Origin of the sequence: Pseudomonas pichavaramensis, from assembly GCF_050473265.1 — a bacterium.
GTDB lineage: Bacteria > Pseudomonadota > Gammaproteobacteria > Pseudomonadales > Pseudomonadaceae > Aquipseudomonas.
Genome location: NZ_JBJKFJ010000024.1, coordinates 1 through 40,789 on the forward strand (window position 1 = coordinate 1; position 40,789 = coordinate 40,789).

A 40,789-nucleotide genomic window follows, 5' to 3' on the forward strand; every position below is an offset into this window, starting at 1 on the left:
ATGCCAAGGAACGCTACTCACGCACAAAGAAGCTGGTTCAGCTGATTCTCGGGTTATAGAACCGCTAAGGGCCCTTAGCCTGCAGCTCCTGACGGCCTTTAGCTGCGGCCATCCAATCCGAAGCAGGTGGCTCGCAGCAGAAAACTCGATGTCAGAGAGGTACTCGGTGAGGCGCCGTTCAGGTCGGGTTTAGAAAAATTTGGGCGAAACCCACCAAATTGTTCACTAGGCGGGGGCTATTAGAGGTAAAGCCATGAGATCTAAAAGGAGGCTCGCCCCCATGAATCCATCCGCTGAACTGTTGTTCTGGGCATTCAACATCATATTCCTGATGTGGTTTTTCCTGTGGCTTCTGTTTCGACATCCCTTACAGCTGCTGGCGATGCTGGCGTTGTTGGCACAGATGATCGACAGCAATCACTAGCAGCATGGCTACTACCAAGCCGCGAGTAAGCGCTTACGCCAGCCATCCAATCACTCGACACAGATGCAAAAAATTCTCTCGCGAATGGTCGGGGCAGCCAGGCCCATTCGTCCGGTTGCGATCAAGACTGTTGCAGCAGTAAACCTTCAGGCGTAGCGTCCCTGACTAGGCGCCCGCCTAAGTTCTGGACAGCTTGAAACAGGCACTTGCAGTACCCGCAACATCCTCGCTCTCAACCATCCGGGGTACCGGCTGTTCGACAGTGACAAAAGGTCCAGCGCGCATGAACAGCAACGGAGTCCCCAGATGAGTAACTACGCATCTCCTGCCGCCTATGCGGCCTCTAAGGCTCTTGCAACTCAAGGCCTTTCCGTCCAACGCTCCCACCTCATCGAGGTCATTGCCGCGCTGCTGGGGTACCGCACCTATGCAGCACTCGCAACGGAAGAAGCGGACACAAACCGCACCTACTACCTCGAAGATGCCGAGATCCTCGTGCTCAACAAGGCGATGGGTGAAACACGCGTCACAGAGCTCAGCCTCAGTTCGATGGTGGTCGCTGCCTGCATCGACGCTATCAAAGCCAGCGCCAAGGGCGTGAGCGTGTATGTCGGCCTGAGCGATTTCTATGATTCGCATGCCCGGCAGGCACTAGCCGAAGTGATCTATAGCGATGACGACGTCGCCGGTGCAATGGCAGAAAGCAACGCCTCATACACCGACGAGCCCTACATGGCCGATGAGTGCCTGCCAACTGCGGATCTGTGGGCAGCGATTGACGAATGGATAATCGAGGCCGATGGGGTCATGGAAGGCGAGTACGACCCCGAAGGCGATCGCATGTACAACGGACACGTCATGAATTGCCGCGGGCGACTTGTCTACGGCAAAGCCGGTCGCGCTGGACTGGTATTCCTTGACGCTAGCGGCTCGGCCGGAGCCGACGACAGCTGGCGTGACGAGGATCTAGACGAGGCCGACTACGGGCTGCTGTGACGGCGCGCGCCGGCAGAGTCACCACTCTGCCGGCATACCTTCCACTAGCGCTGGGGTGCCTAGGCCTATTCATAGGGGCGAGCAAAAGCACCAAGTTGAGTGGTTTTGAAAATGAAAAGCTCATAAATAGGAGGTCGATCTCATCGACTTCGAGCTTTCTATGTACAGAGCCCTGCACCTTCTACGCCTTGCCATCCTGGTTACCCTCGCGCTGCTCCTTCGCGCTGACAGCTACACAATGACGCCAGTTCAGAGGGGCTCCCAAGACCAGCAACACGAACGAGAAAATGCCTGCGAAGAGAGTGCGAGCGAACGTTGCGCAGGTGGATAGGCGCAACACCTATGCCGGGGCTTTCGCCCCTAGACCTAGGACGTTCCGTTGGACTCCCTTGGGAGGCGCTAGGTAAGCGGAGCCTATGGCACCATGGTTCGCTTTTTAATTCTTCTAAGGCCACTACCGATACTTAGACCAGCCCGGCCGACCATCAAGCTCTTCCAGAAGGTCATCATCGTCATTTCTCGCACGATAGCCGTTCGACACAGGGCGAGGATCGAGCTCTTCGAAATTCAAGATCGACTGGGTCTGCCTAGTTGGGGCGTGGTAGGTGGCTTGTTCGTAACAGGCGAAGCGCCGAGCATCATCACTGGTACTCCAATCAGTCCCTTCGATATCCGCCTCATGTAGGCCGCTGATGCCGGTTCTGTGCGCCTTGGCTGCGGCTGAGTGCTGGGGAAGCGAAATCCCCTTAGTGATCCACACCCTGGCATCGCGTAAGGCTTTCGAGCCTATCGAGTATTTGACCACGCCATCTTCCGCAACAACGAAAGCTAGATGGCCTTCAGCAGCCTGCACGAACTTGGACGCGATGCAGGAGCGGGAGGCCTGGAAGTGATCAGCAAGCTCTGCAAGACTTTCCAAGGAGAATTCCCGTTCCTCAGTAAACGGCCGGATCATTGCCCACGGAACTAAGCACTCGGCGGCAAAAAGGTCACATGAGACCTCTTCCGGGTGACGCCCCGTGAAGCGCTCGAGCTCGTCACCAGGCACCTTCTCGCCGTGCTTAGACGGAAGCTCAAGGACGTGGTGTGCAATCTCATGAAGGATCGTAAAACGCTGTCGAACGACGCCGTCCTTTTCGTTGACCAGAATGTGCTTCTGGCCACGCCTTTCAAAGGTGCTACCTGCTTCACCGTCGGGTAGCTCCTTACGCGAAACCTTGAACCCTAAGTGAAGCGCAAGCGCCTCAACATCCACGGGTGCCGACTTGATGCCGGTGTCCTGCAGAAGCTTTCTAGCCCGTGAGATCACGACGTTTTCGTCCATGAAGCTCCTCGTCGTTACATTTGTTGAATAAGTTCGATCCGCTTGAGCCAGGCATCCTCGGTGTTGGGGCGCTCACCTCGGAAGCTCATTGTTGCAACGTCCTCAAAATCCATCCATGGGATGTCCACCCGAGAGACCATTAGGCGGTAGAGGGAATCCTCAACCGTGACCGACTTGGCCAGCAGCTTGAACACTTCTATTTCGCGCTCATCCAACTCGAGCGCATGACTCAGGCGGTCGACGACTTCCTCAGAGGGTGCTGCTCGATCTCCCTTCTCCAACCTCCAAATGTATGCGTGATCCAAGTCGCCTGCACGTCTCTCTAATTCACGAAAACTCAGCTCCTTCCGTTCACGCATGGCAGCGATGAACCCGGCCAAATCCATTTTTTTCTCCAACCTCTTGCATTGCCCGAACGGGCGGGAGTAGTCTGTTGCCTATCCAGACAACAGCTCGCGATTCATGATCCATGATAAGCGGCTTTTTTTTGAAGTCCACTGTTGTCTGGCTGGGCAACGACCTTTGGGTCGTTTTTTAAAGGCGGCGGTGTTGCCTGCTTAGGCAACAACCCATTTTGTTCAGATACGAGGATTCACACATGAGTCAATTGAACGATTTCGAGGTTGAGGACGTGGCTGCCGCCGTCTTGGCGGGCCGCGAGGTGCGTGACCACGGCCCTTACAAAATCCAGCTCGGTAATGATGCGCTGGAGTATCGGCCCCTGGTGATCGCGGATCCTGTTCCGACCGGGCAACAGGTGTTGGAGGCGGCTGAGCTCCGCCCGGTTGACGAGTACCTGCTGTTCCAGGTGCTCACCAACGGGCATTTGGAGCTGCTTAGCCCCGGTGAGACCACTGACCTACGCCAGGCTGGCATCGAGAAGTTCCTGGCGTTCAAAAGCGACCGCACCTTCCGTTTCTTCATCGATGGACGGGCTCAGGACTGGGGTGCCCAGCGCATCTCTGGTCGCACCCTGAAGAAACTAGCCGGTGTGGACGCTCAGAAATACGACATTCTCTTGGTCATCCCAGGTGATGACGATGAGCTGATTGAAGACCGCGATCTCTTCGATTTGGCCCGACCTGGCGTCGAGCACTTCGCCGCGGTGGAAATCAACATCAAGGTGTTCGTGAACACACAACCTGTGCTCGTCCACTCGCGCAACCTCACTTACTGGGAAGTGGTGCGGCTGGCCTACCCGGAAGCGGTACCGGATCCGAACGCTCAGTTCACCGTTACGTTTGCGAAAGGCCACGATGGTAACTCCATGACCAATCTGGTCGATGGCCAACACGTCCGTATCAAGAAGGGGATGCACTTCAATGTCACACCAACTGATAAGTCGTAGTCCTCACCTCCTGCGCCTGCGTAACGAGGGGTACAACCTGGAGACCAAAGAAGGTTATCTCTTGGTTCGGGATGTGCCCTACGTGAACGCTCAGCGCCAGGTGTGCAAAGGCGTGTTGGTGATGGCGCTCAATCTGACCGCTGATGTAGCGGTCAGTCCGAGCGACCATACGGCACATTTCATTGGTGACCTCCCTTGCGATTCGCAGGGGCGCCCCCTTGAACAAATCATCAACAGCAGCAGTACTAATCAGCTTCTGCCAGATTTGGTCGTGAACCACTATTTCTCGGCCAAGCCCAAGGCGGGTAACTATGCCGATTACTACGAGAAGGTCTCGATCTACGTTTCGATTCTGAGTGGCCAGGCTCAGGCGATAGACAACGACATCACTGCCAAGACCTTTGCACCATTCCGATCCGATGCGGAGGATACGGTTTTCGCTTACACCGACACTGCGTCGGCACGCGCCGGTATCGGAGCACCCACCGCGAGGTTCAAGGGGCTGAAGGTCGCAGTGGTTGGGCTAGGCGGTACCGGAGCATACATCTTGGATCAGGTAGCCAAAACGCCAGTGGCGGAGATCCATCTATACGATGGAGATGTGCTCCAGCAGCACAATGCGTTTCGCTACCCCGGTGCTGTTTCCTTCACCGACCTTCAACGGGGAATGAAAAAGGTCGAGTATCTGAAGGAAAAGTATGGGGAGATGCACCGCAACATCAATGCCCATCCGTGCATGATCACTGCTGGAAATGTCGCTGGACTGGGGACCTTCGACTACGTGTTCCTCAGTGTCGATAACGCTACCGTGCGGGACTTGGTGGTGAAAGCACTTCGAGGTACGCGAACCTCGCTTCTTGATGTCGGCATGGGTGTACACCTAGTGGGGGATACGCAACAGGTCTGGGGGATGTGCCGCGTAACGACTCTCACGCCCGGGCATCATGAGCACGCAAATCGCACCATGCCGCTCACCGAGAACTCTGCAGAAGATGCCTATCGCTCGAACATTCAGATCGCCGACTTGAATGCACTCAACGCGGTACTCGCAGTTGGCACCTGGAAACGTCTCTGTGGGTTCTACGTTGACCAAGTCCAGGCTGACCACTTCACCTACTCGACCAACCTTAACGATATGGGCAACAGTGAGGAGCGCCCATGACCATCAAGAGACTTGTCCCTCAATTCGTTGAGAGCTTTCCGCAGAAGCTGGAGCCCGGTGAGCTGTACTTAGCAATGGAGTTCGCAACTGCAGCACACCTGTGCGCCTGTGGTTGCGGCAACAAGGTGATCACCCCGTTCTCACCAACCGATTGGCAGATGTCATTCGATGGGGAAACGGTCTCGCTCAAGCCTTCTATAGGCAACTGGTCATTCAAGTGCCGCTCTCATTACTGGGTGCGATCTGGCCGCATTGAGTGGGCCGGCGGCATGTCCCAGGCGGCGATCAATGCCGGGCGCAAGCGTGATGCCGAAGCGAAAGCACGAGCGCAATCGAGCAGGTCGGAGCAGCACGTGGTTCGTGAGCCGGCACCACAGGCCCGGGAGCAGACCGAGGTACCGTCTTTTATCGGCAAGCTCAAGAAATGGCTCGGGTTCTGATCCCTGGCAACGACCAGAGACGTATCTATATAAGGAGGGGCCCGTGCTGGAGGAAGGGGGCCTTTCAACAAACTCCCCACTCTTTCTTCTCCCTCCAAGTGGGTCGCCACCACGCTGGCTCGTAGCGTTGCAGAGGCAGAACACCATCACTTTCGCACCGTAATGGTGCAAAAGAGATGGCAAATTACACTTTAAGTGTATGATTGCCTTGTGCCATACTCGATTTATCCAATGATTTTTGCCTAGCTAGGGCACCTCTGTGATGGAGGTTTTGGCGTTTCAGTGCCTCCTAGCGGGAGATGCGTCCAGCCTTGCTTGGGAAGAGCAGAACTGTGACGGCGCTACCGTTTGGCAGATCCTGAGGCTGTATGTTCGTGAACCTTGGAGCTTTCGCTCGCTCTGAACTACAGTCGTAATGCCACTTGTCGGCTAACGAAGGGTACTGCTTGTGGAGCTTGGCGATCGGATTCAATAATCCGCGCCGCAGCCGCAAGCGCGTCTGTACGATGTTGCTGTCCAATGGGTTCAGTGGTCGCGCATTTGGATTCGCTGATGCACCTTGGAATCAATATTCTTAGAGGATGGAGCTATGACTCTGGAGCGTATGATCGAAGAGACCCGTAGGCGCAACGGTTCTCATGAAGCCAGCCTGAAGGCGGCTCGTGATCGCATGGCCGACACCAACAACCGTCTGGCACGTGAATTCGCTAAACAAGAAGTCACTGCGTCTCTGCTGGCCAAGACCTGCAGCCTTTAACCCATCTCTTCATTCAAAAGCAGCCTTATGGGCTGCTTTTTTTTGCGCGATCATAATGACTCCATATCTCATCACCAGCTTCGAGGAAGCGACGCTGGCAGCTTTGATTCATGAGCCTTATGGCTACGATCATGCTGACATTTTCGATAAACCTCAGATCACGTACATCTACAACTATCTGAAATCCTTCATGCCCGAGATTCCGAAGGATAAGAAGACAGTAGGGAGCATCCTGCTCGAGCATGAGTACATTGACCGCGATTTCCTTGAAGACTACTCACGCTTTTATCTGGGGCGCTTCGGCAACGATGGCTACAAATGCGCTCGGCTTCACTTCTTCAACTGCGATCTGACTCACAAGCGGCTTGATGCCTTGCTTGCTGGAGATGCAGGTGTGGTGTTGGCCGATGACGACGATGAGAACGCAGTGAGGACTGTAGAGCAACTGCAGTCCCACTACCTCGGCTTCATGGTGATCAAGCCTCTCACTCGGACATTCGTGGGTAAAACATGCCTGCGTGTAAGTGGTGACCGAGGTGAGGGCAAGAAAAAAATCGATAAACCCTACGATGTGAACCTCTTCGGCATCAAACTTACGATCAATTCCATTGCCTTCCAAGAGCAGGACAAGGTTGTCGCAGCTTGTGCCACAACTGCCATTTGGACGGCGCTGCATAGCTTGCCAGGCCGAGGGGTCAAGGACATCAAGTCTTGCAGCGAGATCACCACCGCTGCTTTGAATTTTGTGGATGGCTCCAGTAATGGTTTCCCGAACAAAGAGCTGACCAACAAGCAAATTCAGCGAACGCTGGATGTTGAGGGGCTGCGCTATCACAACACTAACCTCGAGCAATCAACCCAGGAGTCCTTCCGGGACTACCTCATTGCTCATATCGATAGCGACCTGCCTGTCATTTTGACCGGTACAGTATATGGCGTGGAGCCCAATGAGTCTGGAGAGCATGTAAAAGCCGGACATGCAATCACTGCTCTGGGTTACGACTTCCGAGATGCTTCAAAGTGGGTATACGTGCATGATGACCGCCTTGGCCCTTACGCACGGTCAGAAATCGTCATGGTTGAAGACTATCTCGGAACGGCTACTCCTGACGCCGCAAAAGGTCGCTGGGGGCTAGCAATGTCCATCCGTGAGGCTGATGCAACCACGTGGGTAAAGCCGCATGAGATCATCGTTCCAGACATCTCGATCATCCCGGCAGATAGAAAGACACGCATCGATTTCAAATTCGCTCACGGCACAGCAGAGCGGATCCGTGACCAAGTTATTGGATACTTGAAGGATGAAATCTGCCCTATGCTCGGCATCGATGTTCCTGCGGTCGATTACGAGGTAAAACTGGCGTCGATTGCTCGAGCTCGGGACGATGTTCGCCAGCACCGCACAAATCGAAACATCGGTGACGTCCTAGGTACGTACACCCTCGATGAAGAGCGGATGATTCGCTGGAGGAAGGAGAAGCTCGGTTTCTTGACTGGCAACCTGGCACGCCTGCAGTGGCAAATTGACGTCTACTGGAATTCAGAGCCTGCCTTCCGGGTGTTTTTGGATGCCACCGATATTCCATTGGGCAACGCGGTTTCGGGTATTTACATTCTTGACCCGATTTATGCAGATGCGATGTTGGCCGGATTCATTGGTCAGGAGAGTCAAGTCGCCGGCCTAGATGACCAGCACTTCTTCCCAGCATTCACCAGAGCCGTCAAGCAGCGCCGAGATGACTATGAAAGCCATCTCAACAGCATGTATGGTACGTTGCGTGCGCCCAACCACATTAAGGAAAACGAGGTTGCGCGTAACGGGAAGGGTACCAACCCGACCGCGAAGAAGTTCTGGGATCCTCAGCAGATCCGTTTGGTTGAGGTTCATGAGGCCTATCAAAGGGTGGCTGATGCGGCTGCCAACGACCCAGCCTCTAAGAGCAAGCTTATCTGGGCAATTGGAAAGGATGGTGTGCTTTTCATCGCCGAAGACATTCCGGCGCCTGAGGAGCTCGGCCATCCCAGTATGACAGGTATGCAGGCTGCCCGGATTGCGGGAGAAATCAAGCCCAAGAGCGGATACTGGGAGGTCAACTTCTTCTCGGGCAGATACAGTGGAGACTACGCCGATGTGGAGAAGACACAATTCCTCGCCAATGCGGTGTATAAAATTCGGTCACTTTTCCCACATGACAAGTTTGAAGCTTTCTATCCTGACGCACCTGCAAATGTCCAGGTACCAACTATTTAAGCTGCTCCGGTAGGCGATAGCAATCCGGCGTAGCCTACCACTATGGTCCTTCCTAATATGTAGCATGATAACAGGACTTGCTGATAGGGTACTTCTCTGCGCCTATTTCATCCAGTGCTAGGGACATTTCATCAAAACTACAAAACAGGCTCGCCATGTATTCGTATTCTCTCGAAAACAAATTGCTTGCCCCAGACTCTTTATTTCTTTCTATTTTTCTAAATAGCTCACTGAGCAATTTTGGCCTTAGCAGCGCGCCTAGATAGTCATAGTAATCGGCCGCAGTCCTAAGCCCTATTTTATTAATCTGATGATCAATTACTCTGTATCTATCTCGCTTATAAATCTGGAATTCGCACCTATATAAATCATCCAGAAATCTCGCAAGCCTCAAAGCTCCTGGATCATGATTAGGCTTGGCTTCGACCTGCAAAAAATCAAATCCACACTCGCACCCAACCCATTGAATATCGAGATAATTATTCTTTGTCTCATAGAGCCTTGAACACCCCCCGCACGACTCAAAAAGCTCTAGATTATGCGTACCACAGACTGTCACATCCCTCGCCTGGTGATTTCTACGCCAGTAAATAAAACCTAGGTTTTCATAATCCTCTCTTACGCAAAGAGGACAGAATCTCACGGGATCGAGACCTATATATTCCGCAAAACCAAAGTGGCTTTTCTTCCAGTATATGTACTGATCATAGCAACCAAATCTATCTACAGAGAACTCATAGCGATGATAAGTAGTATGCCTATTAAGAAGAAAATTAAATGCTTTGTGACCACCCCAGCCAATTTCATAAGTAAATATTCTGGCTTTAGATGGGGTCCAGTGGGTAAAGTTAGTAGACACCCCAAATAAGGAATCCAAGTACTTTGCCTTAGGATTCTGCAAGAAAAATACGAGCCTTGAATAAAATGAGTTCAAAGCTTCATCGGGCTGCAAGCAGAGCATAGAAAAACACTATGAGATGAACGAGGGGGCCAGGTTCGATCGTTCCGTGATCGAACCGACTTCATTGCTTAATAACCGACTTCATTCCTAAACATCACTGCCGAGGCGTTGAGAGCGGCTTTATTCCACGGTCACGCTCTTGGCCAGATTGCGCGGCTGATCGACGTCGGTACCCTTGAGTACAGCGACGTAGTAGGACAGCAGCTGCAACGGCACGGTGTAGAGGATCGGCGCCAGCAGGTCATGGATATGCGGCATGGCCACTACATGGGTGCCCTCGCCATCGCTCATGCCAGCCTGCTGGTCGGCGAAGACGATCAGCTCGCCGCCGCGTGCACGCACTTCCTGCAGGTTGGACTTGAGCTTCTCCAGCAGCTCGTTGTTCGGCGCCACGGTGACCACCGGCATGTCGGCGTCGACCAGGGCCAGCGGGCCGTGCTTGAGCTCGCCAGCCGGATAGGCTTCGGCGTGGATGTAGGAAATTTCCTTGAGCTTGAGCGCCCCTTCCATGGCCACCGGGTACTGTGCGCCACGGCCGAGGAACAGGCTGTGGTGCTTCTCGGCGAACAGCTCGGAGATTTTCTCTACGGTCTTGTCCATCGCCAGCGCTTCGCCGAGTCGGGTCGGCAGGCGACGCAGCTCTTCCACCAGTTCGGCAGTCAGCGTCTTGTCCAGGGTACCGTGCACCTGTCCTAGGGCCAGGGTCAGCAGCATCAGGCCGACCAGTTGGGTGGTGAAGGCCTTGGTCGAGGCGACGCCGATTTCCGGGCCGGCCTGGGTCAGCAGGCACAGGTCGGATTCGCGTACCAGCGAGCTGGTGCCGACGTTGCAGATCACCAGGCTGGCCAGATAACCGCCCTGCCCCGGCGCTTTCTCCTTGGCGTTGCGCAGCGCGGCCAGGGTGTCGGCGGTCTCCCCGGACTGCGACACGCTGACGAACAGGGTGTCAGGTTGCACCGCGACCTTGCGATAACGGAACTCGCTGGCGACCTCGATCTGGCAGGGAATCCCGGCCAGTTCTTCCAGCCAGTAACGGGCGACCATGCCGGCGTGGTAGCTGGTACCGCAGGCGACGATCTGCACGTTCCTGACCTTGGCGAACAGCTCGGCAGCCTGCGGGCCGAAGGCCTGTACCAGCACGTGATCACTGCCCAGACGGCCTTCCAGGGTGCGCTGCACGACTTTGGGTTGCTCGTGGATCTCCTTGAGCATGAAGTGGCGGTATTCGCCCTTGTCGGCAGCTTCGGCGCCTTCGTGGTACTGCACGGTCTCGCGTTGCACCGGTTGGCCGGCTGCATCCCAGATCTGTACCTGATCGCGACGGATCTCGGCGATATCACCTTCTTCCAGGTACATGAAACGGTCGGTGACCTGACGCAGGGCCAGCTGGTCGGAGGCGAGGAAGTTTTCGCCCAGGCCCAGACCGATCACCAACGGGCTGCCGCTACGTGCAGCGAGCAGGCGATCCGGCTGCTTGGCGCTGATCACAGCCAAACCATAGGCGCCATGCAGCTCGGGAATGGCGGCCTTGAGCGCAGCGGTCAGATCACCCAGTTGCTGCAGCTTGTGGTCGAGCAGGTGGACGATGGTCTCGGTATCGGTATCCGAGGTGAACACGTAGCCGAGGCCCTTGAGGCGCTCACGCAGCGCTTCGTGGTTCTCGATGATGCCGTTGTGCACCACCGCCAGTTCGTTACCGGAGAAGTGAGGGTGCGCATTGCGCTCGCTGGGCGCGCCGTGGGTGGCCCAACGGGTGTGAGCGATACCCAGGTGGCCAAGCAGCGGCTCATCCTGCAGGGCGGCCTGCAGTTCGCTGACCTTGCCGACCCGACGGCGACGGTCGAGCAGCCCCTGCTCGGTCAGCAGCGCCACACCGGCACTGTCGTAGCCGCGGTATTCCAGGCGCTTGAGTCCTTCAACCAGAACGGGGGTGATACTGCGTTCAGCGATGGCACCTACGATTCCACACATGTTTCTGTCCTCAGTCGTGCAGTGGCGCAAGGATCAGCTGGATGCCCCGCGCTCGAAGTTGCTCGGCCGCCTGTTGCTCCAGACGGTCATCGGTAATCAGGGTATGGACACTGCCCCAGGGCAGTTCCAGATTGGGAATACGCCGGCCGATCTTGTCGCTCTCGACCATGACGATCACTTCTCGCGCGACTTCGGCCATGACCTGGGACAGGCCCAGCAGCTCGTTGAAGGTGGTGGTGCCACGCTCCAGGTCGATGCCATCGGCACCGATGAACAGCTGGTCGAAGTCGTAGGAACGCAGCACCTGCTCGGCGACCTGGCCCTGGAAGGATTCCGAGTGCGGGTCCCAGGTGCCGCCAGTCATCAACAGTACTGGCTCATGCTCGAGCTCACGCAGCGCATTGGCCACGTTCAGCGAGTTGGTCATCACCACCAGCCCCGGCTTGTAGCCGAGCTGGGGGATCATCGCCGCCGTGGTGGTGCCGCTGTCGATGATGATTCGCGCGTGCTCGCGGATGCGCGCCACGCCTGCACGAGCGATGGCCTGCTTGTGCGGCGAGACTGGCTGCGCACCGTCACCGATCAGTTCCTGCGGCATGGGTACGGCGCCACCATAGCGACGCAGAAGCAAGCCGTTCTTCTCCAGTGCGGCGAGGTCCTTGCGAATGGTCACCTCGCTGGTCGCGAAGTGCTGCGCCAACGCGTCCACCGACACCTCCCCCTGCTCGGCAAGCAGAGCGAGAATGGTGTGACGACGTTGCGGTGTGTTGCGCTTCGACATTCGCTAAGTTTCGATTCGAAAGATAATGGCGCGAATCAAAACATAAGGTCGCAAGCTTCGCAAGCTGCCGTCGATCAGTTCAGCGTCAGCTTTACCCCGAACCCCACCAGGCACATGCCCGCCAGCTTCTCCAGACCCCAGGCGATACGTGGGTTGGCGCGCATGCGTTCAGCGAGGAAGTGGCACAAAAGCACCATCGACAGGCCGTAGGCGAAGGTCAGCAGCATCACGGTCAGTGCCATGAAGCCAAAAGTGATCAGCCCCTGATGCTGCAGCGGATCGATGAACAGCGGGAAGAAGGCCATATAGAAGACAATGGCCTTGGGGTTGAACACCGTTATCAGCAGGGTCTGCCACAGATAATGATGCGGACGAATCTGCAGGGTCGGTGCCGCCCCCGGCTTGGCCAGCAACATGCGCAGGCCGAGCCAGATCAGGTAGCCGGCGCCTAGCCACTGCACCAGGTGAAAGGCACTCGGCGTGGCCTTGAGCAGCGCCGCCACGCCGGCCACTGCCAGCCACATCAATACCTGGTCGCCGAGAATCACCCCACAGGTGGCGGCCAGACCGCCGCGGATACCGCCCTTGCCGGTAGAGAGAATCAAGGCCAGATTGCCCGGCCCCGGAATGATCAGCAGGATGATGAATGCGGCCACGAAGGCCGGGTAGTCCGTAACACCAAACACACCAACGCTCCTTGCCGAGTGAAGTTATCAACAGCCCAGAATGTCGCTGCGCACTATCCTGGGCGGAGATTGATTCACTTCTTGGTCGGCCGCTTCCATCCTTCGATATTGCGCTGCTTGGCGCGGCCCACCGCCAGGGTATCGGCCGGCACATCACTGGTGATCACCGAGCCGGCGCCGGTAGTCGAGCGATCGCCGAGATTGACCGGAGCCACCAGCGAGCTGTTGGAGCCGATGAACACATCCTCGCCCATCACCGTGCGAGACTTGTTGGCACCGTCGTAGTTGCAGGTGATGGTGCCGGCGCCGATGTTGGTCCGCGCGCCGATCTCGGCATCGCCGAGGTAGCTCAGGTGGCCGGCCTTGGCGCCCTCGCCCAGCACCGCGTTCTTCAGTTCGACGAAGTTGCCCACATGAGCCTTGGCGCCCAGTTTGCTGCCCGGACGCAGGCGCGCGAACGGCCCGCAATCGGCACCCTCGCCGACCTCGGCACCTTCCAGATGGCTGTTGGCCTTGACGATGGCGCCCTTGCGCAACACCGAGTCCTTGATCACGCAGTTGGCACCGATCTGTACGTCATCTTCGATGGTCACCTGCCCCTCGAGAATGACGTTTACGTCGATCAGCACGTCGCGGCCCACGCTGACCTCACCACGCAGATCGAAGCGCGCCGGGTCACGCAGCGTGACGCCCTGAGTCATCAGACGCCGCGCCGCGCGCTGCTGATAGTGACGCTCAAGCTGCGCGAGCTGGATACGATCATTGGCGCCCAGCACTTCCATCTCGTCGGCAGCACCTGCGGTGGCCACTACCAGGCCATCGGCCACGGCCATGGCGATCACGTCGGTGAGGTAGTACTCGCCCTGCGCGTTGCTGTTGGACAATCGCCCCAGCCATTCGGCCAAGCGCTGGCCTGGCACGGCGAGGATGCCGGTATTGCCTTCGCGGATGGCACGCTGCGCCTCGCTGGCATCCTTGTGTTCGACGATCGCCTGCACCGCACCGCTGGAGTCACGCACGATGCGTCCATAACCGGTAGGGTCCGCCAGTTCTACCGTCAGCAAGCCCAGCTGCTTGTCACTGACCAAGGCCAGCAGGCGCTCAAGAGTGGCCGTTTCGATCAGCGGCACGTCGCCGTAGAGAATCAGCACCCGCTCGGCGCTCAGCTTCGGCAACGCCTGGGCTACCGCGTGACCGGTCCCCAGTTGCTCGGCCTGAATCACGAAGCTCAGATCATCGGCCTGGAGTCGTTCGCGCACCTTCTCCGCACCATGGCCGATCACCACCTGAATACTCTGCGGTTGCAAGCTTCGTGCGGTGTCCACGACATGCCCGAGCATGGATTTACCGGCGACCGGGTGCAGCACCTTGGGCAGAGCAGAACGCATGCGAGTGCCCTGACCCGCGGCGAGGATAACGATATCGAGCGACATGAAGAGCGATTCCTTGGCGGCTACGGGCTTGCACTGCCCCGTAGAAAGTCAAACGACAGATAAAGAAAAAGGGTAGCCAAAGCTACCCTTTCTCTCACAACGATTGAAGTGGGAGGCCTCAGCCGCCGAACTTCTTGCGCAGTTGCTGGACGGTGCGCAGCTGAGCTGCGACTTCGGCCAGGTGAGCAGCAGCGGAACTGTAGTTGAACTCAGAACCCTGTTCGCTCAGCGCTTTCTCGGCGGCCTTGAGGGCCTCCTGAGCAGCAGCTTCATCGATATCGGCGGCACGTTGCACGGTGTCGGCGAGAACCTTGACCATGCTCGGCTGCACTTCGAGGAAACCACCGGAGATGTAGAACACCTCGGCTTCGCCACCCTGCTTGATCAGGCGGATCGGACCCGGTTTCAGGTCAGTGATCAGCGGCGCGTGGCCCGGAGCGATACCCAGATCACCCAGGTTGCCGTGCGCAATCACCATCTCGACCAGGCCGGAGAAAATCTCGCCTTCCGCGCTGACGATATCGCAATGGACTGTCATAGCCATACGCTTGCCTCGCATTACAGGCTGTGGACAACTTGGTTACCCACAACCTGATGCGCCCGTTGCCAGGCGCATGGGGTGATTACAGTTTCTTCGCTTTCTCGATGGCTTCGTCGATGCCACCAACCATGTAGAACGCTTGTTCCGGCAGGTGGTCGTAGTCGCCTTTGAGAATGCCGCTGAAGCCAGCGATGGTGTCCTTCAGGGACACGTACTTGCCCGGCGAACCGGTGAAGACTTCGGCCACGAAGAACGGCTGGGACAGGAAGCGCTGGATCTTACGAGCACGGGATACCAGCTGCTTGTCGGCTTCGGACAGTTCGTCCATACCCAGAATCGCGATGATGTCCTTCAGCTCTTTGTAACGCTGCAGCACGTACTGAACGCCACGAGCGGTCTCGTAGTGCTCGTTGCCGATGACGTTCGGATCCAGCTGACGGCTGGTGGAGTCCAGCGGGTCAACGGCCGGGTAGATACCCAGGGAAGCGATGTCACGCGACAGTACGACGGTGGCGTCCAAGTGGGCGAAGGTGGTCGCCGGGCTCGGGTCGGTCAGGTCGTCCGCAGGTACGTATACGGCCTGTACCGAGGTGATCGAGCCTTTCTTGGTGGAGGTGATGCGCTCTTGCAGAACGCCCATCTCTTCAGCCAGGGTCGGCTGGTAACCTACTGCCGACGGCATACGGCCGAGCAGTGCGGATACTTCGGTACCGGCCAGGGTGTAACGATAGATGTTGTCGACGAACAGCAGAACGTCACGACCTTCGTCACGGAACTTCTCGGCCATGGTCAGGCCGGTCAGCGCTACGCGCAGACGGTTGCCTGGTGGCTCGTTCATCTGACCGTAGACCAGGGCTACCTTGTCGAGAACGTTGGAGTCCTTCATCTCGTGGTAGAAGTCGTTACCCTCACGAGTACGCTCACCCACACCCGCGAACACGGAGTAACCGCTGTGTTCCATGGCGATGTTACGGATCAGTTCCATCATGTTTACGGTCTTGCCGACGCCGGCACCACCGAACAGGCCGACCTTACCGCCTTTGGCGAACGGGCAGACCAGGTCGATTACCTTGATACCGGTTTCCAGCAGATCGTTGCCGCCAGCTTGCTCAGCGTACGACGGAGCAGGGCGGTGGATTTCCCACTGCTCTTCTTCGCCGATCGGGCCAGCTTCGTCGATCGGGTTGCCCAGCACGTCCATGATACGGCCCAGGGTCGCTTTACCGACCGGTACCGAGATGGCCTTGTTGGTACGAGTGATGTCCAGACCGCGCTTGAGGCCTTCGGTCGAACCCATCGCAATGGTACGGACCACGCCGTCGCCCAGCTGTTGCTGAACTTCCAGAGTGGTTTCGGCGCCAATTACTTTCAGCGCCTCATAGACTGCCGGCACCTGATCACGCGGGAATTCCACGTCGATAACGGCGCCGATGATTTGAACGATACGTCCGCTACTCATCTTTGGTTCCTCTGAATATTTGAACCGTTCTTAAACCGCGGCAGCGCCGCCGACGATTTCCGAAATCTCTTGGGTGATCGCTGCCTGACGCGCCTTGTTGTAGATCAGCTGCAGGCCTTTGATCAGATCGCCAGCGTTATCGGTGGCGTTCTTCATTGCAATCATCCGCGCAGCCTGTTCGGCTGCACTGTTCTCGACTACTGCCTGGTACACCTGCGATTCGACATAGCGAACCATCAGGCCGTCGAGAAGCTCTTTAGCATCGGGCTCGTACAGATAGTCCCAGTGATGCTTGAGCTCTTGATCCGGATCGGCCACCAGGGGAACCAACTGCTCCACTGTAGGCTTCTGCGTCATGGTATTGATGAACTTGTTCGAGACCACGGACAGACGGTCGATACGACCCTCGAGGTAGGCATCGAGCATGACCTTGACACTACCGATCAGGTCATTGATCGACGGCTGCTCACCGAGGTGGCTGATCGCAGCAACGACATTGCCACCAAAGTTGCGGAAGAATGCCGCACCCTTGGAGCCAATCACGCAGAGATCGATCTCCACGCCTTGCTCGCGATCTTTAGCCATGTCCTTGACCAGGGCCTTGAACAGGTTGGTATTCAAGCCACCGCACAGACCACGGTCACTGCTCACCACCACATAACCGGCACGCTTTACAGGGCGCTCGATCATGAAGGGATGGCGGTACTCCGGGTTGGCGTTGGCCAGATGACCAATCACCTGGCGGATACGCTCCGCATAGGGACGGCTAGCTGCCATGCGCTGTTGAGCCCTGCGCATTTTGCTGACCGCCACCTTCTCCATGGCGCTGGTGATCTTCTGCGTGCTTTTGATGCTCGCAATCTTGCTGCGAATCTCTTTTGCGCCTGCCATTTAACACCTATCGGGTTAGCAGGCGGGCGTCTTGCGACGCCCGCTGCGGCTTACCAGGTTTGAGTGGCCTTGAACTTCTCGATACCGGCCTTGATGCCCGCGTCGATTTCGTCGTTGAAGTCACCTTTCACGTTGATCTTGGCCATCAGATCGGCCAGCTCACGGTTGAAGTAACCCAGCAGGGATGCTTCGAAGGCGCCAACTTTTTCCACTTCCACGTCGGTCAGGAAGCCGCGCTCGGCAGCGTACAGCGATACGGACATGTCGGCGATCGACATCGGCGCGTATTGCTTCTGCTTCATCAGCTCGGTTACGCGCTGACCATGCTCGAGTTGCTTACGGGTGGCTTCGTCCAGGTCAGAAGCGAACTGGGCGAATGCAGCCAGTTCACGGTACTGAGCCAGAGCGGTACGGATACCACCGGACAGCTTCTTGATGATCTTGGTCTGAGCGGCGCCACCCACGCGGGATACCGAGATACCGGCGTTGACGGCCGGACGGATACCTGCGTTGAACATGGCCGATTCCAGGAAGATCTGACCGTCGGTGATCGAGATCACGTTGGTCGGAACGAACGCGGAAACGTCACCGGCCTGGGTTTCGATGATCGGCAGAGCGGTCAGGGAACCGGTCTTGCCAGTCACGGCGCCATTGGTGAACTTCTCGACGTACTCTTCGGAAACGCGGGAAGCGCGCTCCAGCAGACGGCTGTGGAGATAGAACACGTCACCCGGGTAAGCTTCGCGGCCCGGCGGACGGCGCAGCAGCAGGGAGATCTGACGGTAGGCAACGGCCTGCTTGGACAGGTCATCGTATACGATCAGGGCGTCTTCACCGCGGTCGCGGAAGTACTCGCCCATGGTGCAACCGGCGTACGGAGCCAGGAACTGCAGGGCAGCCGACTCGGAGGCCGAAGCGGCAACCACGATGGTGTTGGCCAGAGCACCAGCTTCTTCCAGCTTGCGCACCACGTTGGCGATGGTCGATTGCTTCTGACCAACGGCGACGTAAACGCAGCGGATGCCGCTGTTCTTCTGGTTGATGATGGCGTCGACTGCCATGGCAGTCTTACCGATCTGACGGTCACCGATGATCAGCTCGCGCTGGCCACGGCCTACCGGGATCATGGCATCGACCGACTTGTAACCGGTCTGTACCGGCTGGTCGACCGACTTACGCCAGATCACGCCAGGAGCGACCTTCTCAACAGCGTCGGTTTCCTTGGCTTCGATCGGGCCTTTGCCATCAATCGGGTTACCCAGTGCGTCGACAACGCGACCCAGCAGTTCCGGACCAACCGGGACTTCCAGAATGCGGCCAGTGCACTTGGCGCTCATGCCTTCGGCCAGGCTGGTGTAAGCACCCAGCACAACGGCACCGACGGAGTCTTGCTCCAGGTTCAGCGCCATACCGTAGACACCGCCCGGGAACTCGATCATTTCGCCGTACATGACGTCGGCCAGACCGTAGATACGCACGATACCGTCGGAAACGGAGACGACGGTGCCTTCGTTGCGGGCTTGGGAGGCGACGTCGAGTTTCTCGATGCGCCCCTTGATGATTTCACTAATTTCGGAAGGATTGAGTTGCTGCATAGCTCTGCTGCCCCTTCAAACTCAAGATTTCAATGCTTCGGCCAGTTTCGCGAGCTTGCCGCGAACAGAGCCATCGATTACCAGGTCGCCGGCGCGGATCAGTACACCACCGATCAGGGTGGCATCTTCCGCGGCGTGCAGACGCACTTCTCGGCCGAGCCGTGCACTGAGAACCTTGGCGAGTTTGTCTTGCTGTTCATCGCTCAATGCGAAGGCACTGGTGACATCCACGTCGATCGACTTCTCTTGTTCGGCCTTGTACAGCTCGAACAGGGCGAAGATATCCGGCAACAAGGCCAGACGATCGTTCTCAGCGATAACGCGAATGAAGTTCTGTGCCTCGGCGTCGAACTTTTCACCACACACCTCGTTGAAGGTGGTGGCCTTTTCTGTACTCGTCAGACGCGGGGCCTTGAGCACGCGCTGCATGGTGTCGTCGAGCGACACCGCCGCAGCCAGGCCGAGCATGGCTGACCAATTGGCCAGTTGCTGGTGAGCCTGTGCGTGCTCGAAGGCAGCCTTAGCGTAAGGTCGGGCCAGCGTGGTCAGTTCTGCCATGATCGCGCCCTCGCTTAAATTTCGGCTGCCAGTTTGTTAACCAGCTCCGCATGCGCGTTTTGGTCGATGGATGCGCCCAGGATCTTCTCCGCACCGCTGACTGCCAGGCCACCCACTTGGGCGCGCAGGGCGTCTTTGATGCCGTTGATTTCCTGTTCGATCTCGGCCTGAGCCTGAGCCTTCACGCGGTCAGCTTCGACACGAGCCTGATCACGGGCTTCGTCGACGATCTGAGCTGCACGCTTATTGGCTTGCTCGATGATTTCCGCAGCCTGACCTTTGGCTTCGCGAAGTTGCTGGGCCACTTTCTCGTGGGCCAGCTCCAGATCACGAGCCGCGCGGTTGGCAGCGTCCAAGCCGTCTGCGATCTTCTTCTGACGTTCCTGCAGAGCCGCAATGACCGGAGGCCATACGAACTTCATGCAGAACAGCACGAAGATGAAGAAGGCAACGGACTGGCCTATCAGGGTTGCATTAATGTTCACGCCAACACCTCGCTCGTTCGTTGTCCGTCACACCAATTCACTCGAAAACGAGTGAATTAGCCTGCGATTTGACCAACGAAGGGGTTCGCGAAGGTGAAGAACAGTGCGATACCAACACCGATCATGGTCACGGCGTCGAGCAGACCGGCGACGATGAACATTTTAACTTGCAGCATCGGGACCATTTCCGGCTGACGCGCAGCGCCTTCCAGGAATTTGCCACCCAGCAGACCGAAACCGATGGCGGTACCCAGGGCACCCAGGCCGATCAGCAGTGCAACGGCGATAGCGGTCAAACCAACTACAGTTTCCATTTTTCCTCCCGACTTACAGTCGTATTGGTTAAGGTTTTTGTTGAAGCGGTAAAGCGAAATCGTTTCTTTACAACACCCCTCATGCACGCAGGCATTGAGGGTTTGTCCTGGCCGGCACCGCCTGAGCGGTGCCGAGGAACTTCACTGACAGCCTTAGTGACTGTCTTCGTGCGCCATCGACAGGTAGACGATGGTCAGCATCATGAAGATGAATGCCTGCAGCACGATGATCAGGATGTGGAAGATGGCCCAGGCCAGCTGCAGCACACCACCCAGCGAGCCCAGCAGCATGCCGCCGCTGAACATGATGGCGATCAGGATGAAGATCAGTTCGCCGGCATACAGGTTGCCGAACAGTCGCAGCGCCAGGGAAACCGGCTTGGCGATCAGGGTGACGAATTCCAGCAGGAAGTTCACCGGGATCAGCACGATCTGGACAGCCATGTTCTTGGAGCTGAACGGGTGCATGGTCAGCTCGCCGAGGAAACCGCCAATACCCTTGACCTTGACGCTGTAGAACAGGATCAGGGCGAACACCGACAGGGCCAGGCCCAGAGTGGCGTTCGGGTCGGTGGTCGGTACCACGCGGAAGTACAGGTGCGGATCACCAACGATGGTGGCAGCCAGCATGGGCAGCCAGTCAACCGGCACCAGGTCCATGAAGTTCATCAGGAAGACCCAGACGAAGATGGTCAGGGCCAGCGGGGCGATCAGCGGGTTACGCCCGTGGAAGGTGTCCTTGACGCTGCCATCCACGAACTCGACCAGAACCTCGACGAAGTTCTGCAGGCCGCTCGGCTGGTCCGAGGTAGCCTTGCGCGCCGCCAGGCGGAACAGGACGATGAAGATCAGGCCGAGAACCACCGACACCGCCAGGGTGTCTACGTGGAAGGCCCAGAAGCCCATTTCTTTGGCTTCCTGTGCGGTGTGGGCGAAACTCCAGCCGTTCACCGGGTGCTGACCATAGGTCAGGTTGGTGAGGTGGTGCTGGATGTAACCCGAAGCGGTTTCTGCTGCCATTATTTGCCTCGAACGCTTTAAGGTCTTGAAAATTTCGTTATCAGCAGCGGGGCGAACCAGCTGACCATCAGGGTCAGCAGGTAGACACCGAACAACATCGGTGCCTCCAGAGGTTTCACGCCCGCAAACGTCAGTGCAAACAGCACGAACGTCAGAATCAGTTTTCCCGCTTCGCCCGCATAAAAAGAACGGACGATTTCCCTAGCAGCCCGCGCCCCGCTGAAGCGAAACGCCTTGTGGGCAAAATACACATTCGGCAGCCAGGCAATCATGCCCCCCAATAGCGCCGAATATCCCGCCACGTCGCCTCGCCATTGCCAGGCCGCCGCAGCAGCGAGCAGCAATACGACGAGTTGTGCCACCAGCACCGGAAAAACCGGTAGACGATGGAAGGGCAGGCGCTTCGGCATGCGGCGTTCCATCAACTGATGTACCTCGACTATCGACCGCTTTAACTCAATGAATTGGCATAAAAAGTGCCAACAAAATTGCGCGCAGAGTATAGGGGGCGAGTTCCCCCCATTCAACTGTCCGGTAGTGATTTCCGACCATGCGCTACATGGTCAGGTGTGGCGAATTGTTTCAGCGGATGTGAGCAAGCACGCCCTGCAATTCGTCGAGAGAGTTGTAGCGGATGACCAGCTGGCCCTTGCCCTTGGACCCGTGCTTTATCTGCACAGGCGAGCCCAGGCGCTCTGCCAGGCGCTGCTCCAGGCGACTGATGTCCGGATCTGCCTTGGCTTTGGCCGGTGCCGGTTTGGCGCTCAGCCACTGGCGTACCAGCGCTTCGGTCTGGCGCACGGTAAGGCCGCGTGCGACAACGTGTCGCGCAGCTTCGACCTGCTGTTCGAGGGGCAAACCGAGCAGCGCACGGGCATGACCCATTTCCAGGTCGCCATGCGAGAGCAACGTCTTGATCTCATCGGGCAATGCGATCAGGCGCAACAGGTTGGTGATGGTGACGCGTGATTTGCCGACGGCATCGGCGACCTGCTGCTGGGTCAGCTCGAATTCCTGCTGCAGGCGCTGCAGGGCGACGGCTTCCTCGATCGGGTTGAGGTCTTCGCGCTGGATGTTCTCGATCAGCGCCATGGCGATGGCGGCTTCGTCCGCCAGTTCGCGGACCATGGCCGGGATCTTGTCCTGACCGGCGAGCTGACTGGCTCGCCAGCGCCGCTCACCGGCAACGATCTCGAAACGGCCCTCACCAATCGGGCGCAGGACGATCGGTTGCATCACGCCCTGGGCACGAATCGAGGCGGCCAGTTCTTCCAGCGCGGTCTGATCCATGTCTCGGCGCGGCTGATACTTGCCACGCTGGATCAGTTCCAGCGGCACATACTGCAGCTCGCGACTGTCGACCTGAGCGGCCTCTTCCTGCAGTGCGCCGACGGTGTTGCCGCCGAGCAGTGCGTCCAGACCTCGACCCAGACCTCGTTTCTTCGCAGCCATGCAGATGTTCCTTAAGCGGTAGCGGTTTTCGCGGCGGCGCGCTGACGGCGCACCAGCTCGCCGGCCAAGGCCAGGTAGGCGATGGCTCCACGGGATTGTTTGTCGTAGACCAGCGCCGGCATGCCGAAGCTCGGCGCTTCGGCCAGGCGCACGTTGCGCGGGATCACGGCGTCGTACAACTTGTCGCCGAAATGCTCCTTGAGCTGAGCACTGACATCGTTGGTCAGGCTGATGCGCGGGTCGTACATGGTACGCAGCAGGCCTTCGATCTGCAGCTTGGGATTGAGCAGCTGGCCGATGCGCTGGATGCTGTTGACCAGATCGGACAGGCCTTCCAAGGCGTAGTACTCGCACTGCATGGGGATGATCACGCCGTCGGCGGCGACCAAAGCATTGATGGTCAGCATGTTCAGCGACGGCGGGCAGTCGATGAGGATGTAATCGTAGTTCTCGCGGATCGGCGCCAAGGCATAGCGCAGGCGGCTTTCCTTCATTTTCATTTCCAGCAGCGCGACTTCGGCGGCCGTCAGGTCGCGGTTGGCCGGCAACAGCTGATAGCCGCCGTGCTCGGAAAACTGCATCGCCTCACTGAGGTCGCACTCTCCGATCAGCACGTCGTAGATCGAATGCTCGAGGGCGTGCTTGTCGATACCGCTGCCCATGGTCGCGTTGCCCTGCGGGTCGAGGTCGATCAGCAGCACGCGGCGCTTGGTCGCCACCAGAGAAGCAGCCAGGTTGATGCACGTCGTGGTTTTGCCCACGCCGCCTTTCTGATTGGCGATCGCGAATACCTTGGCCATCTTCCTTCCCCCTTAGACCGAGCGACGCAGTATCAACAGATGGCGCTGGCCTTGGCAACCGGGAACCTTCAGCACGTGCGTGGCGCTGAGACAGAAGTCCGCCGGCAGCGCCTGCAGCTCGTCATCCGGGTGTACGCCCTTCATCGCCAACCAGTGGGTGTCGGTGCTGCCGAGGTGACGTGTCCAGTCGCTGAAGTCCTGCAGGCTACTGAAAGCCCGCGAGCTGATGCCGTCGAACGGCTGCTCGGGACGATAGGTTTCGACCCGGCTGTGGACAACTTCGAGGTTGGCGAGTTTCAGCTCCAGTTTCACCTGGACCAGAAAGCGGGTCTTCTTGCCGTTGGAATCGAGCAGGGTGAAACGTCGCTCGGGGAACATGATTGCCAGTGGAATACCGGGCATGCCGCCGCCGCTGCCGACATCCAGCCAGTTATCCCCACGCTCGGCAACGAAGGGCACGACCGACAGGCTGTCGAGCAGATGACGCGAAACCATTTCGTCGGGGTCGCGCACGGCCGTGAGGTTGTAGGCCTTGTTCCATTTGATCAACAGGCCCAGGTAGGCGAGCAGTTGTTCCTGCTGCAGTGCGCTGAGCTCGACGCCAAGCTCGCGCGCGCCCTGGATCAATTCTTCGGCATGACGCTGGGTAACCGACATCAGGCAGTCTGCTCCAGCTTCTGGCCGGCGCTGCGCTTTTTCAGATGAATCAGCAGCAGGGAAATAGCCGCCGGCGTCACGCCGGGGATACGGCCGGCCTGGCCGAGGGTGGCCGGGCGGGTGTTGCCCAGCTTGAACTGGATTTCCTTGGACAAACCGGAGATGGCGCTGTAGTCCAGATCATCCGGCAACTTGGTGTCCTCGCTGGCCCGCAACTTGGCGATCTCGTCCTGCTGCCTGTCGATGTAGCCGGCGTACTTGGTCTTGATCTCGACCTGCTCGGCCACCTGATTATCCACAACCGGAGCTTCAGTCAATTCGGCCAGGGTGGCGTAGTCGATCTCCGGACGCGCCAACAGATTGAGCAGGTTGTATTCGTGTGCCAGGGGGGTACCGAAACGCACAGCGATAGCATCGCCCTGAGGCGTGCCAGGACGCACCCAGGTGTTCTTCAGCCGCTGCTCTTCCTGCACGATGCCCTCGCGCTTGGCCTCGAAGATGGCCCAGCGCTCATCGTCGACCAGGCCCAGCTCGCGACCTTTCTCGGTCAGGCGCAAGTCGGCGTTGTCTTCACGCAGGATCAACCGATATTCGGCGCGTGAAGTGAACATGCGGTACGGCTCCTGGGTACCGAGGGTGATCAGGTCATCGACCAGCACGCCGATGTAGGCTTCATCACGGCGCGGGCACCAGGCCTCTTTGCCCTGCGCGCGCAGCGCGGCGTTGCAGCCGGCGAGCAGGCCCTGGGCCCCGGCTTCTTCGTAACCGGTGGTGCCGTTGATCTGGCCGGCGAAGAACAGCCCGCCGATCACCTTGGTCTCCAGGCTGTACTTCAGGTCACGCGGGTCGAAGTAGTCGTACTCGATGGCATAACCCGGACGCATGATGTGCGCGTTTTCCATGCCGCGAATGCTGCGCACCACCTGCAGCTGCACGTCGAACGGCAGCGAGGTGGAAATGCCGTTGGGGTACAGCTCATGGGTGGTCAGGCCTTCCGGCTCGATGAATACCTGATGGCTGTCCTTGTCGGCGAAGCGATGGATCTTGTCTTCGATCGACGGGCAGTAGCGCGGGCCAACGCCTTCGATCATCCCCGAGTACATCGGCGAGCGGTCGAGGTTGGCGGCGATGATCTCGTGGGTACGCGCGTTGGTATGCGTGATCCAGCAACTGATCTGCTGTGGCTGATCCTCACGCTTGCCGAGGAAAGACATCAGCGGCGTCGGCGTATCCCCCGGCTGTTCGGTCATCACCGAGAAATCCACACTGCGGCCATCGATACGCGGCGGAGTTCCGGTCTTCAGGCGACCAACGCGTAACGGCAGCTCGCGTAAACGGTGTGCCAGGGCGATCGAGGGCGGGTCACCTGCACGACCGCCGGAGTAGTTCTGCATGCCGATGTGGATAAGTCCACCGAGAAAGGTGCCTGTGGTCAACACCACAGAGTCCGCATGGAACCTGAGGCCCATCTGGGTAACCACGCCTTTGACCTGAGCGTTTTCCACAATCAGGTCATCGGCTGCCTGTTGAAAAATCCACAGGTTGGTCTGGTTCTCAAGAATCTCGCGCACCGCCGCCTTGTACAGGATGCGATCAGCCTGCGCACGGGTAGCGCGAACGGCCGGGCCCTTGCGGCTGTTGAGAATGCGGAACTGAATGCCGCCTTTGTCGGTAGCGGTGGCCATGGCCCCGCCAAGGGCATCGATTTCCTTGACCAGATGGCTCTTGCCGATCCCGCCAATGGCCGGGTTGCAGCTCATCTGGCCAAGGGTCTCGACATTGTGGGTGAGCAGCAGGGTCTTCACGCCCATGCGTGCTGCAGCCAGAGCTGCCTCGGTACCGGCATGACCGCCACCGATCACGATCACGTCAAAACGGGAAGGGAAATCCACCACGCACCTCGTGCCTGTTGAGAAAGGGGGCTTTTGATTGGAAAGCGAGAAAGGCGGCAAGTATAGGGACTTCAGCCTCTTGAATGAAGCCTTCTGCACAAAAAATAGCCAACCGGTTAGCTCTGACCTGACGCAAGATCCTCGTTACCTGATCGCCCCTACCCGGTGAGAAATACGTTCAGGCTTATAAAGAATAGAAAGAGAGAATTTTTATAAAGCTTGTTTTTTATGTTTATGTATAGAGCCAGCCTTTTCTGTGGATAACAAGCTACAGACCACGTATTGCAAGCTGTGCAGCGAATGATAAGGCTGTGTCGTTCCTGCGGGTTTGCGCTGGGCAAGCTGCTGAACCCTTGTGGATGGAAAGGCCTGTTACCCACAGGGGTGGTTACGCCCAGCTTTGTCATAGGGTTATCGGCAAGGTTCAGGGGCGGTTTTCCACAGGGTTTATTCCGGCCTGAATAACTCAAAAAACGTGGAAAATAGCGTCGCCTGGCTCATTGCCGGGTTGCTGTAGGAGCGGCTTCAGCCGCGATCAGCGGTGTTTGTCTGGACCTGTTCCTGCAGGTCGAGGGGTTGCGGTACCCAACAAGAGCTCGCCGCTAAAGCGCCTCCCACAGGCGCCTGTGCATTGCTCGTAGCCCGGATGCAATCCGGGCCGCGCATCACCGCGCCCTTGCGTAGGAGCGGCTTTAGCCGCGACAGGTTTGACACAACGACTACAGATATACGTACTGGCAAGGTAACGAGCTGTGGATCAGCACGTAGAGGGACCGGCATCGTTGCGATGCCGGTTAGGCTGCGTGTGGACTCAGTGAGCGGATCACTTACCAATACAGAAGCTGGAGAAGATTCGCCCCAGCAAATCATCGCTGCTGAAGGCGCCGGTGATTTCGCCCAGGGCTTGCTGGGCCATGCGCAGGTCTTCGGCGAGCAGTTCGCCGGCGCCCATCAGGGTCAGCTGATTGCGCCCGTGCTCGAGAAACTGCTCGGCTTGATGCAGCGCTTCCAGGTGGCGGCGGCGGGCGCTGAAGCCGCTCTCCGCGGTCTGTTGATAACCCATGCAGGCTTTCAGGTGCTCACGTAGCAGATCGAGGCCTTCTGCGGATTTGGCCGAGAGGCTGAGGGTGACGTGACCGTCGGCGCTGGTTTTCAAGGCTACCGCTTCGCCAGACAGGTCGGCCTTGTTGCGGATCAGGGTGACCCGTGCCGGATCGGGGCGATGTTCGAGGAACTCCGGCCACAGGGCGAAGGGATCGGCAGCTTCCGGTGCAGTGGAGTCCACCACCAGCAGTACCCGATCCGCCTCGCCGATGGCCTTGAGCGCGCGTTCTACGCCGATGCGTTCGACCTGATCATCGGTATCACGCAGGCCGGCGGTATCGACCACGTGCAGCGGCATGCCGTCGATGTGGATATGTTCGCGCAATACATCGCGGGTGGTGCCGGCGATATCGGTGACGATGGCCGCTTCACGCCCGGCGAGGGCGTTGAGCAGGCTGGATTTTCCGGCATTGGGTCGGCCAGCGATGACCACGGTCATCCCCTCGCGCAGCAATGCGCCCTGGCCGGCTTCGCGCAACACTGTTGATAAGTCGGCACGCACGCCGTCGAGCTGATTGAGCACATGGCCATCGGCGAGGAAGTCGATTTCTTCTTCAGGGAAGTCGATGGCAGCCTCGACGTAGATACGCAGTTGTATCAGCGCTTCAGTCAGTGCATGCACGCGTTTGGAAAACTCGCCCTGCAGCGAGCGCAGGGCATTGCGCGCGGCCTGCTCGGAGCTGGCTTCGATCAGGTCGGCGATGGCTTCGGCCTGGGCCAGGTCGAGTTTGTCGTTGAGAAAGGCTCGCTCGCTGAACTCGCCTGGGCGGGCCAGGCGTGCGCCCAGTTCGATGCAGCGGCGCAGGAGCAGATCGAGTACCACGGGGCCGCCGTGGCCTTGCAGCTCCAGCACGTCCTCTCCGGTGAACGAGTTGGGTCCAGGGAAGTAGATGGCCAGGCCTTCATCCAGGGTCAGTTGATCTTCACCATGGAATGGCCCGTGATGGGCAAAACGCGGTTTCAGCTGCCGCTGACAGATGTCGCTGGCAAGCCGGCTGGCCAGTGGGCCCGATACGCGCACGATACCGACCCCACCACGGCCCTGTGCGGTGGCTACGGCAGCGATGGTGTCTCGGGCGTGGTTCATGGCGTTCACTCGTGGTTGGCAGGGCGCGAACGGCGCCCGCTTATATCTTGGATAGCAAAACGCCCCAATCATGGGGCGTTTGCTTGATGCTTGGAAGCCTTGGCGAATCAGGCGTTAGCCGGTTTCGCTGCTGCTTCGATCCGGCGGGTAATGTACCACTGCTGGGCGATGGACAGGCAGTTGTTGACCACCCAGTACAGCACCAGACCAGCCGGGAACCACAGGAAGAAGAAGGTGAAGATGATCGGCATCAGCTTCATCACGCGGGCCTGCATGGGGTCCGGCGGCGTCGGGTTTAGCTGCTGCTGGATGAACATGGTGGCGCCCATGATGATCGGCAGGATGAAGAACGGATCCTTGATCGACAGGTCGGTGATCCAGAACATCCACGGCGCCTGACGCATTTCCACGGATTCCAGCAGCACCCAGTACAGGGCGAGGAATACCGGCATCTGCACCAGGATCGGCAAGCAGCCGCCCAGCGGATTGATCTTCTCTTTCTTGTACAGCTCCATCATCGCCTGGGACATCTTCTGGCGATCGTCACCGAACTGTTCCTTCAGCGCCTGCAGCTTCGGCGATACAGCGCGCATGCGGGCCATGGAGCGATAGCTGGCAGCCGACAGCGGGAAGAAGATCAGCTTGATGATGATGGTCAGTACGATGATCGACCAACCCCAGTTGCCGAGCAGGCCGTGGATAACCTCCAGCAGCCAGAAGATCGGCTGAGCCAGGAACCACAGGATGCCGTAGTCGACGGTCAGCTCAAGGCCTGGCGACAGGGTGCCCAGATGTTCCTGCAGTTTCGGGCCTGCATACAGCACAGCACCGGTATCGCCTTTGCCACCAGCAGCCACTTCAACAGCCGGGCTTCTGAAACGGATGATGTAGTTGCCTTGGCTGTCCTTGCGGGTTTCGATCTGGTTGTTGCTATCTTTCGCAGGTACCCAGGCTGTTACGAAGTAGTGTTGCAGCCAGGCTACCCAACCACCTTGTACGTTCTCTTCGAACCAGGCTTTGGCATTGCCTTCCCGGTTTTTCTCAGCCTGCTTGTCGAGATCTTTCATCGACAGCTTCTTGTACGGCTCGTCCGGAGTCCATACAGCGGCACCCAGGTAGGTAGCGGTACCGGTGGCGGTAGTCGAGGACGGGTCACCGCTGCTGTCGCGCTTGAGCTGACCGTAGAGGCTGCCGGTCCAGGTCTGACCGCTCTGGTTGTCGATCAGGTAACGCACGTCGACCTGGTAGGCCGATGGATCGATACAGCCTGGCTTCTTCAGTTGCTGTTCGCGGGCACTGCACTCGGCATTGAGGCCGCGTTTGAAGCTGAAGCGCTTGATGTAGTTGATACCGCCTTCGCTGTAGGTCAGGTCCACCACCAAGCTGTCCTGGCCTTCGGCCAGTTCGTAGCTCTGCTTCTCGCTGCTCCACAGAGCGCGACCGCTGGATTTGTCCGGCGCGTTCTGACCGATCAGGCCGCTCTGAGCCAGGTAGGTGCGTTCACCGCCGTTGTCGAACAGCTGGAAGGGAACGTCCGGGCGATCCTGACGGCGCGGGTACTGAGTCAGGCGCAGCTGCACCACGTCACCGCCACGCGGGTCGATGGCGAGGTCAAGTACGTCGGTCTTGACGCGAATCAACTCGTCGCTGGCTGCTGCAGTAGTGGGTACTGCTTCTGCAGAGGGGGCTGCTGCCACGGCAGTGGGAACGTCATCACCGCTATTGTTGGCAGATGCATCAAGCGCATCAGGCAGGTTGGGCGTCGCAGCGTTCGAGGTACTTACCTCGGCTGGCAGGGCAGCCTGGCCATAGTCCTCGTTCCATTGCAGGACCATGAGGTAGGACACGACTGCCAGGGCGACGATCAGGATCGAGCGTTGGATATCCATGATTATTCGGCCATCGAAGGAGAACGGGATTTTTTAACGGGTGGAACCGGATCGAAGCCACCGGGATTCCACGGATGGCAACGTCCGAGGCGGCGAGCTGCCAACCAGCCACCACGCAGGAAGCCATGTTGATCAATGGCTTCGTAGGCATAGCAGGAACAGCTGGGGTAGAAACGGCAATGGCTGGCCATCAGCGGGCTAATGGCGTAGCGATAAACCTGGATACAGGCTAGGGCCGCTTTACGCATGGGGATTGTCGCTTGTCCCGGGAGAAGATTCTGCGTCGCGACTGGGCCGGTTGCGGGCCAGGCGTTTCCAGAGTTTGCCGAACTGCTGAGCGAGCTCGTTGTTCTCCAGATCGCCTAGCCCTTTACGGGCGACCACCACGATATCCCAGCCAACCAGGGTTTCCTGATTGAGCCTGAAGGATTCGCGGATTTGACGCTTGATGCGGTTGCGCTCGACTGCGAGCTTGACGCTCTTCTTGCCGATCACCAGACCTAGACGGGAATGATCAAGCTGGTTGTCTCGCGCTAGCAACAGGACACTTTTGCCCGGAGCTTTACCGCTTGGGGAGTCGAAGACTGCCTTGAATTGCCGGGGAGTCAGCAGTCGCTTTTCCCGGCCGAAGCCTCGACTCACCACCTGTCTGGATGAATTAGACAGTCAGACGCTTGCGGCCCTTGGCGCGACGACGCGACAGGACTTGACGGCCGTTCTTGGTGGCCATACGAGCACGGAAACCGTGGGTGCGAGCGCGCTTGATAGTGCTGGGTTGGAAAGTGCGTTTCATGGTGCGTTACCTGGGTGATCGACTAGGGTCGGAATGACCCCGGTTTAAAGAGACCGGCAATTCTAGAGAAAGCCGCACGATAGGTCAATTTCCAACCAACCTTATTCGCCAGATAAGAATAAAGAGAAGGAAAGGGTTTAAAGCTCTTTTTCTCTTTATGTAATGATTGGGCACCCGCCTCTCTGTGGAAAACCCTGTCGATGCCTTGCCACTGCTGTGTTGAAGGCAATGATAACGCTGTCCGAAACAGGTGATCCAGTTGTGCAGTCGCTGGGTGTAGCTTGAGGATAATAAGTGCTTTTACCCACAGCCAGGTTATCCGTGCGTTCGTCCCCAGGCTTTTGCAGAACGCTCAGGCGTGCTTATCCACAAGGTTCATGGCCGCAAAGATCAGTCTGGTGAATGCAAGTAAGGCGTTGATTTTACTTGGCCATCTTCGTACTGCTATGTGGATAACTCAAACGTGGGCCGTTACAATGGCAGCTGTTTTTTGCACGCCGCCTGGATAGGGGATAGTCAGTGTCAGTGGAACTATGGCAGCAATGCGTCGAGCTTCTGCGCGATGAATTGCCCGCCCAGCAATTCAACACCTGGATACGTCCTCTGCAGGTCGAAGCCGAAGGCGACGAACTGCGTGTCTATGCACCCAACCGTTTCGTGCTGGACTGGGTCAACGAGAAATACCTGAGTCGCTTGCTCGAGTTGCTCGGTGAGCGAGCGGGTGGTCTGGTGCCTGCGCTTTCCTTATTAATAGGAAGCAAGCGTGCCGCGACTGCGCGAGTTGCACCGACTGCGCCTCCGCCTGCCGCAGCAGCGCGCGCTGCTCAGGTACAGGCGGCGCCTGCGGTCAGCAAGCCTGCTCCGCCTCCGGTGCAGGAAGAACCCTCGCGTGCCAGCTTCGATTCCATGGCCGGCTCCGCGCCGCAACCGCCGACACCCGCTGTGGCACCGCGTACCGAGCGCACCGTACAGGTCGAAGGCGGCCTGAAGCACACCAGCTACCTCAATCGTACCTTCACCTTCGACAACTTCGTCGAGGGCAAGTCGAACCAGTTGGCGCGTGCCGCTGCCTGGCAGGTCGCGGACAATCCCAAGCATGGCTACAACCCGCTGTTCCTTTATGGCGGAGTGGGCCTGGGTAAGACGCACCTGATGCATGCGGTAGGCAACCACCTGCTGGCGAAGAACCCTAACGCCAAGGTGGTGTACCTGCACTCCGAGCGTTTCGTCGCCGATATGGTCAAGGCGTTGCAGCTCAACGCGATCAACGAATTCAAGCGCTTCTACCGCTCGGTGGACGCGCTGCTGATCGATGACATCCAGTTTTTCGCCAAGAAGGAACGCTCCCAGGAGGAATTCTTCCACACCTTCAACGCATTGCTCGAGGGTGGTCAGCAGGTGATTCTCACCAGCGATCGCTACCCGAAAGAGATCGAAGGTCTCGAAGAGCGTTTGAAGTCGCGTTTCGGCTGGGGCCTGACCGTTGCGGTCGAGCCGCCGGAACTGGAAACCCGTGTGGCGATTCTGATGAAGAAGGCCGACCAGGCCAAAGTCGATCTACCACACGACGCCGCGTTCTTCATCGCCCAGCGTATTCGCTCCAACGTGCGCGAGCTCGAAGGCGCGCTGAAGCGGGTTATCGCGCACTCACACTTCATGGGTCGCGACATCACCATCGAACTGATTCGTGAGTCGCTCAAAGACCTGCTCGCCCTGCAGGACAAGCTGGTCAGCATCGACAACATTCAGCGCACCACGGCCGAGTACTACAAGATCAAGATCACCGATCTGCTGTCCAAACGCCGCTCGCGCTCGATTGCCAGACCGCGGCAGGTTGCCATGGCTCTGTCGAAGGAATTGACCAATCACAGCCTGCCGGAAATCGGTGTGGCCTTCGGCGGTCGTGATCACACCACGGTGTTGCACGCTTGCCGTAAGATTGCTGAACTTAGAGGATCCGACGCGGACATCCGCGAGGACTACAAGAACCTGCTGCGTACCCTGACTACCTGATTCGCAGCTCCACGAGGCAAGGGACTAGACCATGCATTTCACCATTCAACGCGAAGCCCTGTTGAAACCCCTGCAACTGGTCGCCGGTGTCGTGGAACGACGCCAGACGCTGCCGGTTCTGTCCAACGTGCTGCTGGTTGTCGAAGGCCAGCAACTGTCGCTCACCGGTACCGATCTCGAGGTCGAGCTGGTCGGCCGCGTGATGCTGGAAGATGCTGCTGAGCCGGGTGAAATCACCGTGCCGGCGCGCAAGCTGATGGATATCTGCAAGAGCTTGCCGAGCGATGCGCTGATCGACATCCGTGTCGACGACCAGAAGCTGTTGGTCAAAGCTGGCCGTAGCCGCTTCACCCTGTCGACGCTGCCGGCCAACGACTTCCCCACCGTCGAGGAAGGCCCGGGTTCGCTGACCTTCAACCTGCCGCAAGCCAAGCTGCGCCGCCTGATCGAACGCACCAGCTTCGCCATGGCCCAGCAGGACGTGCGCTACTACCTCAACGGCATGCTGCTGGAAGTACAAAGCGGCCTGCTGCGCGCAGTGGCTACCGACGGTCACCGTCTGGCCATGTGCTCGATGGAAGCCAGCATCCAACAGGACGGCAAGCATCAGGTCATCGTACCGCGCAAAGGTATTCTGGAACTGGCGCGTCTGCTCACTGAGCAGGATGCCGAAGTTGCCATCGTGCTGGGTCAGCACCACATTCGCGCCAACACCGGTGAATTCACCTTCACCTCCAAGCTGGTGGACGGCAAGTTCCCGGATTACGAGCGTGTACTGCCGCGTGGCGGTGACAAGCTGGTGCTGGCGGATCGTCAGGGCCTGCGTGAAGCCTTCAGCCGCACCGCCATTCTCTCTAACGAAAAGTACCGCGGTATCCGCCTGACCCTGGCTTCCGGTCTGCTGAAAATCCAGGCCAACAACCCGGAGCAGGAAGAGGCCGAGGAAGAAATCGTTGTCGACTACAACGGTGGCAACCTGGAAATCGGTTTCAACGTCAGCTACCTGCTGGACGTGTTGGGCGTGATGGGCACCGAGCAGGTTCGCCTGATTCTGTCCGACTCCAACAGCAGCGCCTTGTTGCAGGAAGCCGACAACGACGATTCGGCATATGTCGTCATGCCTATGAGGCTCTAAGGCTTTAATGTCCCTCAGCCGCATCATGGTCACCGCGGTGCGCAATCTGCACCCGGTGACCCTCTCCCCCTCCCCCCGCATCAACATCCTTCACGGCGCCAACGGCAGCGGCAAGACCAGCGTGCTGGAGGCCATCCATCTGCTCGGCCTCGCCCGTTCCTTCCGCAGCACACGCTTGCAACCCGTCATTCATTACGAGCAGCCCGCCTGTACCATCTTTGGCCAGGTGCAACTGGCCGAAGGCGGCGCCAGTAATCTGGGGATCTCGCGTGATCGCCAGGGCGAACTGCAGATTCGTATCGATGGGCAGAATGCGCGCAGCGCATCTCAGTTGGCTGATCTACTGCCATTGCAGTTGATCAATCCGGACAGCTTTCGTCTGCTGGAGGGAGCGCCGAAGATTCGTCGACAGTTCCTCGACTGGGGCGTGTTCCACGTGGAACATCGTTTTCTCGGTGCCTGGCAACGGCTGCAGAAGGCCCTTAGGCAGCGGAACTCATGGCTACGCCATGGTACACTTGACGGTGCTTCGCAGGCCGCATGGGACCGCGAATTGTGCAGTGCAAGCGATGAGATAGATGCTTACCGCAGGGCCTATATTCAGGCGCTGAAACCGGTATTCGAAACGACGCTTGCCGAGCTGTTGCAGCTGGATGGTTTGACCCTGAGTTACTACCGCGGTTGGGACAAGGATCGAGAACTGAGTGAAGTGCTCACCTCCTCCCTCTTCCGTGATCAGCAACTCGGGCACACTCAGGCTGGGCCACAGCGTGCTGATTTGCGTCTGCGCCTGGCGGGGCATAACGCGGCAGAAATCCTGTCGCGGGGACAACAGAAACTCGTGGTGTGCGCGTTGCGCATTGCCCAGGGCCACTTGGTCAACGAAGCCAAGCGCGGCCAATGTATCTATCTGGTGGACGACTTACCGTCGGAGCTGGATGAACAGCATCGCCAGGCATTGTGCCGGCTGCTGGAAGATTTGCGCTGCCAGGTGTTCATCACCTGTGTAGATCATGAATTGTTGAGGGAAGGCTGGCAGACGGATACGCCGGTAGCCATGTTCCACGTGGAACATGGTCGTATCACCCAGACCCAAGACCATCGGGAGTGAAGGCATGAGCGAGAACCAAACGTACGACTCCTCCAGCATCAAGGTGCTGAAAGGACTGGACGCCGTACGCAAACGTCCCGGGATGTACATCGGTGACACGGACGATGGCAGTGGTCTGCACCACATGGTGTTCGAGGTGGTCGACAACTCGATCGACGAGGCGCTGGCAGGCTACTGCAGCGAAATTACCATCACCATCCACCCGGATGAGTCGATCAGCGTGCGTGACAACGGCCGTGGTATACCGGTCGACATGCACAAGGAAGAAGGCGTCTCTGCGGCCGAGGTCATCATGACCGTGCTGCACGCCGGTGGTAAGTTCGACGACAACAGCTACAAGGTATCCGGCGGCCTGCACGGCGTGGGTGTCTCGGTGGTTAACGCACTCTCCAAGGAACTGGTGCTGACCATTCGCCGTAGCGGCAAGATCTGGGAGCAGACCTACGTGCACGGTGTGCCGCAGGCGCCGCTGGCCGCTGTCGGCGACACCGATGGCACTGGTACGCAGATCCACTTCAAGCCCTCCGAAGAGACCTTCGCCAACATTCACTTCAGCTGGGACATCCTGGCCAAGCGTCTGCGCGAACTGTCCTTCCTCAACTCCGGTGTGGGCATCCTGCTGCGCGACGAGCGCGCGGGCAAGGAAGAGCTGTTCAAGTACGAAGGTGGTCTGAAGGCCTTCGTCGAGTTCCTCAATACCAACAAGACCGTGGTCAACCAGGTGTTCCACTTCAACATCCAGCGTGAAGAAGACGGCGTTGGTGTGGAAGTCGCCCTGCAGTGGAACGACAGCTTCAACGAGAACATCCTCTGCTTCACCAACAACATCCCGCAGCGTGACGGTGGTACTCACCTGGCAGGCTTCCGCTCTGCCCTCACCCGTCACCTGAACAACTACATCGAGCAGGAAGGTCTGGCCAAGAAGTTCAAGGTCAGTACCACCGGTGACGATGCTCGTGAAGGCCTCACCGCGATCATCTCGGTCAAGGTGCCGGATCCGAAATTCAGCTCGCAGACCAAGGACAAGCTGGTTTCCAGCGAGGTGAAAACCGCAGTCGAACAGGAAATGGGCAAGTACTTCGCCGACTTCCTGCTGGAAAACCCCAACGAAGCCAAGGCCGTAGTCGGCAAGATGATCGACGCTGCCCGTGCCCGTGAAGCGGCGCGCAAGGCGCGTGAAATGACCCGCCGCAAAGGCGCCCTGGATATCGCCGGCCTGCCCGGCAAACTGGCCGACTGCCAGGAAAAAGACCCGGCGCTGTCCGAACTCTACATAGTGGAGGGTGACTCCGCGGGCGGTTCTGCCAAGCAGGGCCGTAACCGCAGGACCCAGGCGATCCTGCCGCTCAAGGGCAAGATCCTCAACGTCGAGAAGGCGCGCTTCGACAAGATGCTCTCCTCCCAGGAGGTCGGCACCCTGATCACCGCACTCGGCTGTGGCATCGGGCGCGAGGAATACAACATCGACAAGCTGCGTTACCACAACATCATCATCATGACCGATGCTGACGTCGACGGTTCGCACATCCGTACCCTGCTGCTGACCTTCTTCTTCCGTCAGTTGCCCGAGCTGATCGAGCGTGGCTACGTCTACATCGCTCAGCCGCCGCTGTACAAGGTCAAGCGCGGCAAGCAGGAGCAGTACATCAAGGACGACGAGGCCATGGACGAGTACATGACCCAGTCGGCCCTGGAAGACGCCAGCCTGCACGTCAACGAGAACGCCCCGGGCCTGTCCGGCGGCGCGCTGGAGAAACTGGTCGGCGAATACCGCCGCGTGATGAAAACCCTGGATCGCCTGTCGCGCGTCTATCCCAAGGACATCACCGAGCACTTCGTCTACCTGCCGAGCATCGGCCTCGAGCAACTGGCCGACCACGCCGGCATGCAAGCCTGGCTGGAGCGCTTCAGCGCGCGTCTGAAGGCCACTGAGAAGTCCGGTCAGACCTACACCATCAGCCTGCGTGAAGACCACGAGCGCCACGTCTGGCTGCCTGAGGTCGAGGTCAAAGCGCATGGTCTGTCCAGCTACATCACCTTCAACCGCGACTTCTTCGCCAGCAATGACTACAAGACCGTCACCACGCTGGGCGACCAACTGAACAACCTGTTGGAAGAAGGCGCCTATGTGCAGCGTGGTGAGCGCAAGAAGCCGGTCAATACCTTCAAGGAAGCCCTGGACTGGCTGATGACCGAAAGCACCAAGCGCCACAGCGTGCAGCGATACAAAGGTCTTGGCGAGATGAATCCGGATCAACTGTGGGAAACCACCATGGACCCGGAAGTGCGCCGTATGCTCAAGGTGACCATCGAAGACGCCATCGCCGCCGACCAGATCTTCAACACCCTGATGGGCGATGCCGTGGAGCCGCGCCGCGACTTCATCGAGTCCAACGCCCTGGCGGTGTCGAACCTGGACTTCTGATACGTTGTTGTAGGTGGGCAAAGTTATTTGCCATTTCGGTCAAAGTTTAGCGGTTCGGCCAAAGTTAAATGGCCACACTAAAGCCCTTGGTAGCATCGCTGCCAGGGGTTTTTGCTTATGAGCTTCTTTGACCGAGTTATCAGTTCAGCCTGAACAGGGGCTCAGGTACCATCACCTTATTTAAGGCAGACCCAACCTGAGGGTGGTCTGCCTGTTTCCATAAGGAGTCGTACGCATGCTGACCGGTGAAATACGTAGCCAGATCGACGCCATCTGGAACGCTTTCTGGTCAGGGGGCATCGCCAACCCCTTGGAAGTAATGGAGCAGATAACGTATTTGCTGTTCATCCAGCGTCTTGATGAAGAGCAGCTGCTGGCGGAGTCAAAGGCCCGTATTCTAGGCCAACCTATCCGCAATCCTATCTACCCTGCTGGTATGGCAGCACAGCTACCCCGAACCAGATTGAGTTCATTGAGCTGATCATCCAGGAGCTGACGCAGACAGGGGTGATGGAGCCTGCGCGGCTGTTCGAGTCACCTTTCACCGATATGAACGCGCAAGGCCCAATAGGGATATTCCCAGATGCGACGGTGACCAGGATTGTGGATGTGCTGATGAGAATACGGGCGACGGCTGTGGCGTAGGTTTACCGAGTAAGTGCCCATCATTAAGACAAGGGAGTAGTTTCTGTGGCGCTGAATATCATCAAGGTTAGAGACGATCACCAGCCGTTCAAGTTTGAGCCCGTTGAGGAAGGTAGATTCAAGATATCGATAGATGAGGGGGAGGAGGCACCTAGTTGGGTAGCTTCTGCTGACCAAGACTTCGGTACTAAGGAACTGCGTAGCCGAATCGAACCTTGGCTGACGTCTCTTTTTCAGTCGGAGCATCTATCCCTCCTCGCAGGATCTGGCTTAACTCACGCGGTTCATTATCTAGCTGCCGGAACAGGGGCCGCAGGTATGGGGGCTGTGGCTTTTTCCAACCACCAGGCAGAGATAAATAAGGCTGCTGAGGAGGCTGCTGAGAGGTCAGGTCGCAAAAAAGGGAACCTCGAAGACCAACTCCGAGTCGCTAATGAGCTACTACGCGGCCTCGAAATCTTGGGGAAGGCGGAAGAGGTCGAAAAGCTAGCTGCGGATCTGGATGCCACCCTAGAGGCATTCTCTAAATCCATTCTTCTGAGCGAAACCGGGATAGCCTCTGCGGATGAGTCCACCCGTGAGCAGGCATTCAATCACCTAGTTACATTTTTGATGAGTTTTGCTAGTCGCTCAGGTGTGCGTGATCGTCTGAATATCTTCACCACCAATTACGACCGATTGATTGAGGCTGGTGCCGAGTTTGCTGGTTTACATCTGCTGGATCGTTTCCTAGGCAATCTGATGCCGATCTTCCGCTCATCACGGTTGGATCTGGATATGCACTACAACCCACCAGGCATACGAGGCGAACCTCGCTATTTAGAGGGGGTGGCTCGTTTCACCAAGCTGCATGGTTCGGTGGACTGGGTTCAAGTTGGTGGAGACATTCGCCGTATTGGCCTTCCCTTCGGCGCAGAAGAGGTGCTTCCCTATCTAAAGGCTCCAGGTCTCGGCGGTGCCAGTACGCACAAGCTGATGATCTATCCCAATTCAGCTAAGGATAGGGAGACGTCAGACTATCCCTATGTTGAGCTTTTTCGCGATTTGGCCGCGGCTGTGTGCCGTCCGAACAGCACATTGGTCACTTATGGCTATAGCTTTGGAGATGAGCACATCAATCGGGTCATCCGCGACATGCTGACGATTCCTTCTACTCATCTGGTGATCATTTCTTATGACGATCCGTTGGGACGCATCATGAAAACCTATGAGGAGCTGGGACGCCCATCGCAGATTAGTTTGATGGTTGGGCCTGCGTTGTCGGATTTGAAAACGCTGACCGAAACATACTTGCCCAAAGCGGCAATCGACAAAACTACATTCCGCATGAGTGAGTTGCTCAAGCAGCGTTTCGGCACTGAGCCACGCCCAGATACCGGAGCTGGGAAAGCTAAAGCCGATGACGATGTGAGTGATTTGATATGAGCATGTCTCCCCTTGCTTATGCCGACTCTCTGCGTATCGGCAGTATCGATTTTGTCTCTCCTGACGAAATCAAAGTCCTGCTGGATATTGAAGCGCCCGATGCAGTGGCATTAAACACAGGCACACCTCGACCTTTCCCTCGGATCAATGGCTACGTGTTGGTGCCCAGTGATGAGGGGTACTTGGTGGCGCAGGTAGAGTGGATCACTGTTGAGCGCTCGCAGTATCCAAAGCGTAAAGGCATGCAGGATTTCGGACTCGTTGATTTGCCTTACCCGCTGCGCAAGATGAGCCTGAACCCTCTAGGGTGCCTGGAATACGAGGGTCAGCGAGATGGCAAGGAGCGTTACACCTTTCGCCGTGGAGTAGAGGCTTACCCTACCGTAGGCGATCCGGTACTTCTGCCGACGCAAAATCAGCTTCGCTCGATTGTTGAGTCTGGTGAAAACCGTCATGTGAAGATCGGCGTGAGTCCATTGGCGGCGAATGCCGATGTTTGTATTGACCCAGATCGCCTATTTGGTCGCCATCTAGCCGTGCTGGGAAATACCGGCAGCGGTAAGTCATGCTCTGTAGCTGGGTTGATTCGATGGTCTATGGATGCTGCACGAAAGGCTTCAGGTGGGCGTGATCCCAATGCTCGGTTCATTGTGCTTGATCCGAATGGCGAGTACGCCAACACCTTTCGTGATATGAGCAAGGTAAGAGTTTTTGCGGTTGAGCCCGACACTGATGCTGGAGTGGAGCCGCTCCAAATCCCATTGTGGTTCTGGAACACGGTCGAGTGGAGCGCCTTTACCCAGGCTAGTGCCAAGGCGCAGCGCCCAACGTTGATACAAGCGCTACGTTCTGTGCGGGATGGGGCCATCGAAGCTTCAGTCTCTCCTAGTCATGAAATGCGTCGCTTTCTGAGGACACTTGTCTCAGCGATCCAGATTGAACGAAACAGTGGTAGTCCTTGGTC

Annotated in this window: 40 protein-coding genes; 15 read left to right on the top strand and 25 right to left on the bottom strand. The window is 58.0% G+C overall.

The features are described from left to right. Positions 1-280 precede the first annotated feature (280 nt). The gene (locus ACJRW5_RS24325; protein ID WP_484573049.1) at positions 281-424 is read left to right on the top strand and encodes a hypothetical protein; all 144 of its coding nucleotides are present in this window, start codon (positions 281-283) and stop codon (positions 422-424) included. A gap of 306 nt (positions 425-730) precedes the next feature. Then, a complete protein-coding gene (locus ACJRW5_RS24330; protein WP_484573050.1) occupies positions 731-1,420 on the top strand; it encodes a hypothetical protein in 690 nt (229 codons plus the stop codon). Between the two features lie 454 nt (positions 1,421-1,874). Here ACJRW5_RS24330 and ACJRW5_RS24335 read toward each other — a convergent pair whose 3' ends face one another. Both ACJRW5_RS24335 and ACJRW5_RS24340 read right to left on the bottom strand, forming a co-directional pair. Beyond that, a complete protein-coding gene (locus ACJRW5_RS24335; RefSeq protein WP_484573051.1) occupies positions 1,875-2,744 on the bottom strand; it encodes an ImmA/IrrE family metallo-endopeptidase in 870 nt (289 codons plus the stop codon). Positions 2,745-2,758: 14 nt separating this feature from the next. Continuing rightward, on the bottom strand, positions 2,759-3,130 hold the full coding sequence (locus ACJRW5_RS24340; RefSeq protein WP_484573052.1) for a helix-turn-helix domain-containing protein: 372 nt from the start codon (positions 3,128-3,130) through the stop codon (positions 2,759-2,761). A gap of 212 nt (positions 3,131-3,342) precedes the next feature. Between ACJRW5_RS24340 and ACJRW5_RS24345 the strand changes: the two genes are divergently transcribed. The 5 genes from ACJRW5_RS24345 (at position 3,343) to ACJRW5_RS24365 (ending at position 8,702) form a co-directional block, all read left to right on the top strand. Next, on the top strand, positions 3,343-4,092 hold the full coding sequence (locus ACJRW5_RS24345; RefSeq protein ID WP_484573053.1) for a multiubiquitin domain-containing protein: 750 nt from the start codon (positions 3,343-3,345) through the stop codon (positions 4,090-4,092). Beyond that, complete coding sequence (locus tag ACJRW5_RS24350; RefSeq protein ID WP_484573054.1) at positions 4,067-5,254, top strand: ThiF family adenylyltransferase; 1,188 nt, start codon at positions 4,067-4,069, stop codon at positions 5,252-5,254. The genes ACJRW5_RS24345 and ACJRW5_RS24350 overlap by 26 nt, the downstream gene beginning before the upstream one ends. Beyond that, entirely contained in the window at positions 5,251-5,694 is a 444-nt protein-coding gene (locus ACJRW5_RS24355) for a ubiquitination-like system serine protease family protein (RefSeq protein ID WP_484573055.1), read from the top strand. Before ACJRW5_RS24350 ends, ACJRW5_RS24355 begins: the two co-directional genes overlap by 4 nt. A 589-nt stretch (positions 5,695-6,283) precedes the next feature. After that, positions 6,284-6,451 carry a hypothetical protein gene (locus ACJRW5_RS24360; RefSeq protein ID WP_484573056.1) on the top strand — a complete coding sequence of 56 codons (168 nt, stop codon included), beginning with the start codon at positions 6,284-6,286 and terminating at the stop codon, positions 6,449-6,451. 55 nt (positions 6,452-6,506) lie between these two features. Beyond that, on the top strand, positions 6,507-8,702 hold the full coding sequence (locus ACJRW5_RS24365) for a hypothetical protein (protein ID WP_484573057.1): 2,196 nt from the start codon (positions 6,507-6,509) through the stop codon (positions 8,700-8,702). 52 nt (positions 8,703-8,754) lie between these two features. Here the strand turns inward: ACJRW5_RS24365 and ACJRW5_RS24370 are convergent, their stop codons facing one another. The 23 genes from ACJRW5_RS24370 to rpmH form a co-directional block, all read right to left on the bottom strand. Continuing rightward, positions 8,755-9,663: a TniQ family protein gene (locus ACJRW5_RS24370; RefSeq protein WP_484573058.1), complete on the bottom strand. Its 909-nt coding sequence runs from the start codon at positions 9,661-9,663 to the stop codon at positions 8,755-8,757. 120 nt (positions 9,664-9,783) lie between these two features. Beyond that, entirely contained in the window at positions 9,784-11,634 is a 1,851-nt protein-coding gene (gene glmS, locus ACJRW5_RS24375; RefSeq protein WP_484573059.1) for a glutamine--fructose-6-phosphate transaminase (isomerizing), read from the bottom strand. Positions 11,635-11,644: 10 nt separating this feature from the next. Beyond that, positions 11,645-12,415, bottom strand: a complete 771-nt coding sequence (locus ACJRW5_RS24380; protein ID WP_484573060.1) for a DeoR/GlpR family DNA-binding transcription regulator — start codon at positions 12,413-12,415, stop codon at positions 11,645-11,647. Positions 12,416-12,489: 74 nt separating this feature from the next. Beyond that, positions 12,490-13,101 (bottom strand): LysE family transporter, encoded by a 612-nt coding sequence (locus tag ACJRW5_RS24385; RefSeq protein ID WP_484573061.1) that lies wholly within the window; start codon positions 13,099-13,101, stop codon positions 12,490-12,492. 74 nt (positions 13,102-13,175) lie between these two features. Beyond that, positions 13,176-14,534 (bottom strand): bifunctional UDP-N-acetylglucosamine diphosphorylase/glucosamine-1-phosphate N-acetyltransferase GlmU, encoded by a 1,359-nt coding sequence (glmU, locus tag ACJRW5_RS24390; RefSeq protein WP_484573062.1) that lies wholly within the window; start codon positions 14,532-14,534, stop codon positions 13,176-13,178. A 118-nt stretch (positions 14,535-14,652) separates the two neighbouring features. Further along, positions 14,653-15,078, bottom strand: coding sequence for a F0F1 ATP synthase subunit epsilon (locus tag ACJRW5_RS24395; RefSeq protein ID WP_484573063.1), 426 nt, complete (start codon positions 15,076-15,078; stop codon positions 14,653-14,655). Positions 15,079-15,157: 79 nt separating this feature from the next. After that, the gene (gene atpD / locus ACJRW5_RS24400; protein ID WP_484573064.1) at positions 15,158-16,534 is read right to left on the bottom strand and encodes a F0F1 ATP synthase subunit beta; all 1,377 of its coding nucleotides are present in this window, start codon (positions 16,532-16,534) and stop codon (positions 15,158-15,160) included. 30 nt (positions 16,535-16,564) lie between these two features. After that, positions 16,565-17,425, bottom strand: coding sequence for a F0F1 ATP synthase subunit gamma (gene atpG / locus ACJRW5_RS24405; RefSeq protein WP_484573065.1), 861 nt, complete (start codon positions 17,423-17,425; stop codon positions 16,565-16,567). 50 nt (positions 17,426-17,475) lie between these two features. Then, the gene (gene atpA, locus ACJRW5_RS24410) at positions 17,476-19,020 is read right to left on the bottom strand and encodes a F0F1 ATP synthase subunit alpha (RefSeq protein WP_484573066.1); all 1,545 of its coding nucleotides are present in this window, start codon (positions 19,018-19,020) and stop codon (positions 17,476-17,478) included. A 21-nt stretch (positions 19,021-19,041) separates the two neighbouring features. Next, positions 19,042-19,578 carry a F0F1 ATP synthase subunit delta gene (locus tag ACJRW5_RS24415; protein ID WP_484573067.1) on the bottom strand — a complete coding sequence of 179 codons (537 nt, stop codon included), beginning with the start codon at positions 19,576-19,578 and terminating at the stop codon, positions 19,042-19,044. A 14-nt stretch (positions 19,579-19,592) separates the two neighbouring features. Continuing rightward, entirely contained in the window at positions 19,593-20,063 is a 471-nt protein-coding gene (locus tag ACJRW5_RS24420; protein ID WP_037054770.1) for a F0F1 ATP synthase subunit B, read from the bottom strand. Between the two features lie 56 nt (positions 20,064-20,119). Continuing rightward, positions 20,120-20,377: a F0F1 ATP synthase subunit C gene (atpE, locus tag ACJRW5_RS24425; RefSeq protein WP_003097235.1), complete on the bottom strand. Its 258-nt coding sequence runs from the start codon at positions 20,375-20,377 to the stop codon at positions 20,120-20,122. 153 nt (positions 20,378-20,530) lie between these two features. Further along, on the bottom strand, positions 20,531-21,397 hold the full coding sequence (gene atpB, locus ACJRW5_RS24430) for a F0F1 ATP synthase subunit A (protein WP_484573068.1): 867 nt from the start codon (positions 21,395-21,397) through the stop codon (positions 20,531-20,533). A 17-nt stretch (positions 21,398-21,414) separates the two neighbouring features. Continuing rightward, complete coding sequence (locus ACJRW5_RS24435; RefSeq protein ID WP_484573069.1) at positions 21,415-21,819, bottom strand: F0F1 ATP synthase subunit I; 405 nt, start codon at positions 21,817-21,819, stop codon at positions 21,415-21,417. A gap of 160 nt (positions 21,820-21,979) precedes the next feature. Then, positions 21,980-22,849 carry a ParB/RepB/Spo0J family partition protein gene (locus tag ACJRW5_RS24440; RefSeq protein ID WP_484573070.1) on the bottom strand — a complete coding sequence of 290 codons (870 nt, stop codon included), beginning with the start codon at positions 22,847-22,849 and terminating at the stop codon, positions 21,980-21,982. A gap of 11 nt (positions 22,850-22,860) precedes the next feature. Then, on the bottom strand, positions 22,861-23,649 hold the full coding sequence (locus tag ACJRW5_RS24445) for a ParA family protein (protein ID WP_037054778.1): 789 nt from the start codon (positions 23,647-23,649) through the stop codon (positions 22,861-22,863). A 12-nt stretch (positions 23,650-23,661) separates the two neighbouring features. After that, complete coding sequence (rsmG, locus tag ACJRW5_RS24450; protein ID WP_484573082.1) at positions 23,662-24,309, bottom strand: 16S rRNA (guanine(527)-N(7))-methyltransferase RsmG; 648 nt, start codon at positions 24,307-24,309, stop codon at positions 23,662-23,664. Beyond that, positions 24,306-26,198 (bottom strand): tRNA uridine-5-carboxymethylaminomethyl(34) synthesis enzyme MnmG, encoded by a 1,893-nt coding sequence (gene mnmG / locus ACJRW5_RS24455; RefSeq protein ID WP_484573071.1) that lies wholly within the window; start codon positions 26,196-26,198, stop codon positions 24,306-24,308. The genes rsmG and mnmG overlap by 4 nt, the downstream gene beginning before the upstream one ends. 823 nt (positions 26,199-27,021) lie before the next feature. Beyond that, complete coding sequence (mnmE, locus tag ACJRW5_RS24460) at positions 27,022-28,389, bottom strand: tRNA uridine-5-carboxymethylaminomethyl(34) synthesis GTPase MnmE (RefSeq protein ID WP_484573072.1); 1,368 nt, start codon at positions 28,387-28,389, stop codon at positions 27,022-27,024. A 107-nt stretch (positions 28,390-28,496) separates the two neighbouring features. Next, entirely contained in the window at positions 28,497-30,278 is a 1,782-nt protein-coding gene (yidC, locus tag ACJRW5_RS24465; RefSeq protein WP_484573073.1) for a membrane protein insertase YidC, read from the bottom strand. A gap of 2 nt (positions 30,279-30,280) precedes the next feature. Further along, the gene (gene yidD, locus ACJRW5_RS24470; RefSeq protein WP_484573074.1) at positions 30,281-30,526 is read right to left on the bottom strand and encodes a membrane protein insertion efficiency factor YidD; all 246 of its coding nucleotides are present in this window, start codon (positions 30,524-30,526) and stop codon (positions 30,281-30,283) included. Further along, on the bottom strand, positions 30,519-30,923 hold the full coding sequence (gene rnpA, locus ACJRW5_RS24475) for a ribonuclease P protein component (RefSeq protein ID WP_484573075.1): 405 nt from the start codon (positions 30,921-30,923) through the stop codon (positions 30,519-30,521). Before rnpA ends, yidD begins: the two co-directional genes overlap by 8 nt. A gap of 13 nt (positions 30,924-30,936) precedes the next feature. Next, positions 30,937-31,071 (bottom strand): 50S ribosomal protein L34, encoded by a 135-nt coding sequence (gene rpmH / locus ACJRW5_RS24480; protein WP_003290924.1) that lies wholly within the window; start codon positions 31,069-31,071, stop codon positions 30,937-30,939. A 519-nt stretch (positions 31,072-31,590) separates the two neighbouring features. Between rpmH and dnaA the strand changes: the two genes are divergently transcribed. The 8 genes from dnaA to ACJRW5_RS24520 all read left to right on the top strand — a co-directional run. Further along, complete coding sequence (gene dnaA / locus ACJRW5_RS24485) at positions 31,591-33,084, top strand: chromosomal replication initiator protein DnaA (protein ID WP_484573076.1); 1,494 nt, start codon at positions 31,591-31,593, stop codon at positions 33,082-33,084. Between the two features lie 31 nt (positions 33,085-33,115). Then, entirely contained in the window at positions 33,116-34,219 is a 1,104-nt protein-coding gene (dnaN, locus tag ACJRW5_RS24490) for a DNA polymerase III subunit beta (protein WP_484573077.1), read from the top strand. Between the two features lie 7 nt (positions 34,220-34,226). Beyond that, complete coding sequence (recF, locus tag ACJRW5_RS24495; RefSeq protein WP_484573078.1) at positions 34,227-35,330, top strand: DNA replication/repair protein RecF; 1,104 nt, start codon at positions 34,227-34,229, stop codon at positions 35,328-35,330. A gap of 4 nt (positions 35,331-35,334) precedes the next feature. Further along, on the top strand, positions 35,335-37,755 hold the full coding sequence (gyrB, locus tag ACJRW5_RS24500; protein WP_484573079.1) for a DNA topoisomerase (ATP-hydrolyzing) subunit B: 2,421 nt from the start codon (positions 35,335-35,337) through the stop codon (positions 37,753-37,755). Between the two features lie 235 nt (positions 37,756-37,990). After that, positions 37,991-38,236: a type I restriction-modification system subunit M N-terminal domain-containing protein gene (locus ACJRW5_RS24505; RefSeq protein ID WP_278378351.1), complete on the top strand. Its 246-nt coding sequence runs from the start codon at positions 37,991-37,993 to the stop codon at positions 38,234-38,236. 11 nt (positions 38,237-38,247) lie between these two features. Next, positions 38,248-38,400, top strand: a complete 153-nt coding sequence (locus ACJRW5_RS24510; RefSeq protein ID WP_376747587.1) for a hypothetical protein — start codon at positions 38,248-38,250, stop codon at positions 38,398-38,400. A 45-nt stretch (positions 38,401-38,445) separates the two neighbouring features. Next, on the top strand, positions 38,446-39,825 hold the full coding sequence (locus tag ACJRW5_RS24515) for an SIR2 family protein (protein WP_484573080.1): 1,380 nt from the start codon (positions 38,446-38,448) through the stop codon (positions 39,823-39,825). Continuing rightward, positions 39,822-40,789: helicase HerA domain-containing protein (locus ACJRW5_RS24520; RefSeq protein ID WP_484573081.1), on the top strand; the 968-nt coding region annotated here is incomplete at its 3' end. The genes ACJRW5_RS24515 and ACJRW5_RS24520, both read left to right, overlap by 4 nt.

Coding starts and splice junctions, on each gene's coding strand:
- ACJRW5_RS24325 (WP_484573049.1), top strand. CDS start 281: ATGAATCCATCCGCTGAACTGTTGTTCTGGGCATTCAACATCATATTC.
- ACJRW5_RS24330 (WP_484573050.1), top strand. CDS start 731: ATGAGTAACTACGCATCTCCTGCCGCCTATGCGGCCTCTAAGGCTCTT.
- ACJRW5_RS24335 (WP_484573051.1), bottom strand. CDS start 2,744: ATGGACGAAAACGTCGTGATCTCACGGGCTAGAAAGCTTCTGCAGGAC.
- ACJRW5_RS24340 (WP_484573052.1), bottom strand. CDS start 3,130: ATGGATTTGGCCGGGTTCATCGCTGCCATGCGTGAACGGAAGGAGCTG.
- ACJRW5_RS24345 (WP_484573053.1), top strand. CDS start 3,343: ATGAGTCAATTGAACGATTTCGAGGTTGAGGACGTGGCTGCCGCCGTC.
- ACJRW5_RS24350 (WP_484573054.1), top strand. CDS start 4,067: ATGTCACACCAACTGATAAGTCGTAGTCCTCACCTCCTGCGCCTGCGT.
- ACJRW5_RS24355 (WP_484573055.1), top strand. CDS start 5,251: ATGACCATCAAGAGACTTGTCCCTCAATTCGTTGAGAGCTTTCCGCAG.
- ACJRW5_RS24360 (WP_484573056.1), top strand. CDS start 6,284: ATGACTCTGGAGCGTATGATCGAAGAGACCCGTAGGCGCAACGGTTCT.
- ACJRW5_RS24365 (WP_484573057.1), top strand. CDS start 6,507: ATGACTCCATATCTCATCACCAGCTTCGAGGAAGCGACGCTGGCAGCT.
- ACJRW5_RS24370 (WP_484573058.1), bottom strand. CDS start 9,663: ATGCTCTGCTTGCAGCCCGATGAAGCTTTGAACTCATTTTATTCAAGG.
- glmS (WP_484573059.1), bottom strand. CDS start 11,634: ATGTGTGGAATCGTAGGTGCCATCGCTGAACGCAGTATCACCCCCGTT.
- ACJRW5_RS24380 (WP_484573060.1), bottom strand. CDS start 12,415: ATGTCGAAGCGCAACACACCGCAACGTCGTCACACCATTCTCGCTCTG.
- glmU (WP_484573062.1), bottom strand. CDS start 14,534: ATGTCGCTCGATATCGTTATCCTCGCCGCGGGTCAGGGCACTCGCATG.
- ACJRW5_RS24395 (WP_484573063.1), bottom strand. CDS start 15,078: ATGGCTATGACAGTCCATTGCGATATCGTCAGCGCGGAAGGCGAGATT.
- atpD (WP_484573064.1), bottom strand. CDS start 16,534: ATGAGTAGCGGACGTATCGTTCAAATCATCGGCGCCGTTATCGACGTG.
- atpG (WP_484573065.1), bottom strand. CDS start 17,425: ATGGCAGGCGCAAAAGAGATTCGCAGCAAGATTGCGAGCATCAAAAGC.
- atpA (WP_484573066.1), bottom strand. CDS start 19,020: ATGCAGCAACTCAATCCTTCCGAAATTAGTGAAATCATCAAGGGGCGC.
- ACJRW5_RS24415 (WP_484573067.1), bottom strand. CDS start 19,578: ATGGCAGAACTGACCACGCTGGCCCGACCTTACGCTAAGGCTGCCTTC.
- atpE (WP_003097235.1), bottom strand. CDS start 20,377: ATGGAAACTGTAGTTGGTTTGACCGCTATCGCCGTTGCACTGCTGATC.
- atpB (WP_484573068.1), bottom strand. CDS start 21,397: ATGGCAGCAGAAACCGCTTCGGGTTACATCCAGCACCACCTCACCAAC.
- ACJRW5_RS24435 (WP_484573069.1), bottom strand. CDS start 21,819: ATGGAACGCCGCATGCCGAAGCGCCTGCCCTTCCATCGTCTACCGGTT.
- ACJRW5_RS24440 (WP_484573070.1), bottom strand. CDS start 22,849: ATGGCTGCGAAGAAACGAGGTCTGGGTCGAGGTCTGGACGCACTGCTC.
- ACJRW5_RS24445 (WP_037054778.1), bottom strand. CDS start 23,649: ATGGCCAAGGTATTCGCGATCGCCAATCAGAAAGGCGGCGTGGGCAAA.
- mnmE (WP_484573072.1), bottom strand. CDS start 28,389: ATGAACCACGCCCGAGACACCATCGCTGCCGTAGCCACCGCACAGGGC.
- yidC (WP_484573073.1), bottom strand. CDS start 30,278: ATGGATATCCAACGCTCGATCCTGATCGTCGCCCTGGCAGTCGTGTCC.
- yidD (WP_484573074.1), bottom strand. CDS start 30,526: ATGCGTAAAGCGGCCCTAGCCTGTATCCAGGTTTATCGCTACGCCATT.
- rpmH (WP_003290924.1), bottom strand. CDS start 31,071: ATGAAACGCACTTTCCAACCCAGCACTATCAAGCGCGCTCGCACCCAC.
- dnaN (WP_484573077.1), top strand. CDS start 33,116: ATGCATTTCACCATTCAACGCGAAGCCCTGTTGAAACCCCTGCAACTG.
- recF (WP_484573078.1), top strand. CDS start 34,227: ATGTCCCTCAGCCGCATCATGGTCACCGCGGTGCGCAATCTGCACCCG.
- gyrB (WP_484573079.1), top strand. CDS start 35,335: ATGAGCGAGAACCAAACGTACGACTCCTCCAGCATCAAGGTGCTGAAA.
- ACJRW5_RS24505 (WP_278378351.1), top strand. CDS start 37,991: ATGCTGACCGGTGAAATACGTAGCCAGATCGACGCCATCTGGAACGCT.